At 37.7% G+C, this 49124-nt stretch carries 40 protein-coding genes, 1 tRNA gene and 2 rRNA genes (1 of these 43 only partly in view); 19 read left to right on the forward strand and 24 right to left on the reverse strand.

Features of this window, described 5'->3' with window-relative positions:
* Window positions 1-3550, forward strand: the 3' portion of a protein-coding gene (locus RCJ95_RS19780) for a DUF5724 domain-containing protein (protein ID WP_446722649.1). 1544 nt of this gene lie to the left of the window's left edge; only the last 3550 of its 5094 coding nucleotides appear in the window; the start codon falls outside the window, past its left edge; the stop codon is at window positions 3548-3550.
* Between the two features lie 43 nt (window positions 3551-3593).
* Here RCJ95_RS19780 and RCJ95_RS19785 read toward each other — a convergent pair whose 3' ends face one another.
* Together RCJ95_RS19785 and RCJ95_RS19790 are read right to left on the reverse strand one after the other, a co-directional pair.
* On the reverse strand, window positions 3594-4325 hold the full coding sequence (locus RCJ95_RS19785; RefSeq protein ID WP_320939230.1) for a hypothetical protein: 732 nt from the start codon (window positions 4323-4325) through the stop codon (window positions 3594-3596).
* Window positions 4318-5655: an AAA family ATPase gene (locus RCJ95_RS19790; RefSeq protein WP_257520656.1), complete on the reverse strand. Its 1338-nt coding sequence runs from the start codon at window positions 5653-5655 to the stop codon at window positions 4318-4320. The genes RCJ95_RS19785 and RCJ95_RS19790 overlap by 8 nt, the downstream gene beginning before the upstream one ends.
* Window positions 5656-5804: 149 nt before the next feature.
* On the opposite strand from RCJ95_RS19790, the gene RCJ95_RS19795 reads away from it, so the two are divergent.
* The 4 genes from RCJ95_RS19795 to RCJ95_RS19810 all read left to right on the forward strand — a co-directional run bounded on the left by RCJ95_RS19795 (window position 5805) and on the right by RCJ95_RS19810 (window position 12500).
* Window positions 5805-6266, forward strand: a complete 462-nt coding sequence (locus RCJ95_RS19795) for a hypothetical protein (RefSeq protein ID WP_009374122.1) — start codon at window positions 5805-5807, stop codon at window positions 6264-6266.
* Window positions 6267-6791: 525 nt separating this feature from the next.
* On the forward strand, window positions 6792-8540 hold the full coding sequence (locus RCJ95_RS19800) for a methyl-accepting chemotaxis protein (RefSeq protein WP_004224372.1): 1749 nt from the start codon (window positions 6792-6794) through the stop codon (window positions 8538-8540).
* Window positions 8541-8676: 136 nt separating this feature from the next.
* The gene (locus RCJ95_RS19805) at window positions 8677-11847 is read left to right on the forward strand and encodes a non-ribosomal peptide synthetase family protein (protein WP_446722650.1); all 3171 of its coding nucleotides are present in this window, start codon (window positions 8677-8679) and stop codon (window positions 11845-11847) included.
* Window positions 11844-12500 carry a 4'-phosphopantetheinyl transferase family protein gene (locus tag RCJ95_RS19810; RefSeq protein ID WP_221683014.1) on the forward strand — a complete coding sequence of 219 codons (657 nt, stop codon included), beginning with the start codon at window positions 11844-11846 and terminating at the stop codon, window positions 12498-12500. Before RCJ95_RS19805 ends, RCJ95_RS19810 begins: the two co-directional genes overlap by 4 nt.
* A gap of 78 nt (window positions 12501-12578) precedes the next feature.
* Here the strand turns inward: RCJ95_RS19810 and RCJ95_RS19815 are convergent, their stop codons facing one another.
* From RCJ95_RS19815 to groES, 5 genes are all read right to left on the reverse strand, one after another.
* Window positions 12579-13589 carry an ABC transporter substrate-binding protein gene (locus tag RCJ95_RS19815; RefSeq protein WP_221683015.1) on the reverse strand — a complete coding sequence of 337 codons (1011 nt, stop codon included), beginning with the start codon at window positions 13587-13589 and terminating at the stop codon, window positions 12579-12581.
* A gap of 10 nt (window positions 13590-13599) precedes the next feature.
* Window positions 13600-14361, reverse strand: coding sequence for an ABC transporter ATP-binding protein (locus RCJ95_RS19820; RefSeq protein ID WP_221683016.1), 762 nt, complete (start codon window positions 14359-14361; stop codon window positions 13600-13602).
* Window positions 14362-14365: 4 nt separating this feature from the next.
* Window positions 14366-15445, reverse strand: coding sequence for a FecCD family ABC transporter permease (locus RCJ95_RS19825; RefSeq protein WP_221683017.1), 1080 nt, complete (start codon window positions 15443-15445; stop codon window positions 14366-14368).
* Window positions 15446-15756: 311 nt separating this feature from the next.
* On the reverse strand, window positions 15757-17388 hold the full coding sequence (groL, locus tag RCJ95_RS19830) for a chaperonin GroEL (protein ID WP_446722651.1): 1632 nt from the start codon (window positions 17386-17388) through the stop codon (window positions 15757-15759).
* 129 nt (window positions 17389-17517) lie between these two features.
* Complete coding sequence (gene groES, locus RCJ95_RS19835) at window positions 17518-17802, reverse strand: co-chaperone GroES (RefSeq protein ID WP_004224358.1); 285 nt, start codon at window positions 17800-17802, stop codon at window positions 17518-17520.
* A gap of 171 nt (window positions 17803-17973) precedes the next feature.
* On the opposite strand from groES, the gene RCJ95_RS19840 reads away from it, so the two are divergent.
* Window positions 17974-18738 (forward strand): CPBP family intramembrane glutamic endopeptidase, encoded by a 765-nt coding sequence (locus tag RCJ95_RS19840; RefSeq protein WP_312129900.1) that lies wholly within the window; start codon window positions 17974-17976, stop codon window positions 18736-18738.
* A gap of 77 nt (window positions 18739-18815) precedes the next feature.
* On the opposite strand, the gene tatC is transcribed toward RCJ95_RS19840, so the two are convergent.
* From tatC to RCJ95_RS19855, 3 genes are all read right to left on the reverse strand, one after another.
* The gene (tatC, locus tag RCJ95_RS19845; RefSeq protein ID WP_257520661.1) at window positions 18816-19640 is read right to left on the reverse strand and encodes a twin-arginine translocase subunit TatC; all 825 of its coding nucleotides are present in this window, start codon (window positions 19638-19640) and stop codon (window positions 18816-18818) included.
* Between the two features lie 20 nt (window positions 19641-19660).
* Window positions 19661-19855: a twin-arginine translocase TatA/TatE family subunit gene (gene tatA / locus RCJ95_RS19850; protein WP_004224351.1), complete on the reverse strand. Its 195-nt coding sequence runs from the start codon at window positions 19853-19855 to the stop codon at window positions 19661-19663.
* Between the two features lie 125 nt (window positions 19856-19980).
* Window positions 19981-20616, reverse strand: a complete 636-nt coding sequence (locus RCJ95_RS19855) for a redox-sensing transcriptional repressor Rex (protein ID WP_004224350.1) — start codon at window positions 20614-20616, stop codon at window positions 19981-19983.
* A gap of 253 nt (window positions 20617-20869) precedes the next feature.
* Here RCJ95_RS19855 and RCJ95_RS19860 point away from each other — a divergent pair, with 253 nt between their 5' ends.
* The gene (locus RCJ95_RS19860; RefSeq protein WP_221683020.1) at window positions 20870-22813 is read left to right on the forward strand and encodes an ABC transporter ATP-binding protein; all 1944 of its coding nucleotides are present in this window, start codon (window positions 20870-20872) and stop codon (window positions 22811-22813) included.
* Between the two features lie 434 nt (window positions 22814-23247).
* Here the strand turns inward: RCJ95_RS19860 and tsaD are convergent, their stop codons facing one another.
* The 6 genes from tsaD to RCJ95_RS19890 all read right to left on the reverse strand — a co-directional run bounded on the left by tsaD (window position 23248) and on the right by RCJ95_RS19890 (window position 26918).
* Window positions 23248-24264 carry a tRNA (adenosine(37)-N6)-threonylcarbamoyltransferase complex transferase subunit TsaD gene (tsaD, locus tag RCJ95_RS19865; RefSeq protein WP_221683021.1) on the reverse strand — a complete coding sequence of 339 codons (1017 nt, stop codon included), beginning with the start codon at window positions 24262-24264 and terminating at the stop codon, window positions 23248-23250.
* Window positions 24264-24716: a ribosomal protein S18-alanine N-acetyltransferase gene (gene rimI / locus RCJ95_RS19870; RefSeq protein WP_202342881.1), complete on the reverse strand. Its 453-nt coding sequence runs from the start codon at window positions 24714-24716 to the stop codon at window positions 24264-24266. The genes tsaD and rimI overlap by 1 nt, the downstream gene beginning before the upstream one ends.
* Window positions 24709-25416, reverse strand: a complete 708-nt coding sequence (tsaB, locus tag RCJ95_RS19875; protein ID WP_221683022.1) for a tRNA (adenosine(37)-N6)-threonylcarbamoyltransferase complex dimerization subunit type 1 TsaB — start codon at window positions 25414-25416, stop codon at window positions 24709-24711. The genes rimI and tsaB overlap by 8 nt, the downstream gene beginning before the upstream one ends.
* The gene (gene tsaE / locus RCJ95_RS19880) at window positions 25413-25862 is read right to left on the reverse strand and encodes a tRNA (adenosine(37)-N6)-threonylcarbamoyltransferase complex ATPase subunit type 1 TsaE (RefSeq protein ID WP_312129904.1); all 450 of its coding nucleotides are present in this window, start codon (window positions 25860-25862) and stop codon (window positions 25413-25415) included. The genes tsaB and tsaE overlap by 4 nt, the downstream gene beginning before the upstream one ends.
* Before the next feature lie 173 nt (window positions 25863-26035).
* Window positions 26036-26374: a hypothetical protein gene (locus RCJ95_RS19885; RefSeq protein WP_221683024.1), complete on the reverse strand. Its 339-nt coding sequence runs from the start codon at window positions 26372-26374 to the stop codon at window positions 26036-26038.
* 468 nt (window positions 26375-26842) lie between these two features.
* Window positions 26843-26918, reverse strand: a tRNA-Asp gene (locus tag RCJ95_RS19890).
* A 143-nt stretch (window positions 26919-27061) separates the two neighbouring features.
* Here RCJ95_RS19890 and RCJ95_RS19895 point away from each other — a divergent pair.
* The 5 genes from RCJ95_RS19895 to RCJ95_RS19915 all read left to right on the forward strand — a co-directional run bounded on the left by RCJ95_RS19895 (window position 27062) and on the right by RCJ95_RS19915 (window position 32585).
* A complete protein-coding gene (locus RCJ95_RS19895) occupies window positions 27062-28153 on the forward strand; it encodes an aminopeptidase P family protein (RefSeq protein WP_257520664.1) in 1092 nt (363 codons plus the stop codon).
* Window positions 28154-28268: 115 nt separating this feature from the next.
* Window positions 28269-29192 (forward strand): oligopeptide ABC transporter permease, encoded by a 924-nt coding sequence (opp3b, locus tag RCJ95_RS19900; protein WP_004224327.1) that lies wholly within the window; start codon window positions 28269-28271, stop codon window positions 29190-29192.
* A 3-nt stretch (window positions 29193-29195) separates the two neighbouring features.
* On the forward strand, window positions 29196-30224 hold the full coding sequence (opp3C, locus tag RCJ95_RS19905; RefSeq protein ID WP_221683025.1) for an oligopeptide ABC transporter permease: 1029 nt from the start codon (window positions 29196-29198) through the stop codon (window positions 30222-30224).
* Between the two features lie 13 nt (window positions 30225-30237).
* Window positions 30238-32226 (forward strand): ABC transporter ATP-binding protein, encoded by a 1989-nt coding sequence (locus RCJ95_RS19910; protein ID WP_221683026.1) that lies wholly within the window; start codon window positions 30238-30240, stop codon window positions 32224-32226.
* Complete coding sequence (locus RCJ95_RS19915) at window positions 32223-32585, forward strand: DUF3899 domain-containing protein (protein WP_009374130.1); 363 nt, start codon at window positions 32223-32225, stop codon at window positions 32583-32585. Before RCJ95_RS19910 ends, RCJ95_RS19915 begins: the two co-directional genes overlap by 4 nt.
* 512 nt (window positions 32586-33097) lie before the next feature.
* Here the strand turns inward: RCJ95_RS19915 and RCJ95_RS19920 are convergent.
* Window positions 33098-34780 carry a peptide ABC transporter substrate-binding protein gene (locus RCJ95_RS19920; RefSeq protein WP_446722652.1) on the reverse strand — a complete coding sequence of 561 codons (1683 nt, stop codon included), beginning with the start codon at window positions 34778-34780 and terminating at the stop codon, window positions 33098-33100.
* Between the two features lie 138 nt (window positions 34781-34918).
* On the opposite strand from RCJ95_RS19920, the gene RCJ95_RS19925 reads away from it, so the two are divergent.
* On the forward strand, window positions 34919-35983 hold the full coding sequence (locus tag RCJ95_RS19925; RefSeq protein WP_257520665.1) for a M24 family metallopeptidase: 1065 nt from the start codon (window positions 34919-34921) through the stop codon (window positions 35981-35983).
* A 246-nt stretch (window positions 35984-36229) separates the two neighbouring features.
* Window positions 36230-37516 carry an RNA polymerase factor sigma-54 gene (gene rpoN / locus RCJ95_RS19930; protein ID WP_221683029.1) on the forward strand — a complete coding sequence of 429 codons (1287 nt, stop codon included), beginning with the start codon at window positions 36230-36232 and terminating at the stop codon, window positions 37514-37516.
* 67 nt (window positions 37517-37583) lie between these two features.
* On the opposite strand, the gene RCJ95_RS19935 is transcribed toward rpoN, so the two are convergent.
* The 5 genes from RCJ95_RS19935 to RCJ95_RS19955 are packed head-to-tail and all read right to left on the reverse strand — an operon-like array spanning window position 37584 to window position 43097.
* Window positions 37584-39068: an aldehyde dehydrogenase family protein gene (locus RCJ95_RS19935; protein WP_221683030.1), complete on the reverse strand. Its 1485-nt coding sequence runs from the start codon at window positions 39066-39068 to the stop codon at window positions 37584-37586.
* Between the two features lie 17 nt (window positions 39069-39085).
* On the reverse strand, window positions 39086-39988 hold the full coding sequence (gene dapA, locus RCJ95_RS19940; protein ID WP_202342876.1) for a 4-hydroxy-tetrahydrodipicolinate synthase: 903 nt from the start codon (window positions 39986-39988) through the stop codon (window positions 39086-39088).
* Between the two features lie 26 nt (window positions 39989-40014).
* Complete coding sequence (locus RCJ95_RS19945; RefSeq protein WP_221683031.1) at window positions 40015-40887, reverse strand: proline racemase family protein; 873 nt, start codon at window positions 40885-40887, stop codon at window positions 40015-40017.
* A 12-nt stretch (window positions 40888-40899) separates the two neighbouring features.
* On the reverse strand, window positions 40900-41919 hold the full coding sequence (locus RCJ95_RS19950) for a proline racemase family protein (RefSeq protein WP_004224302.1): 1020 nt from the start codon (window positions 41917-41919) through the stop codon (window positions 40900-40902).
* On the reverse strand, window positions 41916-43097 hold the full coding sequence (locus tag RCJ95_RS19955) for an NAD(P)/FAD-dependent oxidoreductase (RefSeq protein ID WP_446722653.1): 1182 nt from the start codon (window positions 43095-43097) through the stop codon (window positions 41916-41918). The genes RCJ95_RS19950 and RCJ95_RS19955 overlap by 4 nt, the downstream gene beginning before the upstream one ends.
* 154 nt (window positions 43098-43251) lie before the next feature.
* On the opposite strand from RCJ95_RS19955, the gene RCJ95_RS19960 reads away from it, so the two are divergent.
* The 5 genes from RCJ95_RS19960 (at window position 43252) to RCJ95_RS19980 (ending at window position 48666) form a co-directional block, all read left to right on the forward strand.
* A complete protein-coding gene (locus tag RCJ95_RS19960) occupies window positions 43252-44964 on the forward strand; it encodes a sigma-54 interaction domain-containing protein (protein ID WP_257520666.1) in 1713 nt (570 codons plus the stop codon).
* A gap of 150 nt (window positions 44965-45114) precedes the next feature.
* Complete coding sequence (locus tag RCJ95_RS19965; protein WP_004224294.1) at window positions 45115-45384, forward strand: (2Fe-2S)-binding protein; 270 nt, start codon at window positions 45115-45117, stop codon at window positions 45382-45384.
* On the forward strand, window positions 45381-45722 hold the full coding sequence (locus tag RCJ95_RS19970) for a (2Fe-2S)-binding protein (protein WP_221683032.1): 342 nt from the start codon (window positions 45381-45383) through the stop codon (window positions 45720-45722). The genes RCJ95_RS19965 and RCJ95_RS19970 overlap by 4 nt, the downstream gene beginning before the upstream one ends.
* On the forward strand, window positions 45712-46929 hold the full coding sequence (locus RCJ95_RS19975) for an NAD(P)/FAD-dependent oxidoreductase (protein ID WP_221683033.1): 1218 nt from the start codon (window positions 45712-45714) through the stop codon (window positions 46927-46929). The genes RCJ95_RS19970 and RCJ95_RS19975 overlap by 11 nt, the downstream gene beginning before the upstream one ends.
* Before the next feature lie 282 nt (window positions 46930-47211).
* The gene (locus tag RCJ95_RS19980) at window positions 47212-48666 is read left to right on the forward strand and encodes an alanine/glycine:cation symporter family protein (protein WP_216486224.1); all 1455 of its coding nucleotides are present in this window, start codon (window positions 47212-47214) and stop codon (window positions 48664-48666) included.
* Window positions 48667-48710: 44 nt separating this feature from the next.
* Here RCJ95_RS19980 and rrf read toward each other — a convergent pair.
* Both rrf and RCJ95_RS19990 read right to left on the reverse strand, forming a co-directional pair.
* Window positions 48711-48826, reverse strand: a 5S ribosomal RNA gene (gene rrf, locus RCJ95_RS19985).
* 192 nt (window positions 48827-49018) lie between these two features.
* Window positions 49019-49124, reverse strand: a 23S ribosomal RNA gene (locus RCJ95_RS19990); the annotation flags it as partial.

The following is a 49124-nucleotide window of genomic DNA, read 5'->3' on the forward strand; positions in this document are numbered from 1 at the left end:
CATCAATCGTTCTCTCGCGTTAAAAAAAATACGTGCTTTAACACCAACAGAAGAGGAAATAGCAAAGATTGAAGATCTTTTAGCAAATAAATCAGGTGCACTTCGAAAAGAGGCTATTTCACTCTTAAAAGTTCAGCCACAGAATAATCTGTTACAAAGTGCTGAAAGGCTGTTAAAAGATAGTAAGCAGTTAAAGAGACTTGGAGGGCTTGAATTACTATTAGAAGCCTCTAAGCAACACAACTTAGCAAGCGAGCAAATTACATCTTTATGCTCCTTATTACCAAAAGTAACTAAAAACGAGCAAGTTTTGTTAGAGCAATTAATTACAAGGGATGTCCCTGAGTATAACGAGAGTAATGGCTTTGGCTTGTATACGCCACATCCCCCTATTCAATATGGCTGTATTTCTGATGGAGCCATTCAAATGAATGGTGTAGAGCCTTGGCAACAGCTTGCTCCACTTTATGTACAGACACCTACACCTTTTGAAAAATTCTTTCAATACGATATTGATAAGTTATTATCTAAGCTTGAACAGCTTATTCGGGTTTTAGATAAACATGCTGAACTAGAGTATGAAACATATCATTGGAATGACACACCCATTACCACTACATTAGGGCAAGAATATAGTGTAATGGCAACTAAATCAGATAATCAACGACATGCTAGTCTTGATGCTTATCCTATCCCTGAAGAAATTATTCAATGGATGAAGTCAACATTATTTAGTAATGAGGACTTAGCCTATTTTAATTTTTATCATAGTCTATCAGAATACCCTTCTGCTCATGATCTTTCCGAAGCAGCTCATACACTAATTAAACCGTTCTTCCAATACAAAGAATTAAAAGAACGTGTTACTCAATTGAATTTCTTGAAATATGACGATACAATTCAACAGATATTCACAGTATTAACCCAAGATATCGACAAAATCTCAGGTGACAAAATACTACATCAGGAAGCTCTTTCATTACTACAAAAGCATGCACCCGAATTTAATCGCTTTGAACAGGCAATAGGCATTATGCTACAGCTACTCGAACAAATTCCTGTGGATCAGTGGCAACTTGACGTTCGAGAGAAGAGCTATTATTACTATCGTTCCACTTCTACTATTATCGATTTAGATGTCGTTGAGTCATTTGTTGATCGATGCTGGTCTGATTACTCAACCTATGGTGAATATGTCAAAATGCTAGCTATCAATGAAGAGCTAACAAAGCGTATGAAAAATGCTAGCTATAGCCCAAACGTCTACAATTTGTCTTTATTCCAATATTTAGACGCCATGAAAGTTGGTTTATTTACGCAAGATCACTTATTTGAAGCCATATTTACCAACACGCTCGCTTCAGAAATATTTAATGAGCCAACTAAGTTACTAGAACGCTATCAACAGTCGTTTGAAGATTTAACAGATTTCTTTACTATTCGTGAACAAGCGATTGATCGTATTTTAGCCATAGAACTAAAACGTGGTGATACGCCTACTGCTGTAACAAAGCTTGCTAGTAGCATTTCTTATTTTGAGGGTATTGATTATTTCTTACAGATTCTACAGGCACTTGACGGAGAAAAGCTTGCGCGAGGCTATATTTGGCAGGCAGAAACGAAAAAGGATGTATTCTCCCGATTGCTAACCAACTGTTACCCCAAAAAAGAAGAAACAGCGCAGCAATTAAAAGAAGCATGGCAGAAAACAGACATTTCTAAAGAGCGTTTAATTGAAGCAATGATGTATAACCAGCATTGGATAGACCTTGTCAGTGAAGTAATTGGTTGGGATGGACTAAAAGAATCAGCTTGGTATTTTATTGCTCACACAACAGATTCCTTGTCCGACTATGCCAAGGATCAAATTGCCCTTTTCTCTAGCATCACTGCTGAGGATTTCCGTGATGGGGCATTCGATTTAGCTTGGTTCCAAAGTGCTTACCAAACACTCGGTGCAAAAAATTTCAAAATTGTCTATGATGCAGCAAAATATGCTTCAGAAGGAGCTAATCATCGTAGGGCACAGCTTTATGCAGATACTGCCATTGGTAAGCTTAGTCCTAAACCATTAATGCAAGAAATCCAAGACAAGCGTAATAAAGATAAACTACGTGCATTAGGCCTTATCCCACTAAAAAAATCAGATGATAAAGATGCCTTAACACGCTACCAATTTATTCAACAGTTTTTAAAGGAAAGTAAGCAATTTGGTGCTCAACGCCGCGCAAGTGAGGCTCGAGCAGCAAGTATCGCTCTAGAAAATTTAGCGCGCAATGCAGGCGATGGAGAAGCCACTCGCTTCACATGGCGTATGGAATTATCTTCCTTTAACGATATGAAGCATTTATTTAAAGCACAACAAATCGAGCAAATTACAGCCCATCTACAAATAGAAGATAATGCCTCTGTAGCTATTATTGTTGAAAAGGATGGTAAACGTCTAAAGAACGTTCCTGCTGCCTTAAAAAAGCATGCTGATATTGTAACCTTGCAGGAAGCCCGAAAAGACTTACAAGAGCAATATAAACGAGCCCGCCCAGCGCTTGAGCAAGCAATGGAATTAGAAACAGTATTTTCGGTCGAGGAGCTTATTCATTTATTAGCCCATCCGATTCTAGCTCCGCTTTTACAAAAACTACTATTTATTAGCGATAATGACGTCGGAATGCTTACACCAGAAGGTTTACAGCTTCTATCGGCTCACATTGTGGACCTTGCTCCTACGTCCTCTATAAAAATTGCTCATCCTTACCACCTTCTAGAAAGTGGTCAATGGAGACAATGGCAATCCTATATGTTCGAGCACAAAATTAAACAGCCATTTAAGCAAGTGTTCCGTGAGTTATATCTCATTAATGCTGATGAAAAAGCACAGAAACAATCATTGCGCTATGCAGGGCATCAAGTAAATCCTTCACAAACAGTAGCCCTGTTGAAAACACGTGGCTGGCAAATCAGCTATGAAACAGGACCACGTAAAGTATATTATAAGGAAAATATTGTGGCATCCTTGTATGCACAGGCAGATTGGTTTACGCCAGCAGAAATTGAAGCACCTGCAATCGAAGGTGTTTACTTCTATGATCGACTAACAGGCAAAGATATCGTTTTAGATGATATTCCAGCTGCGATATTCTCTGAGGTTATGCGAGATATTGATCTCGTTGTCAGCGTAGCTCATGTCGGTGGTGTAGACCCTGAGGCAAGTCATTCTACTGTTGAAATGCGCAGTATTATCGTAGAAGAATTGGCTAAATTATTGAAGCTAAACAATGTGGAAGTGAAAAAGCAACATGCCCTCGTAGAAGGTAAGCTAGCAAGTTACTCCTTACATTTAGGAAGTGGTGTGGTGCATCAAATAGGCGGTTCCATGATCCCAATTATTGCTGTCCCATCTCAGCATCGTGGACGAATTTTCTTACCGATGGTGGATGATGATCCACGGACGGCTGAGATCATGTCCAAGCTCTTATTACTATGTGAAGATACAAAAATTAAAGATCCAGCTATATTAACTCATATTCGAAGCTATGAGCAAATGCACTAACGTACTCTAGATAAAAACAGGTGACTCCATTCGTCACCTGTTTTTACTGTACATCTGTTTTAATCATTTCAAATAATAGCGGTACATTCGTGCCACGATGCAATGAATGACAGCCTTCCATTAAAAATGACCAACTTTTCTTTATTTTTTCCCTATATGACAACTCTGAACTGACTGGGAGATAGGTGCTTAAATATTCCTCAATCGTGCATGTCAGATTGTCCATAAATTCATCTGCTTTTTGTATTTTTTCTGTAGGGATTTCATTGCGCTCATTCCATAAGACATGCTCTAAATTCGTAGAAAAATAAAATAATTGATAAGGTACTTTCATACGGTTAATGCTAAAGTGGTCGTTGGCAATCAAAATTCTAGCATTCTTAGCCTTCATATCATTGCGTTGTTCTATTTGTTCTTTGCGTTTATCCGACTTCACTAAAATAGCATCCTCTGTATAAAATAAGTTTTGCTCGATACGCTCATCTACCTTGACGCACTCTGGTGCGATAAAGCATCCATCTGCATCTGTAATATGAACAACCGCTGTTAAATCATTGGCTAAAAATTTATATTTTTCAAGATAGCTTTGAATCACTCGTACAACACTGTTTTTAATATTCGGTATGCGTTTGTGCGCATCCCACTTTGTTAAGATATCTTCTCGTTGTACATCAAAGCGTATTGTGGAGTTCGCAAAATGAGCATCTAAATAATCCTCTAAAATAATTTGCTCCGTCTGCCCTTCCACAATAATTAAAAGTACTTTTTTAGTCATGTTGAACACCCGCTTTACGAAAAGCCCGCTTTATTTTAAATGTTTTAGTTTCCTTATATATCTCTTCCTCTTGCCCGCCAAGCTGGATAGCACGTAAATAGACATCTCTAGCGTTATTCACTTCTTTCATACCTTTTAGCTGCATATAACGGTGATGTTCATTTGTTGTCGTAAACCATAAATTTTTAATAGCTAGCACCTCTAACACACGTAGATTATGGGAAGTAAAAATAAGTTGCCCTTTTCCATCCTCATCTATCACTGTTAACAACTCACCTAACAAATATTCAAATACACCTGAATCTAATTCATCAATAACAACGCATGCATTCGGATTATTATATACAGCAATCAATACACTAAGAATAGAAATGATCTTTAAAATTCCCTCTGACTCTGTTCGTAGCGGTAATTCCTGCTCCCCACGCTGAGACAAAAATTCGAAACGGATTCCTTGTTCGCCACTGTCCATCATTTGCTTTGTAATGATATTAATTTTAATCGTCAGACCAGGAATAATGGCTGAGAGCACTTGATTACTTTGTTCAATAACCTCACATAAAGCATAGAATCCATCCTCTGGTAATAAAGCTGGTCCATTTAAATCATAAGGAATAAGACCTCTTGTTTTCTCTAAATGAATACTGAATGGCATCATCCGTTCTTCAAATAGTGGGGCAATATTTTGAGTATTAACAACATGTAAGTCTCGACTAAAATCAACAGCAATATTTTGTAGCAACTGCATTTCTAGCTCAGAAAGTCGTTCATGTAATAATGCCTTTATATCCTTATGGAATAGAAATGACATATATTGTTTTCTTGCTAACTGTTGAATAACCAGTAATTGAATTCGTGCTTGTTCACTCAAATCATCCAGTTTCGATTGACGGATTTGTACATCCCTCTCCGTCACAGCCACTAAAATCTTTGATCGCTTCCCTTTCGTGTTTTCTCGATAGGTAAGGCGCTCCAACGTAGTATATAGTCGATGCTGATCCTCCTGTAGTTCAACATAGTAATTCACAAAAAATGTACCGAATTGATTTTGAACTAGAAATTCTACATCCAAGCTAGCTGTTTGCTCTCCTGCCAATATAAGTCTTTTCTTTTGAGAGGGCAACTTCACTTCAGCAAGCCATCCTGATAGAAGTGTTTTCAATAAACTAAATGCATCTACAATGGTTGTCTTCCCAGAACCATTTTGTCCATATAGGCCAACAACATTCGCTTGTAGAAATGTCTCAAAATTTACTGCGAGTACAATTTCACCCTGTCGTACATTTCGTAAATTTTGTAAGTTTATTTTTTTTATCTTAATAATTGCCATATGCTAAACATCCTTTTAGCTTTTTCTCTTATTATAATGAAATTCGTTTTATTTTATAACAAATTCGAACTTAAGCATCCATAGCCTATAGCCTATGACAAAAATCGCAATAGGCATATGTTAGAAAAAATGAAGAAAGGTGTGTTTCATTGGTTTATCCTAGATTAGCCCCTGATGATTTTAACAGTCAATTTCGCCCAGGTATGAAAATATGGGTAACACTCCCTACTGGTACTTATTCAGGTACATTAATTCGAACATTCGGAACTGGAGGAAGAACTGCTGAAATTCAGTTAGATAATGGTCAAATAGTGACTGTGGATGTTAGTCAAATCACTGCTGCAGGTACAGGAACACCTCCTGGTAGTTCCTATCCGCCGCCATACCCACCACCTTATCCGCCATATCCGCCTCAACCTTATCCACCGCGTCCATACCCACCACAGCCTTATCCGCCTCAACCTTATCCGCCACGTCCATATCCACCACAGCCTTATCCACCTCAACCTTATCCGCCACGTCCTGGAGGGCAATATCCTGGTTTCCCACCACCATTAATACCAGGACTCCCTAATATTCTACCGGGTATATTTGGAAATCCACGACCGTAGCAACAACTAGAAAAGGTTATTTCTTTATTTAAGAATAAAGAAATAACCTTTTTTCATTTTACTCCCATAACAAAAATCATCAAATTCCTTTACACAAAAGACATGACAAAATAAGTAAAAAGCCCTAACAAGGAATTGGAAATTGATATTTCAGCCAATTTTTTAATCAACCGAAAATAAGTAAGATTTGAGCATACTTCTTTTTTATACCAGGAATTATGTCGCTTTTTGTAAAAATTTAACCTAACCTAAAAATTATATAGACTAAAAAACTATATATTATCGTTTATTTATAGAAATCATGCCTTGAAATAGTAAGTTTTCTGGGTTGTGAATCAATTTTTTTGGCAGTATAGTAGTTAAATGATAGGGGATAAATAGATTATTTTGCATCTATAAATAGTTTACACGCATCTGGACTTCTACGAATAACATCACCATCTTCAATGTGTAGTACATTGACTAAATTATCCATTTATAGTCCTTAGCTTGAAATATTTGCTATATCATATTAGGAGGAAAAGCATGAAAACACGCAAGAAGCAGCAAATGTCTATTAGTAAGAAATTAACTGCAATAGTAGTGAGTATTTTATTATTATTCGGATTAGTTACTTTAGGTCTTTCTTATTATATAGTAAGAAATAGTAATTTAACAGACATGAATCAATCTCTTTCTGACAAAGGCATGATCCTAGCCAAAACCATTGATATTACTACACTAAAATCGATATTAGAGAATCCTACAAATAGTAACCCCGATGCTCTACGATTAACTAGTGAAATGGATGCAATCAATGATAATTCTGATAGCATTACCAATCTATTTTTAATTACAGTTAACGGTGAAAATATTAATGCACCTGTTCTATCATCTAGTATACTTGAACTAGGGGCAGAGTATAACCAAGATATGATTGCAATGGGTTTATCTCCGGATTTCCTAGCAAGAATTAAAGAAGTTTTTGATACAAAAAAAGCAACAGCAACAGATATTTATAGCGATGAATATGGTAGCTATAAAACAGGCCTTACACCAATCTTGGATGAGAATGGGGACATGCTGGCTGCTTATGCCATTGACTATGACGTATCAATGGTAACAGGAAAAGCGATGTCTGAAGCCCTATGGACGTTATTAGTAACAGTTATTTTCTTAATTGGTTCATCCATTGCTGTTTACACTCTTTTAAGAAAAAAATTAACACCAATTCAACAACTTTCCTTACAATCTAAAAAAGTCGCAGAAGGTAATTTAGAGCTTGAACCATTACCAGTTACTTCAACAGACGAAGTAGGAATGCTCACACAAAATTTTAATTCAATGATTGATAACTTAAAAAAAGTTATTAAGAGTACAACAAATGTTTCTGAGCGTGTTTCAAACACAGCCAATGTTTTATCTGTAAATATGCAAGAAGCTTCCGATTCATATAATAATGTAGCATCTTCTATGCAGGAGATTGCAAGTGGCGCTGATCTTCAAGTACAAAAGGCAAAAGAAAGTACAATTACCATTGAAGAAATGAATATTGGTATTCAACGTATTGCCATGACATCCAATCAAATTTCAGAATCCTCGATTTTAGCATCAGAGGAAGCTGAAAGAGGAAATGAATCGACAAATAAATCTGTTGCACAAATGAATGCTATTAGCAAAGCAGTTAATCAATCTGCAGCTTCTGTTAAATTACTTGGCGAACATTCCAATAAAATCGAAGAAATCGTAGGAATCATTACAGGGATTGCTTCACAAACCAATTTACTTGCATTGAATGCGGCTATCGAAGCTGCACGTGCTGGGGAGGCTGGTAGTGGCTTTGCAGTGGTAGCTGATGAGGTACGTAAACTTGCAGAGCAATCTGAGGCATCTGCAAGAGAAATTTCTACACTTATTTCTCATATCCAGCATGATACAAACGAATCTGTAAATATCATGGTTCACGCTGTAGAAGAAGTAGATCATGGTATTGTCATGATCAATGATTCGGAAAAATCATTTAGCCAGATTTTAACTTCCATTCACCATGTGACAGGGCAAATTCAAGAGCTTTCTGCAACAATTGAAGAAATGGCAGCTGGTATGGAAGAAGTAACATCTGCTGTAAAAGATATGGAAGATTTTTCAGTCAATTCAAAGGACAATACAAGAGCAGTAGCAGCAACTTCTGCCTCTCAATTGAATACAGTACAACGAGTTTCTGAAGAAGCTCAAGTATTATCCGAGCTATCTGATGAATTAATGAATGTTGTTAATACCTTTGTAGTGAAATAAAAAATGAAAGGGCTGCCCTTATAAAGGAGAGTTATGTCCGTTAGTTTCTCACAGATCGATTCACTACTGTGGACCTAATGACGCTAATCACTCCTTCATAGGTGTCGGCCCTTTTCTAAAATAGGAGTTGTCATAATTGAATAATAAACAAGAATTTGATGTACACCCATCACAGAATAATACGTATTCTTTTGACCAACAAACGCTACCATCCAATCGTACACAATTATTAAACGGAGAAGACTTACTCGCATATCAAACGTTAAACCGTACAATAGCTGACTATAATCAAAACACCACAATACCTGACGTATTTTATCAGGCAGCACAAAAATTTGCGGAACGAATTGCATTATCCTATGAAGGTGGAAGACTTACCTACCGTCAGCTAAATGAACAATCCAACCAAGTTGCTCATATGTTAGTTGCCAACGGTCTGCAAAAAGGAAACTATGTAGCGATAGTTATGGAACGTAGTAAAGAAACAGTCATTAGTTTGTTAGGTATCCTGAAAGCTGGTGGAGTTTATGTTCCCATTGATCCGAGCTATCCAAAAGAACGTTGTCAGTACCTATTAAACGATACAGGTGCTCCATTTATCATAACGAAAAACGAACATATAGCTCTACTGAATGATTTTATACATAATGATTCCCAAACACGCACAGTGTTCACAATCAACCAAATGGAGCAAGGGTATTCACAGGAAAATATCCAATGTGAACTTCTTCCCTCCGATTTAGCCTATATTATTTATACATCTGGTTCAACAGGTAAGCCAAAAGGCGTCATGCTTAAGCATGAAGCTGTCATTAATTTAATAACAGATAATCAACGAATCTACCATTCAACTAAAGAAGATGTTTATTCCCAGTTTATTTCTTTTAGCTTTGATCCTTCTATAACAGAAACTTTTACTGCTTTATTTTCAGGGGCAAGACTTCATATGCTTACAAGTATAGAGCGTGTGTCCATTGAGGCATTTGCTGATATGATCGACCGTGAGCAAGTAACAACCGCTACTGTTCCAAATGCTTTCTTTACACAGCTAGCTACACATTTACCAGTAAGCTATAGAAAAAAGCTTTCGACATTAAATTATTTATCTGTAGGTGGTGAAGCCCTATTGCCTGCCATTGTTCAAAAATGGCAAGACAAATTTGGACTTTCTACCGAAATTATTAACGTGTATGGACCAACTGAGTGTACAGTATTGTCCTCCTATTTTAAGGTGAAAAGTCAGATAACAGACATGCAATCTAGTATCCCCATTGGTAGCCCAATCGCCAATTATGAAATGTATGTTATTAATACGGACGATCAGCTATGTCCCGTTAATGAAATCGGAGAATTATGTATTGCTGGTGCTGGTTTAGCAGCAGGTTATTTACATCAGCCTGAAAAAACGGCTGAAGTATTTGTACCTCATCTCTTAAAGCCAGATCAAAAAATGTATCGAACAGGTGATTTAGTTCGACTATTGCCAACAGGTGTCATTGAATTTGTTGGACGTAAAGACTCTCAAATTAAAGTAAGAGGCTTCCGTATTGAACTTGGCGAAATCGAAACAGTATTGAGCAATCATACGAGCATTCAGGAAGCTGTGATCATTGCGAAGAAGATGGCTGATGGAAATAATCATTTATTTGCCTACTATACGGTGGCAAGTGGAATGCAGCTTGAGGAGAGTCTTTTAAGGGATTACTTAGCAAATCTTTTACCAGATTATATGGTGCCAGAGCAATTTATCGAATTGCAAGAAATGCCGTTATCCCCTACAGGAAAAATTGATCGAAAACACTTAGCTTCATTGGAACTAACTTTATCACGCAGCACTACATATATTGCCCCAGAAAATGATACACAGCGTATGCTTGCTACTGCATGGGAATTTGTACTCGGTATTGAGCCAATTGGCATTCACGATAACTTCTTTCATATCGGAGGGCATTCGCTAAAAGTGCTCGAGATTCTTGTACAAGTGAAAAAACATATACCATTCTTAAAGATTCAGGATTTCTTCCAATATCAAACAATTGCTGAACTGGATCATTATATTCGTCATTATCAACCAGAAGCGATTGAAGATCAAGACGAGCCAGCTAAAAGCATTGTATTCAAGGACTTAATGGAGCCTAGTCCTCTACAAGTCTCCCAAAACGTGAAGCCCTTGCCAATGACATCGGTATTACTAACAGGAGCTACAGGTTATTTAGGTAGTCATGTATTATATGAGCTATTAGCAACAACAACTGCGCACATATATTGCCTTATTCGACCAAGTACCCAAACTACGATTGAAGACAAACTAAGAGAGAGTATGCAATTTTACTTTGGCAATACCATTGCTCAGCAGATGAAGGATCGTATTACTGTTATCCAAGGTGACTTAGGCAAGCAACGTCTTCATTTATCTGATAAAGATGAACAAATCATTATGAAAGAAATTAATGCCATCATTCATTGTGGTGCAGACGTACGTCATTTCGGTGCAGCTGATCATTTTAATAATGTCAATGTGAATGGAACTCGCTACTTGCTTGAAATAGCCAAACAGAAACCAGGTGTGCATTTCCATTATGTATCGACAATTGGCATTCCAGAGGAGCTAGCCGCCATACAATGGGGACCAAATGAAGCAAAAGGTAACTTCAATTACAATGTAAAGCTTGATAATGTTTATACTCAAAGTAAGCTAGAAGCAGAAAACCTTGTTCGAAACGCTGTACAGGATGCAATCCCTGTCTCCATTTATCGTGTAGGAAATTTAAGCTGTCATTCTGAAACAGGTAAATTCCAACGTAATATCGATGACAATGCCTTTTACCGTATGATTAAATCAATGCTTTATTTAGGTAAAACACCTACTGCACAATGGCATGTTGACTTCACACCAATCAATTATGCTAGTCAGGCACTGGTTTCTTTGGCCAGCCAGCCAGCAACCAACGGCCATGTCTTCCATTTATGTAACCCTGTATCGCTTACTTATTTAGAATTAATCGATATGCTTAAGGAAGTTGGTTATGACTTAACAATTGTTTCAACACAAGAGTATACAGATTGGCTATTAAATGGTGATCATTCAAAAGGTGTACAGGAGTATTTATCGTTAGCCATTGCGCAGCTTGAAGGTGATGGAGCAAGTGACTCCCCATTTATCTTCAATTGCAAAAAAACGATAGAATTTTTAGCTCATACCAAGATTGAATGTGCGGCACCAAATAAAGCCTTTATTCACAGAATGATTCAATATGGCATTGATACAGGCTACTTTCCAGAACCAAAACAAGTCAATATAAGATGATAAAACAAACTATACAGTTATTTGCACTTCCTCTAGGAGTACAGTTAGCACCGTCAGAACGGGATGCTTTCCTTAAAGTACTCCCTTGTGAGGTGCAAAGAAAAGTTCAGCAATACAAGCACTGGCAGGATCAGCAAAGAGCGTTGCTAGGTAGCATTCTTATTAGATGGGCACTCATTCCCTATATAGATGAAGTTCTGTTATATCTAGCTCAAAATGAATTTGGGCGCCCATATATTGCAGGACACCCTCATTGGCAGGGAGATTTTAATCTCTCTCATTCTGGGAATTGGATCGTGTTAGCAGTCACCACTATCGGACGAGTGGGCATTGATGTTGAAGAAATAAAGCCAGTGAGTGAAGATGTGATGGTATATGCGCTATCTGAGACAGAGCGTCAATTGGTCTTTCATCAGCCTTTACATGTTTTTTATGAGTTTTGGACTTTAAAAGAGGCTCTTTTTAAAACAGGCTTATTGCCAAACTTATCGCCATATTTGCTTGATACCACCAACATAAAAAAAACAAGGAAAGACCTTTTTACTCATTTATTCTATCTCGATCCGCAACATCCTGTATGCGTCTGCTGGAACAATAAAAATTCTAAGTTAATAACCACAATATTAAATAAAGAGCAGCTTCTACAGTCATAACAATAATTATCATCCGTAATAAGAAAACGCTGCCCTAACGTGTCATTTATTCGACCCGCTAGGACAGCGCTTTTTGTTTTATTTAAATAAGTCTGGATACATTTCTTTTGCTAATGCTTCCATTCCATCAATCGTGTTATAGCCATAGCCAAACATATAATTGTAATCTACAATATACATTTGTTTATTTTTAATAGCCTTCATGCTGGAAAGTTTAGGGTTCGCATAAATATCTTCACGTACTTTTGTCAAATCAGAACCATCCCAGTTTGGTAGAATTAATACATCTGGATCTGCTGCAATTAATGTTTCAACACTTACATCGCCTGTTTCATCTTTGAAAATATTATCTAATTTAACCATTTTGAATGCATCATTAAAGAATGTTTCATCGTGTGCTGGATAAACAAAAAGCTCTTTTGGATCATTTGTATGCAGATAGGCAAATGTTTTTTCTTCTTTTATACTTTCTAATTTTGAGGAAATATCTTGTTGTCGACCTTTTAATTCTTTAATAAAGCTATCTGCTTTGTCTTGAACATTAAAAATTTCACCAATATTTTTTATATCTTTATAAATAGAATCATACGTGCCGCCTGTTACGGATGACTCTAAAACATATGTTTTTACACCCATTTCATTAAGAGAGTCTACTGTCCCTACTCCCCATTCAGCATTATCAAATAAGCCACCACGACCAAATACTAAATCAGGATCAGTACCTAATGTAACCTCTTTCCCAACATATTCATCACTTAAAATATTTAGCTTAGCATACTCTTCTTCAACAGATTTATCAACTGCGCCAAAGTTTGCACCAACACCAACGATTTTATCGCCTAATCCTAGATGTAATAATAATTCTGCAGCTGGGCGTGTATTTGCCATAATTCTTTCAGGTGCTTTATCAAATACTTGATCTTTCTTTTCCCATGTTGATCCACCTTCAGCCTTTGTAAAGTTCTCAATTGTCAGTGGATAATGCTCTTTTGTTTGTGTTTCCTTAGATGTATCTTTTGATGTGTTACCGCAGGCTGTTAATGTTAACAAAGCCGCTAAACCAATTCCTAATAATAATTTTTTCTTCATGTTTTTCCTCCTACAGTCCATATGCAAAGCCTAATCCATTCGTCACTGGATTAGTAAATGTTTTACATTTTATATGATATAAAGCTTCGATTGTTTCTGGTGTTAAAACTTCTTGGGGTGTACCATGTGCATAGATTTCACCATCTTTTACTGCATAAAGATAATCACAGTAATGTGCTGCCATTTCTAGATCATGAAGAGCTGCTAAAACACCGATTTTTAAACTTCTTACACAGGATAGTATTTCAATTTGATAACGAATATCTAAATGATTTGTTGGTTCATCCAAAATCATAAATTTAGGCTGCTGGGCGATCGTTCTTGCTAAAATAACCCGTTGCTTTTCGCCCCCAGATAGTGAAAGAAAACTGCGCTCTCTATAAGATTGTAAGTTTGTTCTTGTCAGTGCCTCTTCTACGATGTCAAAATCCTTTTGGTTATCTGACTCTAGCATTTTTTTATGAGGTGTTCTTCCTAACATCACCATTTGTTGAACGGTTAAATCAAAGTGCATTTCATTGAATTGTCCAACTACACCTAAGTGCTGAGAAATCTTTTTTTCGGGGCTTTTTAAAACATCTAAATCATCTAAGAAGACCATCCCTTTTTGAGGTACTAGACTTTTATAAATGCTTTTCAGTAAAGTTGATTTTCCGCATCCGTTTGGTCCGATTAAGCCCACAAATTGTTGCTTATTCACATGAATGGATATGTTTTTTACAATTTCCTTTTTGCCGATTTTTACTTCTATTTCCTTTGCTACTAATTCCATTGTTCTACCCTCCGAAGTTGTAACCTTTTTTTACAATCATATAGATAAATAATGGTGATCCTATGACAGAAGTAATAATACCAATCGGTAATTCTACATTTTGGATTAATGTTCTAGACAGAATATCCGCCCAAATCATGAAAAGGCCTCCTAAGAGCAATGTTCCTAACATTAATCGTTTGTGATCTGCCCCAAAAATACCCCTCGTGATATGTGGAATAATTAAACCAACAAAGCCGATCATACCTGCATAAGCGACCATCGTTCCTGTAATAAGCGAGGTAAGAATCATATACAATTTACGATACGCACTTAAGTTGATCCCTAAGGTGATAGCTGATTCATCCCCAAGTAGCATTGTATTTAGCACACGATGTTGGAAAAGGAATAATGCAGCTCCTAGTACAATCACGATTGTTAAAATTGGTGTTTTGTCCCAGCTGGCAGATGCTAAACTTCCCATAGACCAGAACGTAACAGTTTTGATACCCTCTGCATTATTGGCGAAAAAGATGATAAGGCTTGAAAACGAGCTACATAATGCACCGATAACAACCCCTGATAAAACCAATTTTACAGAGGTTGCTTTACCTCCAATGCTGGATAAGATAAGCACTGCCATAGAGGTAATCATCGCCCCTACAAATGCACCAAAGGCTACTCCAAATTGTGCTAACAATGCACTACTCCCAAAACCAACTAGAATAGCAAAGGTTGCACCTAATGACGCTCCTGAAGAAATACCAAGTATGTATGGATCAGCAAGCGGGTTTTGGACAACCGCCTGCATGACAGCCCCACACATAGCAAGTCCGACACCAATTAATAAGGCAAAAACCACACGCGGCATTCTAACCTGTAGAATAATATTCAAATAGGATTCACTTTCCACACTATCAAGTGTTCCAAGTTTTCCATTGGATATAGTATGTAGCAAAATATCCATCGATTGCTTAAAAGGTATGCTGACTTGTCCTATTGATACAGAAAAAACGGCAGATATTAAAATAGAGACTATTAAAAGCAAGATAATAACATAATAAATATTGCCCATTCCTATTCTGTTAGCTTCCTGTCTATCCAAAATTTCACCTCTATCTATTAAACTTTTGTTAATGATAACGATTATCATTTTCATTTTGTATTGTAAGTGATAATCCACTGAAAAACAACAGGAAAATTTTTAATTATAGATTATGCATACATTTAGTAGATGAACATTCCACTAATGGCGGGTTTTGATTCACCAAGATTATTGTTTCAAAAGAGAAAATTTAGGGATTTTCAATTAAACTTTGTTCTAATAAGAAATCCAAATAAAAAACCACTTTCCATAAAATTATGGAAAGTGGTTATATTTACTTGCTAAATTGTGCTTATAGGCTAAGCTAAATCTTACATCATTCCTGGCATACCGCCCATGCCGCTCATATCTGGCATTGCTGGTGCTGCTTCAGGGATATCTGCTACAACCGCTTCTGTTGTTAAGAATAGAGCTGCAACTGATGCTGCATTTTGTAAAGCTGAGCGAGTTACTTTTGCTGGGTCTACTACGCCTGCTTCCATCATGTTTACCCATTCGCCAGTTGCTGCATTGAAACCAATGCCAACTTCTTCACGTTTTAGACGATCTACGATAATTGAGCCTTCAAGACCTGCATTATTAGCAATTTGACGAACTGGTTCTTCTAAAGCACGTAGAACGATTTTCACACCTGTGGATACGTCGCCTTCTACTGCTTCAGCCGCTTTTTCTACTGCTGCATAGACGTTTAGAAGAGCAGTACCACCACCTGATACGATACCTTCTTCAACAGCCGCACGAGTCGAGTTTAAAGCATCCTCAATACGAAGTTTACGCTCTTTTAGCTCTGTTTCTGTTGCAGCGCCAACTTTGATAACTGCTACACCACCTGCTAATTTTGCAAGACGTTCTTGTAATTTTTCTTTATCGAACTCTGATGTAGTTTCTGCAAGTTGTGCACGGATTTGACCAATGCGTGATTCAATTGCTTCTGCTCCACCTACACCTTCAACGATTGTTGTGTTGTCTTTAGTTACAACAACTTTTGCTGCACGACCAAGTGCAGAAATATCAGCTGATTTTAGATCTAAGCCTAATTCTTCTGTAATCACTTGTCCACCTGTCAGGATAGCAATATCTTCAAGCATTGCTTTACGTCGATCACCGAAACCTGGTGCTTTTACTGCTACAGCATTGAATGTACCACGAAGTTTGTTCACAACAAGTGTTGCAAGAGCTTCACCTTCTACATCTTCAGCAATCATTAAAAGTGGACGACCTTGTTGTACCACTTGCTCTAATAATGGCAATACTTCTTGAATGTTTGTAATTTTTTTATCAGTAATTAAAATGTACGGGTTATCAAGAACCGCTTCCATTTTATCTGTGTCCGTTACCATGTAGTGAGAAGCATAACCACGATCAAACTGCATACCCTCAACTACATCTAGCTCTGTTGTGAAGCCTTTTGATTCTTCAATTGTAATAACTCCATCGTTACCAACGCGTTCCATTGCTTCAGCGATTAGTTGTCCAACTTCATCATCTGCAGCAGAAATGGCAGCAACTTGTGCAATTTCTTCCTTATTGCTTACAGGGCGAGAAATAGCATGTAATTCAGTAAGTGCTGCAGCAACTGCTTTATCGATACCTTTACGGATACCTACAGGATTTGCGCCAGCTGTAACGTTTTTCAAGCCTTCACGAATAATTGCTTGGGCTAATACTGTTGCTGTAGTTGTACCATCACCAGCGATTTCGTTTGTCTTAGAAGCAACTTCTGCTACTAATTTTGCTCCCATGTTTTCGTATGGGTTTTCTAGTTCGATTTCTTTAGCAATTGTCACACCATCATTTGTAATAAGTGGTGAACCGAATTTTTTTTCTAAAACAACATTACGTCCTTTTGGTCCTAATGTTACTTTTACTGCATTTGCTAATTTATCTACACCTTGTAACATTAATGAACGAGCGTCTTCTGAGAATTTAATATCTTTTGCCATGAGAATTTACCCTCCTGAAATGGAATATTCGTTAAGCTTCTTCAATATATTTATAACAATTTCACCTTATTGTCACATTTGTTATGCAAACAATAAGCATCCACCTTACGTAAGGTGCCTTTAATGTTCTTATTCAATAATTGCAAGAATATCGCTTTCGCGTAAAATTAGGTATTCATTACCTTCAAATTTAACTTCTGTGCCAGCGTATTTAGAGAAAATAATGCGGTCGTCAACTTTAACGTCAAGCTCTACACGTTGCCCGTTCTCTAATACACGACCTGTCCCAACTGCTACTACTTTACCTTCTTGTGGTTTTTCTTTTGCAGAGTCAGGTAGTACAATACCGAATGCAGATTTTTCTTCTACCTCGATTAGTTCAATTACAATACGATCTCCTAGTGGTCTTAACAAGTGAAACAACCTCCTAATAATTAAATAATTGTTGATATTTATTAGCACTCTATATCAATGAGTGCTAACACAATTATTATGATAATCAATCACTCTTTTTTTTGCAAGTCAGAACTTCAAAAAATTTTGTTTTCTTTCCATATTCCTCTACAATAGAAAGGAAGCATATGAATGGAAAGGATTTTGATTGTGACTAATTCTCAAAAAGTAACGAAACATAAAAAAACAGCCCTGTATGTTTTGCTGATTTATATCTTGATGCAAATCTCTAGCAGATGGTTGCTCTTACCGTTCCATAAGCTCATCATGAAGGTAACTGGTTTAGCTTCTGAACAAGCGGCTCCTATTACTCAAGGTTGGTATATTGCCCTAAGTTTTGCGGTAGCGCTCATTTTAAGCTTAATCCTTACATCTCGAGATAAAGCATTTTGGAACATTTATCAAGGAAAAAAAGAAACGATACCTCTAACAATTGTGTGGGGAATCATCGGCTTCTTCCTAGTGTTCTTTGGACAAATGATTGGTGCAGCTATTGAGATGGCTGTTTTCGGTATTGAAGGAGGCTCACAAAATACTGCTGATATTGTCGCAATAGCTAAAGGTGCTCCCATTGCCATATTAGCAATTGTTGTATTCGGGCCAATTTTAGAAGAATTCGTCTTCCGTAGAGTAATCTTTGGCTCGCTTGTCCAAACAACAAATTTCTGGGTGGCAGCAATTGTAAGTGCCATTTTCTTTGCGATTATCCACTTCGACTTCTCTCATATCTTACTTTATACCATTTGTGGTTTAATCTTCGCCTTTTTATATCACAAAACAAAGCGCATTTGGACGTCTATTATTGCACACGTCATGCTTAATGGATTTGTGACACTTGTACAATTCTATGCGGAACCATTGCAAAAGTTTCTTCAAGAACTCGAAAAAATGCAATAAATTTTTGTAAAGCGATTGTAAGCTGCAAAAATAACACAAAAGCTCGGTGTCCCATTTAGGGCACCGAGCTTTATTTATTACTGTTGATTCAATTCTTCTATTTGTCGTCGTTGCTGCTCAAGTGCCTCTTCAATCTGACGCTTTTGTTCTGCTTCCTGCTCTTCTTTTAAACGGATCTCTTCAGATTTTAAATATTTGCGATAGCCTATTTTCGCTACCCAAACACTAAACTCATAGAGTAAAAACATTGGTACTGTTACGATTAAATGACTCATTAAATCTGGTGGTGTAATCATAGCCGCAATGACAAAAAGTCCGAAATAAGCATATTTTCTGTTCTTTGTCATAACTTGTGGATTTAGAATACCCAAACGTGCAAAGAATAGGAGTACAATTGGTAATTGGAAAACAAATCCAAAAGGTAAGGTGATTTGAAATAAAAACGAGAAATACTCATTAATTCCAATTGTTAGTTGTACACCTAGACGGTCAGATAAATCAATCATAAAGTTCAATACATATGGAAATAAAATAAAGTATGAAAAAACAATTCCAGCTACAAATAAGATAAATGTAAAGGGTATATAGCTTAATGTTACCCGACGTTCCTTTTCATATAGTCCTGGTGAAATAAAGGCCCATAGCTGATATAGAATAATAGGAGACGTGAACAATAAGGCTATATAAAAAATCATTTGAAAATAAATTTTTATAGAGTCTGTTATTCTGAACGCGTTTAAAGAGAAACTCTGTGCGGTTTCACTGCTTTGTAAAAAATGAATAAGCGGCTCCGCCAAAAAAAACGCTCCAGCCACCGCAATAACAAAGAAAACGACTGCAAAGTAAAGTCGTTTCCTTAATTCTTCTATATGCTCAATGACAGTTTGGTTGTTTGCATTCATATTAGAAAGACATCCTTCAGTTACTTATCATCGTTTTTTACTTCGATGACTTTCTTTTTATCATTATCATCATCATCTGCTAACCCTTTAGTAGCATTTTTAAATTCACGCAGTGTAGAACCCATAGCTTTCCCTAACTCTGGTAACTTTTTAGGGCCAAATATTAAAATTGCTACAATTCCAATAATGATAAGGCTCATAGGACCGATACCCATTACAGCCACCTCCTCTTATATATTTTACATTTTAACTCACTTTCGATAATTTGGCTAACTAATATTATGTGAAAGTTTTACGTCTTGCTATTCACCACAACAGCTTAAACACGCTATGTAAAGAATCACTCTTCCTGATTACGAATTAAATAAATAAGCGCTTGCAACTCTACCGATAAATCGATGGTTAAAAGCTGCATTCTATCAGGTACTGTTAATCGCTCTGGCGTAAAGTTTAAAATTCCCTTTGCATTCATGGCAGCTAAGCGATCCGCCATTTTTTGAGCGGAGCGTGGTGAAACGGTTAAAATAGCAAGCTCTGCACCGTATTCTGCATATTTTTCTTCCAATAAATCTGGATGAAAAACCGGAATGTTACTGATCATTTTGCCATCCTTCGGTGCTTTTGAATCGAATGCTACCACAATATGTGTATTATGGTTTTTTTGAAAATTATATTTTAATAATGCACTGCCTAAATTCCCCACACCAATTAACGCTACTTTTGTCGTTTCATGTTGATCAAGCGTCTGGCTAAAAAATTGTAATAGATGCTGCACATCGTAGCCATAACCTTTTTTCCCAAGTGCACCAAAATAAGAAAAATCACGGCGAATAGTTGCAGAATCTATTTTCATCGCTTCACTCAATTCCTTCGACGAAATACGTTCCATACCTTCTTGTGCAAAGTTTTGAATAAATCGATAGTAAAGAGGAAGTCTTTTTGTAGTGGCTTGTGGAATTTTTAATTCTTGTTTCAAACTTTTTCCTCCTTATGATGTACCTCCATCAATTTTACTGTCTTTAACTACTAATTTTAATACATTCATCCTTAACAATATACAATATTTTTGCAATCCCCTGCTGTATTTCTCTTTAGTTAATGGCGCCTTATACGCAGCTAACTAAAAAGAAATCGTTTCAATCTTACATGACTGCTAGGAATAAGTAAAGCACGGACATTGCATGCAAATCGTTCATCCATTACACTAAGGTAGAATTGAGGTGTCAAGAATGATTGTTTTACAGGTCAATCAACTAACTAAATCCTTTCTTGCAGATGAAATTTTAAGTGGTGTTAAATTAGAAGTTCAACACCGTGACCGTGTTGCCTTAGTAGGACGAAACGGTGCAGGTAAATCTACTTTATTAAAAATAATTGCTGGTCAAATGTCTTATGATTCAGGTGATATCATTATCCCAAAGGATATTCAAATAGGCTATTTAGAGCAACATGCAGGATTAAACTCTACGCTAACAATTTGGAATGAAATGATGACTATATTTGAATCTCTTTTAGCCCAAGAACAGCTGCTACGCTCACTTGAACAACAAATGGCTGATCCTACTGTCTATGAAAACCCTACTATGTATGCGAAGGTTATGTCGGAATATGATCAATTACAGCATACGTTTAAAGATGCAGGTGGCTATCAATATGAATCAGACATACGCTCAGTCCTTCATGGTATGCAATTTTATTCTGAAGACTATGACAAACCCATCAGTTCCTTATCTGGTGGACAGCGCACACGTTTAGCACTTGCTAAGCTCTTACTTAGTAAACCAGATCTTTTAATTCTCGATGAGCCAACGAACCATTTAGATATCGAAACACTATCTTGGTTGGAATCCTATTTAAAGGGCTATGAAGGCGCTATTTTAATTGTTTCCCATGACCGCTACTTCTTAGACCAAGTCGTTTCTATTGTCTACGAAGTATCCCGACATCGCGTTACCAAATACCCTGGTAATTATAGTGCATATTTAGATGAAAAAGCTAAAAATTATGAGCGTGATGTCAAACTCTATGAACGTCAGCAAGATGAAAAGGCTAAGCTAGAGGATTTTATCCAAAAAAATATTGCACGTGCTTCTACAACAAAAATGGCACAAAGTCGACGTAAAATGCTTGAACGTACAGAGTGGATGGAATCGCCGGATGGTGATGAGAAATCCGCTAGTTTCGGTTTCACGATTGAACGTCAAAGTGGAAATGACGTGTTATCTGTTGATGAATTAACGATTGGTTATAACGATCGTACCATTTCTAGGGGGATAAACCTTCGCACTTTTCGTGAGGATCGCATTGCCCTTGTTGGACCAAACGGAGTTGGTAAATCGACACTATTAAAAACAATTGTAAAAGATTTATCCCCTCTTGCAGGTAGTATTCGTTATGGTACGAATGTACAAATCGGCTACTATGATCAAGAGCAAGCAAAGCTATCGAGCAATAAGAGTGTCCTGAAAGAATTATGGGATGAATGGCCACTCATGAACGAAAAAGATATTCGTACTGTATTAGGGCGTTTTCTTTTTAGTGGTGAAGATGTGGATAAAGCTGTATCCTCTTTATCGGGCGGTGAAAAAGCACGCCTTGCACTCGCAAAGCTAATGATGCAAAAGGCTAATTTCCTAATTCTGGATGAGCCTACCAATCATTTAGACTTAGATAGCAAAGAGGTATTAGAAAATGCCTTGATTGATTATCCTGGTACGCTTCTATTTGTCTCACATGACCGCTACTTCATTAATCGTATCGCAACGAAAGTGGTGGAGTTATCTGGAACGGGTTCATTTGAATATTTAGGTGACTACGATTATTACGTTGAGAAAAAGCAGGAACTATTGGAGCTAGCACAAATGAAGGCTGCCTCCCAACCACAAGTACAGCAAGACCTGCCTGATAAAACGACTACATCAAAAATTGATAAAGAAGCAAAAAAACGTGAACGTCAAATTAGACGTACGATCGAAGATTTAGAAAGCAAGATGCAAGAAACATCTGCTATTGTTGCAAGACTAGAAGAGGCTCTTTGTGACTCTGCCATTTTCACCGACCATGAAAAAATTTCAATGCTTCAAGCAGAATTAGCAACTGCTAAAGAGCAGCATGAGCTATTAGAATTAGAATGGCTTGAGTTAAATGAAGAACTTGAAAATATTAGTATGTAAAGGATGTAAGCCATGTGAAAGGTCACATGGCTTTTTCTTTACTTGTCTTCATTTTTCATATATATTGGTCAAGTGCTATTTTTCGACAAAAAATGCCCACAGTTTTATTCACACTATAAATCTAGTAATACCAACATATCAACAGAGTTTTCCACATTGTCCACAATAGAAATTTATTTTATCCACATTCTATCGTATAAAACCAGCTACTATATATTGAATAATCACAAGTTATACACAAGTTATCAACAATTTGTGCATAAGTACGCGTGTTCGCCATTTAATTCCCTCCTTTACCTGTGGATAATTTTCTGAAAAATTTGTCAATTGCGATGCTTCTATTGACTATTCCCTTAGCACGGTTCTTTTTTATCAACAATGATTCGACAATTAAAAAAAGAGATATCTAAAAATATAGATACCTCTTTCCTATACTATACCCAGGATTTTAACTCCATTCCTGGACGTCCATTCATCATTAAGTTTCCTCGAATACCAGCCTCAAACATCGGCATAGCTGCTGCGCCAATCATTGCCGCATTATCAGTACACAATTTAAGCGGGGGTACAAAAAACGGGATACCTTCCTCTTCAAATACAGTCTCCAAAGAAATTCGCAAACCTTTATTTGCTGCTACACCTCCAGCTGCAATAACCTGCTTCACCTGATATTCGCGAGCAGCACGTAATGTTTTAGCAGTCAGTACTTCAACAACACTTTCTTGAAAGCCCTTGGCAACAGCTGTTGGTGAAATAGCTTCACCTCGTTGGTCCATATTATGTTTATAATTGATGACAGCTGATTTTAAACCGCTAAAGCTGAAATCATACGAATCCTCTTCCAACCATACTCTTGGAAAAGGAACAGCCTCTCCTTCCTCATGAGCAAGACGATCAATATGTGGCCCACCAGGATAAGGTAAATTTAAAACACGCGCCACTTTATCATAAGCCTCACCAGCTGCATCATCTCGTGTTTCACCAATGACCTCAAAAGAGCCATGTTCCTTCATATAGACAAGCTCTGTATGACCGCCTGAAACGACTAGTGCTAATAAAGGGAACTCCATTGGCTGAACAAGCGCATTGGCATAAATATGCCCTGCAATATGATGTACACCTACAATTGGTAAGTTGTTTGCAAAGGCAAAAGCCTTCGCCGCATTAATGCCAATCAACAATGCACCTACAAGACCCGGACCCTCTGTAACAGCAATCGCATCTAAATCTGTCGGCTTTAATTTTGCTTGGGCTAATGCTTCTTCAATTACCATCGTAATTTGTTCAACGTGATGGCGTGATGCAATTTCAGGGACAACGCCACCAAATCGCTTATGACTCTCTATTTGAGAAGCAACAACATTCGACACGATTTCATGACCATTTCGAATAATCGCTGCAGCTGTTTCATCACAGCTTGATTCTATTGCTAATATCAATCCATTATTCATTATAAATTCACCCACATGACAAGGGCATCCTCCCCGTTATCAGTATAATAGCCTTTCCGTATACCACCATCTTGGAATTGAAGCTTACGATAAAGATTTTGTGCAACCGTGTTCGTTACTCGTACCTCCAATGTCATAACCTCCATTCCATGTAAACGAGCTATTTGCAGCGCCTCACGCATTAATCCCTCGCCTATACCTCGTCCACGCGCTGCCTCAATAACAGCTACATTCGTAATTTGGGCTGCATCTATAACCATCCACATCCCGCAAAAACCAATAATACTTCCACTTGCATCAACAGCCAGCACATAATGGGCATACTGATTTTCATGCACTTCATAGTAAAAGGAATCCAACGTCCAAGGTACAGGAAATGAAGCGACTTCAATTTCATAAACTGCTGGTACATCATCAGAAACCATTTTACGATAAGTTACATCACTACTCATGTTCTTTCTCCTTCTGTTCTTTCAGCCAATTTGCTTCAGCCTCTGCAATTCGTTTATATTGTGGGACAAAGTGATGAGTAGCTTCAACACTTGGTAATTCCACTTTAGTTCCTAAACGAATAACTTCCGTTGCACGTGGCAAGTCAAGACTAAAAGGTGCACGAAAAGCGTTATCGCCAAGCTTCTCTACAATGTTATCCCAAAATATGCCCACATCTGTTCCTACAAATAAAATAGGTGCATCTAATGCCCTTAAACGCTCTAACAAATCAGTGATATGTGTATGATGATCCTCCACAAGAGCCTCTAGTGTCACTCCTTGATAAACTGCTGTATAAACATTGTCTCTTCTTGCATCAAAAATTGGACAAATTAATCCATTATAAAGGGCAGCATTTGCAGCTAATGCTTTTAAGCTAGAGACACCGACTAAGGGTATCTGTAATGTCCATGCTAGGGTTTTCGCTAATGTTACACCTATACGGACCCCTGTATACGATCCTGGCCCTTCAGACACTGCAATGACATCCAAGTCACCTGCCTTCAAACCTGCTCTTGCTAATACCTCTTCAATAGCGGGCATTGCGCCTGCTGAATGTGTTAATTTTATATTTTGTACCAGCTCCGCTACCACTTTTCCATCCATCACCACAGCAACGGAAAGTGGTGTATTTGCTGTTTCTATTCCTAACCAAATCATTTCATTAGCTCCTCACATAGTGCCTCATAACGTTCCCCACTAGGTATGAACACGAATCGTCGTTCATTGTCTCCGATTCGATAAATCTCTATCGCTAATCGATTCTGTGGCAAAACCTGTTCAATTAAATGCGCCCACTCTACCACTGATACGGCATCTCCATAAAATAATTCATCCCAACCAAGGTCCTCGTCACTTTCAGCCAAACGATAAACATCTAAATGATTGAAGGGTAAACGTCCTTCATACTGTTTAATGATTGTAAATGTTGGACTGTTGACCGTTCTTTTCACACCAAGCCCTTTTGCTAAGGCCTTCGTAAACGTTGTCTTGCCTGCACCCAAATCTCCTTCTAATGTAATCGTATCTTGAGCTTTTAGTAAATTGGCAAGTGCCAGGGCAAACCGCTCTGTATCATCAACTGAATTCATGATTATTTCATACATTCTCATTTTTCCTCTCATCACTACATTATCTCTAGTTTACCTAAACTAGCGAAAATGTTCAAAGCATCCCATATCATTATATCCTACTTAGATGATCTTCGTTAAAAAGCCTAATTCAGGTAGCTCATTTAAATAAAAAAACACGCCTTCTTTTACAAAGACGTGACAATTATTTATCTGTTTGAATGACCTTTCACTGCTATGATTTCTTTGCCAATTAGTTTATCATCCTTAAATTTCACTATATAGGCCTGTGTCATCAAAATTTCATCATTCCAACGATATTCATTATTTTTGATTTTTTTACCTGCGCCGCCTGCTGCTTCTACTACCTCAATATATGACATATCATTTTTTAATTTCTCAAATTCTACTTCGCTCATATTTTTTTGCCAGTGATACGCATTTGATTCTTCAATCTCCATAATAGGATCTCCACAGCCTACCATCATTATCATGGAACCAATAAGCAAAGGTAAATAAATACTTTTAAAAAAATAATCTTTGCTCATCTAAACACCTCCGTAGCCAATCCGATTACTTCTACATTTTTACCCCTAATCTTTATATCAGAAACACCTCTAATTTTACCTTATAGAAACGCTATCATTTATCGGTAATTTTTACTATTTTTAGATAATGTTAAATATATGAAATTCGTTATGTTTAAGGCAATACTATCGATCATTTCAAAGCGATTTAAGCCATTTTTTAGACAGCATTGATATGTTTTAGGGAAATAGATGTTGTTTATTGAATAATAAAGGGAAGTTGGTCTCAAATACTTCACAGAATGTTATGCTTTTAGCCTCTGTGTTTCTACTAGGCAGTGATGATCCTTTCGACGTTATTCATTTGTCATGTTATTTCTATTTAATTTTACTGATAAGCTCCTAAAAGATGAATTGGATCCATACGCCAATCACATACAAAAAAGTCCTTATGATGTAAAATCATAAGGACTGGAATATTAATTTAAATGGCGGTCCCGACCGGGATCGAACCGGCGATCTCCTGCGTGACAGGCAGGCATGTTAACCGCTACACCACGGGACCTCTTTAAGACATTTATAAATGTATCATAAGAAATACTACAATGCAATACTTTTTTAATAGAATTTGAACAATTCTACAATAATATTTTATTTTTTTGTTTATATGCTATTATTACCTACAAAATATATATCAGGAGGTAATATATGTCTACTATTTTCGAAACTCGTAGAGCAATTTTCAAATCAAAGCTTGAGGAGGATATAGCTTTCATTACATCGCCAGCTAATATTTTTTATTACACTGGTTTTTTATCTAATCCTCATGAGCGCTTTATGGCACTTATTTTCAATAGCAAAACAAATGAAGAAATATTATATGTTCCTGCCTTAGATTTAGAAGCAGCAGTACAAGTTACTGATATTCAACACATTGTACCAATAAGTGATGAGCAAATGCCATTTGAGGTTGTCAAAAGCACCATAGGAAACCTTGGTCAAACAGCTGGTGTGGAAGCAAAGGCACTTAATCTTTCACGCTATTTGGAGCTTACAAGTACCTTAGATGTACAAGTCAAAGATATTCAACAACTAGTCAATAGGCAACGCTTGCATAAAACGCGAGATGAACTCAATCAACTGAAAGTGGCCATTGATATTATTGAACAGGTGATGACAGAGGGCATCAAAAAAATTCATATTGGCATGACCGAATTAGACCTTGTTGCCGAGCTAGAATATTTAATGCGTAAATTTGGAGCGGATGGCCAGTCCTTTGCCTCGATTATTTTGTCTGGTGGAAATGCTGCCTTGCCGCATGGTCAACCTAGTATGCGAAAAATCGAGCATGGAGATTTTGTGCTGATTGACATGGGTGTGATTAAAGATGGCTACTGCTCTGATATTACAAGAACATTTGTCATTGGCGAAGCGACAGAAAAACAACGAGAAATATATGAGACCGTACTAGCTTCGACACTAGCTGGTATTAAAGCAGCAAAAGCTAACATTCCATTAAAACAAGTAGATTTGGCTGCAAGAGCAGTTATTGAAAAGAAGGGCTATGGCGACTATTTCAACAACCGCGTTGGTCACGGACTTGGCATTGAAGTTCATGAAGAACCTTCTGTCCATGCAGGAAACAATGATTTAATTACAACTGGTATGGTATTTACAATTGAACCAGGTATTTATATACCCCATTACGGAGGCGTTCGTATCGAGGACAATGTTTACATCAATGAACTTGGCAAAGCAGAAGTGTTGACTACTTTTCCACGCGAATTACAAATTTTATAACCTGCCTAGCACAAAGGAAGTAAATTCGAATTTTTCGAGTTTACTCTTTTTTTGGCACTAATCTTGCAAATAAAATAATAGATTCAACAAACTAAATTAGTAGGAGGTCATTTCCATGATTCGCTACATTTTCACCCGAATCGGCTTCATGATGATTACGTTATTTATCATCATCTTGCTTTCATTTTTACTTATGAAAGCTCTACCTGGTTCTCCATTCAACGATGAACGGTTACCTGAAGCGCAAAAAGAATTACTGTACAAAAAATACGGTCTAGATAAACCAGTACCTGTACAGTTTGGGATTTACCTGTCGAATCTTGTTCAAGGGGATTTAGGTGTTTCTTTTGTTTTTGATAATCGCCCGGTTACGAAAATTATTCAAGAACGCATTGGCGCATCGGCTATTCTCGGATTCCAAGCCGTTTTTGTCGGTACTATTATCGGCTTACTGTTAGGTATCGTAGCAGCATTAAAACATAACACCATGATTGATTACGGTGCAACCGTCTTAGCAGTACTCGGTATTTCTATTCCTTCATTTGTATTTGCAGGCTTTTTACAATATTGGGTTGGTGTTAAACTCGGCTGGCTGCCAATTGCTTTTTGGAATGGTTTTGAATACTCGATTTTACCAACCATCGCTTTAGCAGTTGGCGTTGTGGCAACTATTGCCCGCTTTACTCGCATTGAAATGTTAGAGGTACTCAACCAAGAATATATTTTAACCGCTCAATCAAAAGGATTATCGAATGCTTATATTATTACAAAACACGGGATTCGCAATGCGCTCATTCCAATCATTACAATTATCGGACCGTTAACTGTGAATACGATTACTGGTTCACTTGTTATTGAGAAAATTTTCAGTATCCCTGGTTTAGGGGAGCAATTTGTTAATTCGATTATTACAAATGATTATCAACTAATTATGGGCACAACGATTTTTTACGCTTTTTTATTTGTCAGTGTCATTTTAATTATTGATATTTTATACGGGTTCATTGATCCTCGTATTCGTGTAGCGGGAGGCGAATAATTTATGACAACCAAAATCACTGAAGGCACAAAGCATTATCCAGCCGATTTATTTGAACCTGCCTCTCAAGCAGATAAGGTCTCAGATATTGTGCATCGACCTGAGCAATCATTTTGGCAAGATGCATGGCGTGGTTTACGTAAAAATAAAGCAGCTATTGTCGGCTTATGTATTATTATTTTCGTTATTTTATTAGCTGTTTTCGGCCCATTTATGAATAGCCATGGCTACGATGAACAAAACATTGCGCGCACCAATTTACCACCAAAAGTTCCCGTTCTGGAATATTTGCCTTTCTTAGGTTTGAATGGTGTCGATGGGCGTGGCGTGGACCAATACGAAAAAAAGGGTATAACCGAATATTTTTGGTTCGGTACAGATGAATTAGGACGAGATTTATGGACACGAATTTGGCAAGGCACGCGTATTTCACTTTATATCGCCTTTCTCGCAGCCACGATTGATTTAATTATCGGTGTTGCTTATGGTGCTATCTCAGCCTTTTATGGGGGACGTACTGATAATGTCATGCAACGTATTATTGAAGTATTAGTTGGTATTCCAGGGTTAATAGTCAATATTCTTCTTATTCTGATTTTGAAGCCCGGCATCATTTCTATTACTCTCGCAATGGTTATCGTTGGCTGGATTAGCATGGCCCGTATCGTTCGCGCACAAATATTAAAGCTCAAATCATATGAATATGTACTGGCCTCCCGAACACTCGGAGCGAGTAACCAACGATTAATTTGGAAGCATTTAATTCCTAATACACTTGGCCCAATTATTGTCGCTACTACTTTTACTATACCTGGCGCGATATTCACAGAAGCCTTACTTAGTTTTATCGGATTAGGGCTACAACCACCTACCGCTTCCTTAGGAACAATTGTGAATGACTCATATAAACTATTGCGCATTTACCCACATGGCATGATTGTTTCTTCTATTATTATTAGCTTAATTATGATTAGCTTCAATTTACTTGGAGATGGACTGCGCGATGCATTCGATCCAAAAGTACGTAAATAAGGAGGTGTTCACAATGAAAACCATTTTAGAAGTCAAAAATCTTAGCGTTTCCTTCAACACGTATAGTGGCGAAGTACAGGCTGTACGCAATGTTTCGTTTGACTTATATGAAGGCGAAACATTAGCAATCGTTGGCGAATCAGGGTCAGGGAAGTCCGTTACTTCGAAAAGCCTATTACGCTTAAATCCTCGTGAAACAACAATGATTAAAAATGGCCAAATCTTATATCATAACAAAAACATTTTAGATTACAGTGAACAGCAAATGCGTGGGCTTCGCGGGGCTGAAATCTCAATGATTTTCCAAGATCCTATGACTGCATTAAACCCTACGATGACGATTGGCAGTCAAATTGCAGAAAGCATTAAAAAACATACGTCTTTACGTGGCAAGCAAATAATAGAGCGGGTCATTGAATTATTACAACTCGTTGGCATTAAAGAAGCAGATAAACGCTATAAGCAATACCCACATCAATTTTCAGGTGGCATGCGTCAACGAATTGTCATTGCAATGGCACTTGCTTGTGAGCCGCGCATTATTATTGCAGATGAACCGACTACAGCATTGGATGTTTCGATTCAAGCCCAAATATTAGAATTGCTTAAAAACATCCAAAAAAAGATGAATCTCTCGATAATATTTATTACCCATGATTTAGGGGTTGTCGCAAAAATGGCTGACCGTGTTGCCGTGATGTATGCAGGTAAAATTATAGAAATTGGCTTAGCCGATGAAATTTTTTACCACTGTCAACATCCTTATACACAAGGGCTACTCGCTGCGATGCCGAATCCAGATATCGATGCGGAATCATTATATGCCATTCCAGGGACACCGCCTAACCTATTGCAACCACCTGTGGGAGATGCCTTTGCGGCTCGCAATAAGCAGGCACTTAAAATTGACTTTCTAGAAGAACCACCTATGTTTAAAGTAAGCGATACGCATTATGCTGCAACTTGGCTATTGCACAAGCAGGCACCTACAATGATACCTGTTCATCAACAGCTAGCGCAGGAAAAGCAAAAAGAACGTGAGGAGACACCTCTATTTGATACAAACCATCCGTTTTTATCCTTAAAGGAAGTGAAGCAATATTTTAAATTAGGGAAAAATACAATTAACAAAGCGATAGATGGTATTACTTTTGATATTTATAAAGGGGAAATTTTCGGTTTAGTTGGCGAATCCGGCTGCGGCAAATCTACTACGGGACGCTCTATTATCGGACTCAATACGATAACAGATGGCACCATCCAAATTGATGGGCAATCCATTTATGATGCACAGACAAAACAAGAGAAGCTTGCCTTTCATCGCAAAGTACAAATGATTTTCCAAGACCCTTATTCTTCTCTGAATCCACGGATGAAAATAGCAGACATTATTGCGGAAGGTCTTGCAATTCATGGCGTACCGAAAAGTGAATGGAAAACAAACATTTATGAGCTTTTAGACATTGTAGGCTTAACCAAGGAATATGCGAATCGTTATCCACATGAACTAAGTGGTGGACAACGTCAGCGCATTGGTATTGCACGTGCGCTTGCTGTAGAGCCGAAATTAATTATTGCCGATGAACCAATTTCTGCATTGGACGTGTCGATTCAAGCGCAAATCGTTAATTTGCTAAAAAAGCTCCAGAAGGAAAGAGGGTTAACGTATTTATTTATTGCACACGATTTGTCGATGGTAAAATATATAAGCAATCGTATCGGGGTCATGCATCGAGGTAAAATTGTTGAGTTAGCGGAAAGTCAGGAACTTTATGACCACCCTATCCATCCTTATACAAAATCATTATTATCGGCTATTCCTCTGCCTGATCCTAAACTAGAGCGTGAACGACAAAGGATTATTTTTGATGAAACCAAATACAACGCCAATGATCGAGCAAATGAAAAGTTTATAGAAGTCCGTCCAGGTCATTTTGTCATGCTTACGGAGGATGAATTAATGCAATATCACCAAACAAATGCTAAAGGTATATTGCAATGAAGTTATCTAAGGTGATGCTGGTGACTGTTTGCATTTTTTTATGTTCCTTGTGTTATTCGTTATTATCAAGCCACACTGTCGCACTACTAACAATGATTAACTACACGTTTATGTTATCGCTTGCTTGTACAATTGTTGGAGGCTCGTTATTTGTTGTGCAAGGTGGTTTTTTCAATGGCATTGGTTATAGCTTTAAACGTTTTTTTGCTCGCGTTTCAAAAAATGGAGCGTACGCTTATGAATTAGATGGTAATCTGGAATTTATCCAAGCACCTACATATTCCTTTACTTATCCCCTTCTACTAGCTGGAACGCTCGGTTGTCTTATCACAACGATTTTATCTGTTGTGTTGTATTGAAAAACCAAAATGATTTCCCATTATACGGAAAAGCATGAGACTGTAGAGATAAAGGATAGATCTTCACTACAACAAGTCCTACCACTACTTTCGTGGTGGGGCTTACCTCGTCATATTCATTAATTGCGCTTTAGGATGCTGTGTAGAAATCTCCATAATGGACATTCATGTGATAGAAAAAGTGTTAGATTGACTGCCATCAATCTAACACTTTTTTTGCTGCGCCGTTGTTGTCCGCTTCGGCGGTGCTTTCCGCAGGCATACACGTAAGCCGCAACCCTCGCTTACGCGCAGGTTTGTTGCGTCTTACGCTGTGTGCGTTCCCGCAGGAGTCACCGCCTCCGCTACCAACAACTAGTTTTTTCTTCTAATTTATTATTCATTGCAAAAGAAAGATCAGTTCATATTTTATGCATGTTCCTTAGTGAAAATTTATCAATACCAATGTACCGCTATTTAAGATTTTAAGCTTATGTCCCAGCCACTTTCCCTTTTATCCCTAATTCGTTTTTTTACTTATCGATTTCAACCCATTTGTAGCTAATATCCGCTGAGAATGGATGTTCATATAAATTTTTCACATAAGGCTTCTTTAAACGACTTACACCTTTTTGGAATGTTGGAGCAAATGCCACATCTTCCATCATCAGCTTTTCAGCTTGTTGCATTAATTGCCAACGCTCCTTAATATCAGCAGTCGTTTTTGCTTGCTTAATTAACGCGTCCACTTCTGCATTTTTATAATGGGATTGGTTATAGTAAGCAGTTGATTCAAATAAATCAATATATGTCATCGGATCTTGAAAGTCCGGACCCCAGCCACCATAGTCTAAATCGTAGTCAACTGCGCCTTCTAATGCTAGTTTTTGTTTATTCGGCTGCATATTAATCGTTAGCTCTAAGCCAGCAAGATTGGTTTCTAATTGGTTTTTAATAAATTCAGCTGCTTTTTTTGATTCTGCTCGGTCATATGTTAAAAATTCTAGAGTTACTTTATCAACTCCTAGTTCTTGTAAACCAGTAGCCCACGCTTTTTTCGCCGCTTCAATATCTGTTTTATTCATATCACCATTCGCTTCGCGGAAATCAACGCCATTCTCATCCGTTGATAACCCTTGAGGGACTAAGTAGTAAGCAGGAATAGAACCGTCCTGTAAAATGACATCCGCAAATCCTTGTTTATCCCAAGCCATATCAATCGCTTTACGAATGTTTTTATTCCCTAAAAACTTGTTTTCATGATTCATACGAATAAAATACGTATTTGGTTTTAAAAATGTTGAATATTCTGGGCTATCTTTGTATTGCGCTACATACTCACTTGATAACTCAGTCGTATCAATTTCCCCTGCCTCATATAAGTTAACTGCTGTAGCAGTATCTTTTACAATTTTTTGCGTTATTTTCGTTAGCTTAACAGCATCTTTGTCCCAATAGTTTTCATTTTTTGCAAAAGTCCATCCTTGTCCGTGCTGCCAAGACTCCATAATAAATGGACCATTATAAATCATGTTTGCTGCTTCTAACGCGTATTGATCACCTTGCGCCTCTGTAAATTCTTTATTTAACGGGAAAAATGGCGCGTAAGTTGTTAAGCTTAAAAAATATGGAATTGGTGCATTTAGTTGCACTTCAAGCGTAAAATCATTTAGCGCTTTTATGCCGATTTTATCTACCTTACCAAACAGTGGATCTCCTTCTGTTTGCACATTTGCAGCATTTTTAATATCGAGCATTAAATAAGAATAAATTGCTTGTGTTTCAGGATTAATTGCTCTTTTCCAAGCGTAGACAAAGTCATGCGCCGTAACCGGAGTGCCATTGCTCCACAGTGCGTCTTCACGTAACTTGAACGTATACACCGTACCATCTTCTGATACTTCATATGACGCTGCCATACCTGGCACAGGCGTATTCTCTGGTCCAATGCGATATAACCCCTCAAATACTGAATTCATCGCCGTTACAGCGAGTGCATCTACACTTCCTAAAGAACTCATCGTCGTTAAATCTCCGCCTGCAACTAAATGAAGTTCTTGTGTAACAGCAGACTCTCCCCCATCAGTAGCTTCTTTGTCCGTGCTATTTCCCCCAGTTGAGCTACCGGCTGAATTGTCTTCTTTACCATAGCAGCCCACTAATACAACGAGCATAAGACCTAACAATACAACGAGCCATTTCGTCTTTTTAGCCATACTCAAAACCCCTTTGATTTTATTGCACGATGGATACCGTACTGATTAACTAATATGCAATAATCATGCCGATACTTTTCTAGACTTATAAAACTGGCATAGAATTTGCAATATATTCTAGAAAGGGGGAATTACAGCATGTCACAACTACAAAAAGTACGAGGAGCATTACAAAAACAACAAACAGAGGCGCTTATCATCACAAACGATCAAAACCGTCGTTATTTAACTGGATTTACAGGGAGTGCTGGTACAGTAGTGATTACACCAACAAAGTCAATGTTACTTGTGGATTTTCGTTATACCGAACAGGCAACGAAACAAAGCCGTGCTTTTGAGGTACGTCAAATAGAACGCGCACATTTATATGAAACGATTCAAGAGATTTTCGATGCCGAATCTATCCAAACAGTTGGATTTGAACAACAGCATGTGAGTTACTATACGTATCAATTAATGGCTAGTAAACTAACAGCTACATTAAAACCGCTATCAAATATTGTGGAAGATTTGCGAATGATTAAAACACCTAAGGAAATAGAACTAATAAAAAAAGCAGCGTGGATTTCAGACGAAGCGTTCCAACATATTTTAACATTTATTAAACCTGGTGTTTCAGAGATTGACATTGCCAATGAATTAGAAGCGCATATGCGTAAAAATGGTGCTACTGGGGCTGCATTCGATATGATTATCGCTTCTGGTAAGCGCTCCGCCCTACCACATGGTGTTGCAACTGACAAAATCGTAGAACAAGGCGATATGCTAACACTCGACTTTGGTGCTTATTATCAAGGTTATCGTTCAGATATGACGCGAACAATCGCTGTAGGTGAGCCACCAGAAAAATTAAAAGAAATCTATCAAATCGTATACAACTCATTGCAGCATGCGCTCATGCATATGAAAGCTGGTATAACAGGGAAAGAAGCAGATAGTTATAGCCGCGACTTTATTACAAGCAAAGGTTATGGGGAACATTATGGACACGGTTCTGGGCATGGGATTGGCTTAGATATTCACGAAAATATTTTTATGTCTACTGTTTGCGAAGATCTGCTAGAAGAGAATATGGTACTTACAGTGGAACCTGGTATTTATATAGCCGATTTAGGTGGTGTCCGAATAGAAGATGATGTCATTATCACAAAAGATGGCATTGAAATCATTACGCACTCACCAAAGGAGCTTATTATTTTATAAGCGCTTCATACTGTGAGAAGAATATTTCTATATTTTATACACTTAGTGTCGGCATGTTTAGATTTTAGACACATTCGTCGCATCTTTTGCTAACAGCAATTTTTAAGTAATTACATGTACATTACATTAGATATGTCAAAGTTTCTAGTCACCGGCTGATAAGAAATACTACCGACACGCTATTTTAATTATGAACATCATTTTCTATCGTTTTCTGGTAATTAAATAGAGAATCGAGGTTTTATTATGCATCTATCAATGAAACAAACACAAGATTTGAATTTAGTGATGACCGTGCAACTTCGCCAAGCCATTGAATTGCTACAGTATTCTACTCAAGAACTAGAGCAGTTTATCCGTGAACAAGAATTGATGAATCCATTAATAGCATTGACTGAGCCAACAGTCCCAGAACGTATGCCTACTTCAAAAACTATAACTGGTCAAACAAACATGGTAGATACTTTATCTACATATGAACAAAATATTCGCGATGAGTTATTTGAACAAGTGAAGTTAACATTCTCTAAAGACACAGATATAAAATTACTTAAACATATTATTTATCATTTAGATGACAACGGTTACTATGAACCACCTATTGTGCCTATTTATAAGGAGCATGAAATTCATAAAGGTATTCACTTATTACAAACAATTGGACCTCTTGGTGTTGGGGCACGCAGTTTACAAGAGTGTTTACTGTTACAAACAATTTATCGTCATGATAGTCCAAAACATACTGATGAAGTGATTGCCAATCATTTAGAAGCATTTGCAAATAAAAAATGGCAACAAATCGCGAATGAGTTACATATCTCGCTTTGCGATATGCAAGCCATTTATCAATTTATTCTAACTTTACAGCCTAAACTAAGTTCACTGTTCCATCAAGAAGCCATTCAACACAATACGCCGGACATTATTGTACAAGTTAAGGATAATGTTATTACATTTTCTTTAAATGACTTTTATTTGCCTAAACTTAAACTTCACCCTGACTACGTTCCATATATTACGAGCAATTCTTCTGACAAGGGTTATTTTAAAAAGCATTTATCAGATTATCAATGGCTCGTTAACAGTATTGAACAACGGCGCCTTACCATTATCAAAATTATGACGGCTCTTATTGACAAGCAAAAAGCCTTTTTTACACATGGCTTTGCTGCTTTACAGCCTCTCACATTGCGTGAAGTTGCTGAGCAAATTGGTGTACATGAATCAACCGTTAGTCGTGTTACAACAAATAAATATGTTCAAACACCATATGGTACGTATGAGCTTCGGGATTTATTTACTTCAAAATTACAAACAACTACAGGTGACAGCGTGTCCCAAGTAAAGGTGAAATCACTGCTGACTGACTATATTAAGAACGAAAATAAAAATAAACCGTTGTCAGATCAAAAAATTGCTAACTATTTCAAAATGAGTCATGGTATCGAAATTTCACGTCGTACGATTACAAAATATCGTGAGGAGATGAATATCCCATCATCTTCACGACGCAAGGAAATTCAATTTAGTTAAGCATTTGAAAGGAGCTATCGCATTGTCGATAGCTCCTTTCCTGTCTATTTTAAGGGGGGTTACACATTCAATTTTGTTTCATATTAACAAAGACGCTTTTTATTTCTGTATAGTTGGACAGGCCGTATTCGCCACCCATTTCGCGACCTATACCTGATTGCTTATAGCCACCAAACGGCATTGTTTCCCATTCTAAACCAAAATCATTGATCCATACGGTTCCTGCTTGTAGTTTACTAGAGATATAGTGAGCTTTTTTCACATTTTCCGTCCAGATACTTGCAGCTAATCCATACTTACTATCATTTGCACGTGCAATGACTTCTTCTATTGTTTCAAACGAAAAGATGGACATGACTGGCCCAAAAATTTCTTCTCGGGCAATTGTCATATGATCTTGTACATCTGCAAATACAGTAGGTTGCACAAAGTAACCTTTGTTAAATGCACGCCCACCACCTGCTACAAGCCGTGCACCTTCTGCTTTTCCTTTTTCGATAAAACCAAGTACTGTATTCAATTGTTTTTGCGAAACGAGTGGACCCATTTCTGTCTGTGGATCTAATCCAGGTCCTAGTTTTACTTCTTGTGCATTCTCAGCAAGCTTTTCCACGAATTGATTGTACAAACTACTGTGCACAAATACACGAGTACAAGCGCTACAGTTTTGACCATGATTATACATTGTTCCTGCAAATGTACCTTCGATTGCAGTTTCAATATCTGCATCTGCCAACACAATTGCTGGCGATTTACCACCGAGTTCTAACGTCACACTTTTCACATCATCTGCTGCTTTTTTCATAACATGAATACCTGTTTTTGTTGAGCCAGTAAATGCAACCTTTGCGACACCTTTATGTGTGACAATGGCCTCTCCTGCCTCTCCTGTTCCAGGAACAATGTTCACAACACCATCAGGCAAACCGGCTTGTTTCATTAATTTTCCTACATATAATAATGACAACGGTGTTTCCGCTGCTGGTTTAATCACAACGGTACAACCAACTGCTAATGCAGCGCCTAATTTCCATGCAGCCATGGCAAGCGGGAAATTCCACGGAATAATTTGTCCAACAACACCTACCGGCTCATGAACCGTATAGTTTAAATAATTTTTAGATACTTGTACATTTTGCCCTGTTATTTTTGTTGCCCAACCTGCATAATAACGGAAATGTTGCACAGTACCATCTACATCATCAGCTAATGCTGTTTCGTAAGGCTTCCCATTATCTAATGATTCTAACTGTGCTAATTCCTCACGGTGTTCCTCTATTAAATCCGCAAATTTATAAATAATACGTGAACGTTCAGCTGCCTCCATGAAAGACCACTCACCGTCAAATGCTTTTTGTGCTGCTAACACTGCGACGTTGATATCTTCAGCTTGTGCCTCACTTACAGTTGCAATGACTTCTTCATTCGCTGGATTTAAAACGTCAAAGCTTTTACCTGATTGAGATGCCACGTATTCACCGTTAATGTATAACCCAATCGGTGATTGTAAAAATTCTAGTACTTTTGGTTTCAGCGTTAATAAAGCCTCCATATTTGACACCCCTTTTGTTAATGAAGTTCAGTAACCAACACATCTAAGTCAGCCAAAATAGCTTTTAATTGCGCATCTTCTTCTGCCGTCAGTGGCAAACGTGGTAAACGGCATGGTCCACCTGCCCAACCTTTTAGTTCCATTGCACGTTTAGCAATTTGTACATATTTACCTGAGCCTTCTAAAAACGCACATAATGGTAAAAGTCGATCGTAAATGGACCACGCCTTTTCTAGATTACCCTCTTGTACATTGTTGTATAGTTCAGTTACAAGTTCAGGCACGATGTTCCCTGATACAGAAATCCAACCGACCGCACCGACAAGGAATGATTCAATTGCTAAATCTTCTGATCCACAAAATACTTTAATATCGTCTTGTCCTTGGCGTACAATATCACGTGCTTTGCCGATACTACCACTCGATTCTTTGATATGTGTGATGTTTGGTACTTCTCTGCCTACTTTTAATATCGTGTCCAAACCAATATCCACACCTGATGTGAACGGATTGTTATAAATCATAATTGGAAAGCTAACCGATTCTGCTACTGTTTTAAAGTGTAAATATATTTCCTCGTCTTTCGGATGTGCATAATAGGAGTTAATAAGTAATGCAGCGTCTGCTCCAGCCTGTTCAGCTTGTTGTGTATAGGCAACAGCATCCGCTGTAGTCTCTGCAGCTGTCCCTACGATTAACGTAATACGACCTTTAATTTGATCGACTGCTACTTCTACCGCTTTCATACGTTCTTCTTTTGACAAACTTACAAATTCCCCTGTACTACCGTTAATTGCAATGCCTGTTACACCTGCTTCAATAAAATGTTCAATATTTTGACGGAAACCATCCCAATCAATGTCTGTTTGATTTAACATCGGCGTTACTAATACTGGAAATACACCTTCTAATTTTTTCATCATTCTTTCCTCCTCAGTTTTAGTTATTACACAATGATGAATCCTTGTTGTAATGGATCTTCGCTATCTACTACAAATTGATGGATTCCTGTGATATATCCTTTTAATGCAATTTCGTAGCCAACTTCATGTTTTCGTGTCAACTCGATACTGCTGCCGAAAATACTATTATTTATTTGAACTGCTTGATCGCCTAATATAGCAGTTAAAGCTAATGTACTATCAACACTTGGCGAACGTAAAATATAGCCATCTCGTTCAAATGTTACTGAACGTACCATACTGTCTAATTTTTCATACACAATTACACCATCAGCATCATGATATTTGGCACTTTCAGTTATTCCCCAAGTGCTAATATAAGCTAATTCATCTAGCACGAGTGCCTTTATATGATGCGGTTTTTCCATCACAATATAGTGTCGTTCATCGTCCACTACAACTCGCTCACCGGCTATCCTTGCTGGCTTCACTGTCAAATGAACTGACAGTACTTCGTCTTTTGATTCCGAAAGTTTTACATATACTTGGTGGATACCTTTTACCGTTTCAATCGAATAGATGTTGTCGTCTGATAATTCAATTGTGCCGCATTCTAGTAATGCCGTTGTCGTTGCTACAAGTGCCTCATACTTATAATCTGTCGATGCCGCATGTTGGAAAAATAATAACCGAAATGAAGCAACGGCAGATGGCAATATTACGCAGCCATGCATACCACGATGTCCTCGTGGCTCATTTAATAAAAGGTTTTTCGTATTTTCAAATTGTGTATTTAATGCAGTAGCCGCTTCTGCTATTTGTTCTTGATAAATGGCAATAGGTGATTGCACCACTATACGAAAGGCTTCCCCCACTACTTGTGTATCAATTGTTTGAAAAGATTTGTTATAGTTCATCTATATCCTCCTTTAGTGATCCATCGGTGGAATCATTAAATAGCCTTCTTTTAATGGATCTTGCTCATTGTAAAAGAATTTATGCATGCCCATTACCCATGCAGACCCTGTTACTTCAGGGATAACGGCCACCCCATCACCTACTGTTACTTCCTCTAGTACACGTGCTGTAAATAATGTTCCTACGATACTTTCATAAACAAATGGTTCATTGACTGCCAGCTCATTTTTCGTATAAAGCGTAGCAATTTTAGCTGACGTTCCTGTACCACATGGTGACCGGTCTATCCCACCTGGTGGTACAACGACTGTATTTTTTAAATGTGCTAATTCATTGGTAGCATCCGTATAAAACTCCATATGTGTGAGTCCCTCAATAAATGAAAACTCAGGATGGACAATCTTTTCTTTGGCATTGACAGCATTTCGGAGACGAATACCTGTATTAATGATTGCTGTCGCATTTTCTACTGATAAATCAAGACCTATTTTACGAGCATCGACAATACCATAAAAATTGCCCCCATAGGCTATTTCACATTCAACTGTCCCTAGCTCTGGATCCTCAATATCCACTTTTTTTAATAGAAATGAAGGTACATTTTTAAATGTCACTTCTTTCGCAATTCCTTCTTCTACTTTAATTTGTACATCGATTAAACCTGCTGGCGTGTCTAATGTAATATTTGTATACGGTGTTTGAATGTCTATTAATTTTGCTTCGACAAGTGCTGTACATACACCAATCGTATCGTGTCCACACATTGGTAAGTAGCCACCCGTTTCGATATAAATAACACCAAGATCGGCATCTGGATGGCAAGGGTCAGTAATAATCGCACCTGACATAACACTATGGCCGCGGGGTTCGTTCATCAAAAACTTGCGTATCCAGTCGTAATGTTTTTGCATATATAACATTTTGTCTGACATCGTTTCCCCTTTTAGTTTCGGCATACCACTAATAAGTGACCTTGTTGGATTGCCCCCTGTATGGGTATCAATTGTGGTAAATAGCTTTTGGAATTTCATGTGTGAAGTACTCCCTTCTGAAATCGATTCATATTAACTGGCTCCGTCGGAATACACGTATTTTTATGTTGCAGCAATTCTTGCACGAGTTTTCCTGTAACAGCAGCTAAGCTTATACCGTCCCCTTCATGACCTGCCGCTATATAGAAGCCAGGTACTTGCTCTACTTCACAAATAATTGGTAAATGATCCTCCGTCCATGGTCTTAACCCACAATATGTACGAATAATCGACATATCGGCGATTTTCGGATAAAAGCGCATAGCACGCCTTGCAATCATTTTGACAACATCATGATTGACTTTTGTATCAAACCCAACAAATTGACGACTACTCCCGATTAAAAAATTTTGTGCTTCGGTTGGTTCAAAAACTAATGCCACACCGTATTTTTCAATATCCGCATCCACCATCCGCTCTCCACCAAATTTAGAAATTAAATAGCCAAATTCCATCACTTTGCGAAGACCTACTGGCTCTTGACGAGACGCCACAATAAGGTGTCCTTTACGCGGCTGTATTGGAATATCGATGCCTAACATCTGGCCAATGCTTGGAGCCCAAATACCACAAGCATTAATTACTTTGTTAGCCGTCATCGTCTCCACATTTGTATCGATTAAAAATGTGCCATCTGACTGCTTCTTAATCATTCTGACTTCGGTATGTTTTCTTATGTTTGCGCCTAATTTTTCTGCTAAATGGAACATGGAAAACGTCAGCATATACGGATTCACTGTTGAGTCGGTTTTACACTCAAGCCCACCATATAAATCGTCTGCAAAAAACTTTGATTCATTTCTTAAATCTGCGCGGTCTAACATTTTAAAATCTAGACCCGCTTGTTTTTGCCGTGTCACCCATTGCTGTGCAGCTTCCATTTCTACTTCACTTTCACAAACAAGAATACTTCCTGGGTTACGGTATTCAAATTTAATTTCCAAGTCTTTATCTAAGTCATGTACTAATTGTTGGCTTACTAATGACATTTGGCTATCAAAGCCCGGGTCCTTATCAATGGCTAAAATATTGCCATCACAACGAGAAGATGTACCACTCGCTAATTCATTTTTTTCGAGTACCGTTATTTCAAGTCCCGCCTTTGCACAATAATAAGCAATTGCCGCTCCAATAATGCCTCCGCCAATAATAACGATATCATGATGAGATGTCCCCAAGGTTCTCCCCCCTTTTTTAACTAGCACTTAACATTGTGCAAAAACTATGCCAATCTAAACATCTGAAATTTGTTTGATTAAGAAGCCACTATATGTCAAAATAAATTTTAATATTCTAAAAAATTTGACACACGGTTACGAAGGGGGACTTACATTGCATCCATACCATTTAATTATGAATAAAATGCTAAAACGAAATTTCGCTTTTATCCCTATAGAAGAAGTCATTACTAAAATGAATAATGATAAAATACAGTATTTTGTTATTGAAAATGACAAACCTTATGCCGTTAAAAGAGGCAAACGAAAAAGTGATATTAACTATATCGCCTGTCAAATTGTTCGTATGGATTGTCCGCTCAAAACAGCGCTTGATTATTTAGAGGAATATGAGTATTTACTTGTGCGTGACGAAGAAAAAAAATATATAGGTTATTTATGGAAAGAATCCTTAATGCATGATCTTGCCTATGAATTAGAGTGTACTAACGCTTACTTAAACACTATTTTAGAAACCATTAATGAATCATGTACTGTCATTGATGGTAATCAAAACGTCATTTATTGGACAAAAGGTGCCGAAAGTATTTTTTCTGTATCTGGCAATCATATTATTGGACAACCTATCACGAATTTCTTTAAAGAAGACCAACTTGAAATATTACATACATTACAGCATGGGAAATCCGTTTATCAGCAACAACATTTTCCTCGTGAAGATCTTGTCGTGATGATTAATTCAAATCCTGTTATGTTAAATGATAAAACGATTGGCGCAGTGGTGGCAGAGACAGATATTACGCATGTAAAAAAATTAAACGAGGAGCTCCATATTACATCGGAAAAATTACTGAATTTAGAGAAACAGATGAATACGAATGGCTTAGCGTATGATCCTTTTACATTAATCCGTGGCAATAGCCCACAGCTTAAAAATGTGCTTGAAAAAGTAAAAAAAGTCGCTGAAACAGAAGCCAATATTTTAATATATGGTGAAAGCGGGGTCGGCAAAGAGCTTTTCGCTCGAGCCGTCCATGCCATTCGAGAAAAACCTGAAGCGCCCTTTGTAGCAATCAACTGTGGGGCCATTCCAAGTGGCTTATTTGAAAGTGAGATTTTCGGTTATGAAAAAGGGGCCTTTTCTGGTGCCCATCAAAAAGGAAAAAAGGGGAAAGTTGAGTTAGCACGTGGCGGCACCTTGTTTCTAGATGAAATTGGGGAAATGCCTTTAGACATGCAAGTGAAAATTTTGCGATTGCTACAAGAAAAAACATTTTATGCTGTCGGTGGCACAAAAGAAATGGATGTTGATTTTAATTTAGTTGCTGCTACGAATAGGGACTTAAAACAATTAGTAGCAGAAGGAAAATTTAGAGAAGATTTATATTATCGTTTAAATGTTGTAAATTTCACTGTTCCACCATTACGAGAGCGTGCATCAGATATTTTAGAAATTAGTAACTATTTTTTATATGAAAAATCGATTAAATACAACCGCCCTATTCAAGGAATTCCTCCTGAGATTGTCAATATTCTATTACACTATCAGTGGCCAGGAAATGTACGTGAACTTAGTAATGTTATAGAACGGCTCGTTGTTTTTTCAAATGAGGGAGCCATTCATGTAGAAGATTTACCAGCCGATATTTTGGCGGCTGTTCCTAAAGCAGAACTACTAGAGGTACCAAAAGACTTGCCACATAGCAATGGCACCCAATTAAGTGAACAGCTTGAACATTATGAGCGAGAAATTATTTTGCAACAACTGACTTCTGTGAATGGCAATAAAAAGATGTGTGCAAAAAAATTAGGCATTACACGCGCCACTTTATACAACCGATTAAAAAGGCTAAATATAGATGTCTAATTTTTTTAAACTGTCCATTTTTTATACACGTATTGTTTGATACTTTATACATTCGTTGGATGCTGATTAAAATAATAAAAGAAATTATCTGGCATAGTTTTTGCAGTAACTATATATGTAAATAAAAATTGCGTATTAGGGGTGTAGGCTATGCAAAATAAAACTATGATGGTATGTCGTTGTGAAGAAGTTAGCTTCGATGAACTAGTCAAAACAGCATCTGAATATAATTGTTCTGCACGAGAACTAAAATTACGTACGCGTGCGGGAATGGGCTACTGTGGTGGTCGTACTTGTCGTACAATGGTAGACCAAATCGCACATATCTATCAGCCAAGAAGCAATAATGACATATCATTAAAATACCAAGCGCCCATTCGTCCGGTGCGTTTTGCGGATTTAGGGGAGGTTAAATCATGACAGAACGTATTATGAGTCATCCTATTTTGGGAGATCTGCCACACAAGGAAAAAGTATCTTTTACTTTTGATGATCAATTATACGAAGCATATAAAGGCGAATCATTAGCAGCTGCATTACTTTCCCAAGATATCCGCACATTACGCGTGCATGAGGAAACCGGTCATCCACGTGGTATTTATTGTAATATTGGTCATTGCTTTGAATGCCGTGTAAATATCAACGGCTTAGATGGAGAACGTGCATGTATTACGCCAGTCACTGAAGGTATGGTTGTAAAGAGTGGCAAAGTACTTCCAACGACGGTACGTGATTGGAGGAAACATCATGGGAAATAAAGTAATTATTATCGGTGCTGGTCCTGCTGGTCTTTCTGCAGCTATTACTTTGGCTGAAAAAAATATTGGCGTTGTTGTTATAGATGAGTACCTTTATGCAGGCGGACGTTTACTTGGACAACTTTACGAAGAAAGCCCAAATAAATGGTGGAATGGCATAGTAGAATCCGAACGATTATTAGCTCGTGCTAAAGAATTGAATGTCGAGTTTTCTTTACAAACGTCAGTTTCAGATTTAGAAAAAATAGATCAAGATTGGGTACTCCATACGAATAAAGGTGTTTTCCATACAAAGCAGTTGCTCTTAGCTACAGGTGCCGCTGAATCACCGTTCCCTATTCCAGGATGGACGTTGCCTGGTGTGATGTCTGTAGGGGCTGCGCAAGTCATGACAAATGTGCATCGGGTAAAGCCCGGCAAGCGCGGCGTTATTATTGGTGTTAATGTGCTTTCTTCTGCAATTGCTATGGAGTTGCAAATCGCTGACGTGCAAGTGGCAGCTATCACATTACCTGCAGCCAATTTATTAACAATTAATAGTAGTAATCCATTAGAGGTAATGAATTCTTTATTGCATGTTTCTCATATGGCCCCTTCTCCACTTATAAAAATTGGTAGTAAGTTTATGAAAAATGAATTCCTAAAGAAACTTGGGATTACATTCTATCCTAAAGATGGGGTTAGAATGTGGGGGATTCCAATTATGTTGCGAAAAGCTGTTATTGAAATTGTGGGTAAAGACCAAGTTGAAGGTGTTGTTCTTGCAACAGTCAATATAGATGGTTCTATTGTTCCAGGCAGTGAGAAACGCATTGATGTAGATTTTGTTTGTATCGCAGGAGGATTATATCCGTTAGCAGAATTGGCCTCTTTAGCAGGTTGCCCCTTCCATTATATTGAACAATTAGGCGGATTCGTCCCTCTACATAATGAACAAATGGAGACGAACTTAACAGGCTTACATGTTGCGGGCAATATTACAGGAATTGAAGGCGCAAAAGTAGCATTCGCACAAGGAAAAGTTGCTGCCCTCACTATTGCATCCAAGTTAGGTGCTAGCGTTACGCAACTAGACATTCAACAAGCAATTGAAGATGTAGAAACAACAAGGGCTAATGCCCATATCCAATTCCATCCGGAAGTTTTAGTAGGTCGTCAAAAAATGAAGGAAATATGGTCACAAACTTTGTCACATACGCTAAGTTAATTATGTCCATTTTTTTAGACAAAAGTAAAAAAGTGTATACAGTTTTTAAATCAATTGTTCCTATAAAAAATCTTTCTCTAGCTTTTTAAGAGAAAGATTTTTTATTTTTTTATAGCCTTAACCCATTCGTTTCGTTGTCGAAAAAACATGAAGCTCAATTATTGGCATAAAAAATGCATTATCCATTAGTAGAAATAAAAGTTGAAAGGAGGGTTTCTATAGAACGATAGAGGAAGAAACAAGGATGTGGGCTGTGAAATGATTCTTTAAGGGGGAGAATAAATGGAAGCAATCGTAAATACTTTAGTTGATTACATTTGGGGAAATGCACTCGTTTACTTAGCATTAGGTGTAGGCTTATATTTCACTGTTATTACAAAAGCTGTTCAATTTCGTTATATTCCTGAGATGATACGGTTATTGCGTCAACGAGGGGAAACGAACGAAGGCATCTCTTCTTTTCAAGCTTTCTGTATGGCGTTGTCTGGACGTGTCGGGGTTGGTAATATTGCTGGGGTGGCAACTGCTATTGCTGCTGGGGGACCCGGTGCAGTATTTTGGATGGGAGTTATGGCCTTCCTCGGTGGAGCAAGTGCATTCATCGAATCAACTTTAGCACAAGTATACAAAGAAAAGGCGGATAATCAATATCGTGGTGGATCTCCCTATTATATTGAAAAAGGGTTAAAATTAAAAGGATTTGCCATCTTTGTAGCAATCGTAATTTGTATTTCGTATGGAATTTTAGTGCCAGGGATTCAAGCAAACACAATAGCTGCTTCATTTGATACAGCATTTCATTTTCCACCATTTGTAACAGGTATAATTATTGTTGTACTTTTAGCATTAATCATTTTTGGTGGCATTAAGCGGATTGCACGAGTAGCAGATAAAGTTGTCCCAATTATGGCGCTTGCTTATGTTCTATTAACAATCATTATTTTAGGAGCTAATTTAAGTGAAATTCCTGGAATGCTTAAATTAATCGTTACAAGCGCATTTGGTACAAATGAAATATTCGGAGGTATCGTTGGAGCGGCTATTGCCTGGGGTGTAAGACGTTCAGTATTTTCAAATGTGGCTGGTGCAGGTGAAGCAACATTCAGTTCAGCTGCCGCTGAAGTAACACACCCAGCTAAACAAGGTTTAGTCCAAGGTTTCTCGATTTATATTGATACGATAATCGTTTGCACAGCAACGGCTTTAATGATTTTAATAACAGGTATGTATAATGTAACACCTCCTGGCGCTACAACACCGCTTGTAGAGAACGTTCCAGGCCTTGTTGCAGGTACTGCTTATACGCAAGCCGCTGTATCTACTGTATTTCATAATCTTGGAAGTAGTTTTGTAGCCATTGCCATTTTCCTTTTTGCCTTTACAACTTTAATGGCATACTATTATATAGCAGAAACGACAATTGTATATCTAGATAAGAAATTACAATATCCAATATTAAAATTCGTTTTAAAAATAGTTTTTTTAATAGTCGTTTACATCGGAAGCATTCAATCTGTGAGCCTTATGTGGGGATTGGGGGATATTGGATTCGGAAGTATGAGCTATTTAAACTTTATTGTAATCGTTTTATTATCAAAACCTGCTATTAAAGTTTTGCGTGATTATGATCGTCAAAAGAAGGCAGGCCTGGATCCTATTTTCGATCCACGTGAGGTTGGCATTGAAAACGCCGATTTTTGGATTGCATACAGTGATAGATTTAAAAAGAAGAAATAAGTATGAAATAAAAAACAGTCAGCACTCAGCTGACTGTTTTTGTTGCCTAGCGACGTCCTACTCTCACAGGGGGAAGCCCCCAACTACCATCGGCGCTAAAGAGCTTAACTTCCGTGTTCGGTATGGGAACGGGTGTGACCTCTTTGCCATCATCACTAGACTTATTTGACCTTCAATACACGGCGTATTACTGCGTCAGCTGCTCTCGTTCAATCAGTCACGTACAAACGTACGCTCCTTCAATCACTCGTTTGCTTCCTTGTACTACTTGTGTCTTGAAGCTCTCTTTTTTTATTGAAAGAATTTGTTCTTTCAAAACTGGATAAACGGCACATTGAATGTTTCAAACGTTTTGGTTAAGTCCTCGATCGATTAGTATTCGTCAGCTCCATGTGTCACCACACTTCCACCTCGAACCTATCTACCTCATCGTCTTTGAGGGATCTTACTTACTTGCG

The sequence above is a fragment of the Lysinibacillus sp. BSL11 genome (assembly GCF_052928325.1).

Excerpts from the sequence above, each read along its gene's own strand:
- RCJ95_RS19785 (WP_320939230.1), bottom strand. The coding sequence starts at position 4,325 with ATGACTAAAAAAGTACTTTTAATTATTGTGGAAGGGCAGACGGAGCAA.
- RCJ95_RS19790 (WP_257520656.1), bottom strand. The coding sequence starts at position 5,655 with ATGGCAATTATTAAGATAAAAAAAATAAACTTACAAAATTTACGAAAT.
- RCJ95_RS19800 (WP_004224372.1), top strand. The coding sequence starts at position 6,792 with ATGAAAACACGCAAGAAGCAGCAAATGTCTATTAGTAAGAAATTAACT.
- RCJ95_RS19810 (WP_221683014.1), top strand. The coding sequence starts at position 11,844 with ATGATAAAACAAACTATACAGTTATTTGCACTTCCTCTAGGAGTACAG.
- RCJ95_RS19815 (WP_221683015.1), bottom strand. The coding sequence starts at position 13,589 with ATGAAGAAAAAATTATTATTAGGAATTGGTTTAGCGGCTTTGTTAACA.
- RCJ95_RS19820 (WP_221683016.1), bottom strand. The coding sequence starts at position 14,361 with ATGGAATTAGTAGCAAAGGAAATAGAAGTAAAAATCGGCAAAAAGGAA.
- groL (WP_446722651.1), bottom strand. The coding sequence starts at position 17,388 with ATGGCAAAAGATATTAAATTCTCAGAAGACGCTCGTTCATTAATGTTA.
- RCJ95_RS19840 (WP_312129900.1), top strand. The coding sequence starts at position 17,974 with ATGGAAAGGATTTTGATTGTGACTAATTCTCAAAAAGTAACGAAACAT.
- tatC (WP_257520661.1), bottom strand. The coding sequence starts at position 19,640 with ATGAATGCAAACAACCAAACTGTCATTGAGCATATAGAAGAATTAAGG.
- tatA (WP_004224351.1), bottom strand. The coding sequence starts at position 19,855 with ATGGGTATCGGTCCTATGAGCCTTATCATTATTGGAATTGTAGCAATT.
- RCJ95_RS19860 (WP_221683020.1), top strand. The coding sequence starts at position 20,870 with ATGATTGTTTTACAGGTCAATCAACTAACTAAATCCTTTCTTGCAGAT.
- tsaD (WP_221683021.1), bottom strand. The coding sequence starts at position 24,264 with ATGAATAATGGATTGATATTAGCAATAGAATCAAGCTGTGATGAAACA.
- rimI (WP_202342881.1), bottom strand. The coding sequence starts at position 24,716 with ATGAGTAGTGATGTAACTTATCGTAAAATGGTTTCTGATGATGTACCA.
- tsaB (WP_221683022.1), bottom strand. The coding sequence starts at position 25,416 with ATGATTTGGTTAGGAATAGAAACAGCAAATACACCACTTTCCGTTGCT.
- tsaE (WP_312129904.1), bottom strand. The coding sequence starts at position 25,862 with ATGTATGAAATAATCATGAATTCAGTTGATGATACAGAGCGGTTTGCC.
- RCJ95_RS19885 (WP_221683024.1), bottom strand. The coding sequence starts at position 26,374 with ATGAGCAAAGATTATTTTTTTAAAAGTATTTATTTACCTTTGCTTATT.
- RCJ95_RS19895 (WP_257520664.1), top strand. The coding sequence starts at position 27,062 with ATGTCTACTATTTTCGAAACTCGTAGAGCAATTTTCAAATCAAAGCTT.
- opp3b (WP_004224327.1), top strand. The coding sequence starts at position 28,269 with ATGATTCGCTACATTTTCACCCGAATCGGCTTCATGATGATTACGTTA.
- opp3C (WP_221683025.1), top strand. The coding sequence starts at position 29,196 with ATGACAACCAAAATCACTGAAGGCACAAAGCATTATCCAGCCGATTTA.
- RCJ95_RS19910 (WP_221683026.1), top strand. The coding sequence starts at position 30,238 with ATGAAAACCATTTTAGAAGTCAAAAATCTTAGCGTTTCCTTCAACACG.
- RCJ95_RS19915 (WP_009374130.1), top strand. The coding sequence starts at position 32,223 with ATGAAGTTATCTAAGGTGATGCTGGTGACTGTTTGCATTTTTTTATGT.
- RCJ95_RS19920 (WP_446722652.1), bottom strand. The coding sequence starts at position 34,780 with ATGGCTAAAAAGACGAAATGGCTCGTTGTATTGTTAGGTCTTATGCTC.
- RCJ95_RS19925 (WP_257520665.1), top strand. The coding sequence starts at position 34,919 with ATGTCACAACTACAAAAAGTACGAGGAGCATTACAAAAACAACAAACA.
- rpoN (WP_221683029.1), top strand. The coding sequence starts at position 36,230 with ATGCATCTATCAATGAAACAAACACAAGATTTGAATTTAGTGATGACC.
- RCJ95_RS19935 (WP_221683030.1), bottom strand. The coding sequence starts at position 39,068 with ATGGAGGCTTTATTAACGCTGAAACCAAAAGTACTAGAATTTTTACAA.
- dapA (WP_202342876.1), bottom strand. The coding sequence starts at position 39,988 with ATGAAAAAATTAGAAGGTGTATTTCCAGTATTAGTAACGCCGATGTTA.
- RCJ95_RS19945 (WP_221683031.1), bottom strand. The coding sequence starts at position 40,887 with ATGAACTATAACAAATCTTTTCAAACAATTGATACACAAGTAGTGGGG.
- RCJ95_RS19950 (WP_004224302.1), bottom strand. The coding sequence starts at position 41,919 with ATGAAATTCCAAAAGCTATTTACCACAATTGATACCCATACAGGGGGC.
- RCJ95_RS19965 (WP_004224294.1), top strand. The coding sequence starts at position 45,115 with ATGCAAAATAAAACTATGATGGTATGTCGTTGTGAAGAAGTTAGCTTC.
- RCJ95_RS19970 (WP_221683032.1), top strand. The coding sequence starts at position 45,381 with ATGACAGAACGTATTATGAGTCATCCTATTTTGGGAGATCTGCCACAC.
- RCJ95_RS19975 (WP_221683033.1), top strand. The coding sequence starts at position 45,712 with ATGGGAAATAAAGTAATTATTATCGGTGCTGGTCCTGCTGGTCTTTCT.
- RCJ95_RS19980 (WP_216486224.1), top strand. The coding sequence starts at position 47,212 with ATGGAAGCAATCGTAAATACTTTAGTTGATTACATTTGGGGAAATGCA.